The organism is Peptococcus simiae (assembly GCF_046569735.1).
Classification (GTDB): domain Bacteria; phylum Bacillota; class Peptococcia; order Peptococcales; family Peptococcaceae; genus Peptococcus; species Peptococcus simiae_A.
The window spans coordinates 1-57,671 of the sequence record NZ_JBKICG010000004.1 but is presented as its reverse complement, the minus strand read 5'-3'; the positions used below and the strand labels follow the sequence as shown (position 1 = coordinate 57,671).

The 57,671-nt window shown below is 55.1% G+C and carries 51 protein-coding genes (1 of these 51 running past the window's edge); 13 read left to right on the top strand and 38 right to left on the bottom strand.

Annotation, left to right across the window (positions count from 1 at the left end; translation table 11 throughout):
- On the bottom strand, positions 1-256 hold the beginning of the coding sequence (ymfI, locus tag ACLGL1_RS02600; protein ID WP_411007238.1) for an elongation factor P 5-aminopentanone reductase. Its footprint begins 482 nt before the window's first position; 256 of the gene's 738 nt are visible here — the first part of the coding sequence; its start codon is at positions 254-256; its stop codon lies off the left edge, out of view.
- A gap of 62 nt (positions 257-318) precedes the next feature.
- Between ymfI and hslO the strand changes: the two genes are divergently transcribed.
- Complete coding sequence (gene hslO / locus ACLGL1_RS02595; protein ID WP_411007237.1) at positions 319-1,218, top strand: Hsp33 family molecular chaperone HslO; 900 nt, start codon at positions 319-321, stop codon at positions 1,216-1,218.
- Positions 1,219-1,249: 31 nt separating this feature from the next.
- Here the strand turns inward: hslO and recN are convergent, their stop codons facing one another.
- From recN to ACLGL1_RS02460, 27 genes are all read right to left on the bottom strand, one after another.
- Entirely contained in the window at positions 1,250-2,911 is a 1,662-nt protein-coding gene (gene recN / locus ACLGL1_RS02590) for a DNA repair protein RecN (protein WP_411007236.1), read from the bottom strand.
- A 25-nt stretch (positions 2,912-2,936) separates the two neighbouring features.
- Positions 2,937-3,383 (bottom strand): arginine repressor, encoded by a 447-nt coding sequence (argR, locus tag ACLGL1_RS02585; protein ID WP_411007235.1) that lies wholly within the window; start codon positions 3,381-3,383, stop codon positions 2,937-2,939.
- Positions 3,376-4,260, bottom strand: coding sequence for an NAD(+)/NADH kinase (locus ACLGL1_RS02580; protein ID WP_411007234.1), 885 nt, complete (start codon positions 4,258-4,260; stop codon positions 3,376-3,378). Before ACLGL1_RS02580 ends, argR begins: the two co-directional genes overlap by 8 nt.
- Before the next feature lie 9 nt (positions 4,261-4,269).
- On the bottom strand, positions 4,270-4,776 hold the full coding sequence (locus ACLGL1_RS02575; protein WP_411007233.1) for a hypothetical protein: 507 nt from the start codon (positions 4,774-4,776) through the stop codon (positions 4,270-4,272).
- Positions 4,773-5,570 (bottom strand): TlyA family RNA methyltransferase, encoded by a 798-nt coding sequence (locus tag ACLGL1_RS02570; protein ID WP_411007232.1) that lies wholly within the window; start codon positions 5,568-5,570, stop codon positions 4,773-4,775. The genes ACLGL1_RS02575 and ACLGL1_RS02570 overlap by 4 nt, the downstream gene beginning before the upstream one ends.
- Positions 5,563-7,446, bottom strand: coding sequence for a 1-deoxy-D-xylulose-5-phosphate synthase (dxs, locus tag ACLGL1_RS02565; protein WP_411007231.1), 1,884 nt, complete (start codon positions 7,444-7,446; stop codon positions 5,563-5,565). Before dxs ends, ACLGL1_RS02570 begins: the two co-directional genes overlap by 8 nt.
- Before the next feature lie 10 nt (positions 7,447-7,456).
- Positions 7,457-8,335: a polyprenyl synthetase family protein gene (locus tag ACLGL1_RS02560; protein WP_411007230.1), complete on the bottom strand. Its 879-nt coding sequence runs from the start codon at positions 8,333-8,335 to the stop codon at positions 7,457-7,459.
- The gene (xseB, locus tag ACLGL1_RS02555; RefSeq protein WP_411007229.1) at positions 8,328-8,573 is read right to left on the bottom strand and encodes an exodeoxyribonuclease VII small subunit; all 246 of its coding nucleotides are present in this window, start codon (positions 8,571-8,573) and stop codon (positions 8,328-8,330) included. The genes ACLGL1_RS02560 and xseB overlap by 8 nt, the downstream gene beginning before the upstream one ends.
- Complete coding sequence (gene xseA, locus ACLGL1_RS02550; protein WP_411007228.1) at positions 8,566-9,798, bottom strand: exodeoxyribonuclease VII large subunit; 1,233 nt, start codon at positions 9,796-9,798, stop codon at positions 8,566-8,568. Before xseA ends, xseB begins: the two co-directional genes overlap by 8 nt.
- Positions 9,791-10,741, bottom strand: coding sequence for a transcription antitermination factor NusB (gene nusB, locus ACLGL1_RS02545; RefSeq protein WP_411007227.1), 951 nt, complete (start codon positions 10,739-10,741; stop codon positions 9,791-9,793). The genes xseA and nusB overlap by 8 nt, the downstream gene beginning before the upstream one ends.
- A complete protein-coding gene (locus ACLGL1_RS02540; protein WP_411007226.1) occupies positions 10,738-11,187 on the bottom strand; it encodes an Asp23/Gls24 family envelope stress response protein in 450 nt (149 codons plus the stop codon). Before ACLGL1_RS02540 ends, nusB begins: the two co-directional genes overlap by 4 nt.
- A 180-nt stretch (positions 11,188-11,367) precedes the next feature.
- Complete coding sequence (locus ACLGL1_RS02535) at positions 11,368-13,407, bottom strand: bifunctional 4-hydroxy-3-methylbut-2-enyl diphosphate reductase/30S ribosomal protein S1 (protein WP_411007225.1); 2,040 nt, start codon at positions 13,405-13,407, stop codon at positions 11,368-11,370.
- A 72-nt stretch (positions 13,408-13,479) separates the two neighbouring features.
- Complete coding sequence (gene cmk / locus ACLGL1_RS02530) at positions 13,480-14,136, bottom strand: (d)CMP kinase (RefSeq protein ID WP_411007224.1); 657 nt, start codon at positions 14,134-14,136, stop codon at positions 13,480-13,482.
- Positions 14,127-15,401 carry an NAD(P)/FAD-dependent oxidoreductase gene (locus ACLGL1_RS02525; protein ID WP_411007223.1) on the bottom strand — a complete coding sequence of 425 codons (1,275 nt, stop codon included), beginning with the start codon at positions 15,399-15,401 and terminating at the stop codon, positions 14,127-14,129. The genes cmk and ACLGL1_RS02525 overlap by 10 nt, the downstream gene beginning before the upstream one ends.
- A 131-nt stretch (positions 15,402-15,532) precedes the next feature.
- A complete protein-coding gene (gene rny / locus ACLGL1_RS02520) occupies positions 15,533-17,071 on the bottom strand; it encodes a ribonuclease Y (protein ID WP_411007222.1) in 1,539 nt (512 codons plus the stop codon).
- 189 nt (positions 17,072-17,260) lie between these two features.
- A complete protein-coding gene (locus ACLGL1_RS02515; RefSeq protein WP_411007221.1) occupies positions 17,261-17,695 on the bottom strand; it encodes a regulatory protein RecX in 435 nt (144 codons plus the stop codon).
- On the bottom strand, positions 17,692-18,849 hold the full coding sequence (gene recA / locus ACLGL1_RS02510) for a recombinase RecA (protein ID WP_411007220.1): 1,158 nt from the start codon (positions 18,847-18,849) through the stop codon (positions 17,692-17,694). The genes ACLGL1_RS02515 and recA overlap by 4 nt, the downstream gene beginning before the upstream one ends.
- Positions 18,849-19,949, bottom strand: a complete 1,101-nt coding sequence (locus ACLGL1_RS02505) for a D-alanine--D-alanine ligase family protein (protein WP_411007219.1) — start codon at positions 19,947-19,949, stop codon at positions 18,849-18,851. The genes recA and ACLGL1_RS02505 overlap by 1 nt, the downstream gene beginning before the upstream one ends.
- A complete protein-coding gene (locus ACLGL1_RS02500; protein ID WP_411007218.1) occupies positions 19,949-20,434 on the bottom strand; it encodes a DUF456 domain-containing protein in 486 nt (161 codons plus the stop codon). The genes ACLGL1_RS02505 and ACLGL1_RS02500 overlap by 1 nt, the downstream gene beginning before the upstream one ends.
- Position 20,435: 1 nt before the next feature.
- On the bottom strand, positions 20,436-21,707 hold the full coding sequence (locus ACLGL1_RS02495; protein ID WP_411007217.1) for an aminotransferase class I/II-fold pyridoxal phosphate-dependent enzyme: 1,272 nt from the start codon (positions 21,705-21,707) through the stop codon (positions 20,436-20,438).
- 27 nt (positions 21,708-21,734) lie between these two features.
- On the bottom strand, positions 21,735-23,009 hold the full coding sequence (gene hflX, locus ACLGL1_RS02490) for a GTPase HflX (RefSeq protein WP_411007216.1): 1,275 nt from the start codon (positions 23,007-23,009) through the stop codon (positions 21,735-21,737).
- Positions 23,006-23,590, bottom strand: a complete 585-nt coding sequence (gene pyrE / locus ACLGL1_RS02485; RefSeq protein WP_411007215.1) for an orotate phosphoribosyltransferase — start codon at positions 23,588-23,590, stop codon at positions 23,006-23,008. The genes hflX and pyrE overlap by 4 nt, the downstream gene beginning before the upstream one ends.
- On the bottom strand, positions 23,587-24,303 hold the full coding sequence (gene pyrF / locus ACLGL1_RS02480) for an orotidine-5'-phosphate decarboxylase (RefSeq protein WP_411007214.1): 717 nt from the start codon (positions 24,301-24,303) through the stop codon (positions 23,587-23,589). Before pyrF ends, pyrE begins: the two co-directional genes overlap by 4 nt.
- The gene (locus ACLGL1_RS02475; RefSeq protein ID WP_411007213.1) at positions 24,293-25,234 is read right to left on the bottom strand and encodes a dihydroorotate dehydrogenase; all 942 of its coding nucleotides are present in this window, start codon (positions 25,232-25,234) and stop codon (positions 24,293-24,295) included. Before ACLGL1_RS02475 ends, pyrF begins: the two co-directional genes overlap by 11 nt.
- Complete coding sequence (locus ACLGL1_RS02470) at positions 25,227-26,003, bottom strand: dihydroorotate dehydrogenase electron transfer subunit (RefSeq protein WP_411007212.1); 777 nt, start codon at positions 26,001-26,003, stop codon at positions 25,227-25,229. The genes ACLGL1_RS02475 and ACLGL1_RS02470 overlap by 8 nt, the downstream gene beginning before the upstream one ends.
- Positions 26,000-27,301 (bottom strand): dihydroorotase, encoded by a 1,302-nt coding sequence (locus ACLGL1_RS02465; RefSeq protein WP_411007211.1) that lies wholly within the window; start codon positions 27,299-27,301, stop codon positions 26,000-26,002. Before ACLGL1_RS02465 ends, ACLGL1_RS02470 begins: the two co-directional genes overlap by 4 nt.
- Before the next feature lies 1 nt (position 27,302).
- Complete coding sequence (locus ACLGL1_RS02460; RefSeq protein WP_411007210.1) at positions 27,303-28,223, bottom strand: aspartate carbamoyltransferase catalytic subunit; 921 nt, start codon at positions 28,221-28,223, stop codon at positions 27,303-27,305.
- A gap of 177 nt (positions 28,224-28,400) precedes the next feature.
- On the opposite strand from ACLGL1_RS02460, the gene ACLGL1_RS02455 reads away from it, so the two are divergent.
- The 4 genes from ACLGL1_RS02455 to ACLGL1_RS02440 all read left to right on the top strand — a co-directional run bounded on the left by ACLGL1_RS02455 (position 28,401) and on the right by ACLGL1_RS02440 (position 34,539).
- Complete coding sequence (locus ACLGL1_RS02455; protein WP_411007209.1) at positions 28,401-29,648, top strand: adenosylhomocysteinase; 1,248 nt, start codon at positions 28,401-28,403, stop codon at positions 29,646-29,648.
- Positions 29,641-32,388, top strand: coding sequence for a helicase C-terminal domain-containing protein (locus ACLGL1_RS02450; RefSeq protein ID WP_411007208.1), 2,748 nt, complete (start codon positions 29,641-29,643; stop codon positions 32,386-32,388). The genes ACLGL1_RS02455 and ACLGL1_RS02450 overlap by 8 nt, the downstream gene beginning before the upstream one ends.
- A 332-nt stretch (positions 32,389-32,720) precedes the next feature.
- Positions 32,721-33,620, top strand: a complete 900-nt coding sequence (locus ACLGL1_RS02445; RefSeq protein ID WP_411007207.1) for a LysR family transcriptional regulator — start codon at positions 32,721-32,723, stop codon at positions 33,618-33,620.
- A gap of 175 nt (positions 33,621-33,795) precedes the next feature.
- On the top strand, positions 33,796-34,539 hold the full coding sequence (locus ACLGL1_RS02440) for a cyclase family protein (protein WP_411007206.1): 744 nt from the start codon (positions 33,796-33,798) through the stop codon (positions 34,537-34,539).
- A 309-nt stretch (positions 34,540-34,848) separates the two neighbouring features.
- On the opposite strand, the gene eno is transcribed toward ACLGL1_RS02440, so the two are convergent.
- From eno to ACLGL1_RS02400, 8 genes are all read right to left on the bottom strand, one after another.
- On the bottom strand, positions 34,849-36,132 hold the full coding sequence (gene eno, locus ACLGL1_RS02435; protein ID WP_411007205.1) for a phosphopyruvate hydratase: 1,284 nt from the start codon (positions 36,130-36,132) through the stop codon (positions 34,849-34,851).
- Complete coding sequence (gpmI, locus tag ACLGL1_RS02430) at positions 36,125-37,663, bottom strand: 2,3-bisphosphoglycerate-independent phosphoglycerate mutase (protein WP_411007204.1); 1,539 nt, start codon at positions 37,661-37,663, stop codon at positions 36,125-36,127. Before gpmI ends, eno begins: the two co-directional genes overlap by 8 nt.
- Entirely contained in the window at positions 37,647-38,405 is a 759-nt protein-coding gene (tpiA, locus tag ACLGL1_RS02425) for a triose-phosphate isomerase (protein WP_411007203.1), read from the bottom strand. The genes gpmI and tpiA overlap by 17 nt, the downstream gene beginning before the upstream one ends.
- Positions 38,402-39,601, bottom strand: coding sequence for a phosphoglycerate kinase (locus ACLGL1_RS02420; protein WP_411007202.1), 1,200 nt, complete (start codon positions 39,599-39,601; stop codon positions 38,402-38,404). Before ACLGL1_RS02420 ends, tpiA begins: the two co-directional genes overlap by 4 nt.
- Before the next feature lie 69 nt (positions 39,602-39,670).
- Positions 39,671-40,624, bottom strand: a complete 954-nt coding sequence (gene whiA / locus ACLGL1_RS02415) for a DNA-binding protein WhiA (protein ID WP_411007201.1) — start codon at positions 40,622-40,624, stop codon at positions 39,671-39,673.
- Entirely contained in the window at positions 40,621-41,973 is a 1,353-nt protein-coding gene (locus tag ACLGL1_RS02410; RefSeq protein ID WP_411007200.1) for a gluconeogenesis factor YvcK family protein, read from the bottom strand. The genes whiA and ACLGL1_RS02410 overlap by 4 nt, the downstream gene beginning before the upstream one ends.
- An 18-nt stretch (positions 41,974-41,991) precedes the next feature.
- Positions 41,992-42,846, bottom strand: a complete 855-nt coding sequence (gene rapZ, locus ACLGL1_RS02405; protein WP_411007199.1) for an RNase adapter RapZ — start codon at positions 42,844-42,846, stop codon at positions 41,992-41,994.
- A 22-nt stretch (positions 42,847-42,868) separates the two neighbouring features.
- On the bottom strand, positions 42,869-43,216 hold the full coding sequence (locus ACLGL1_RS02400) for a hypothetical protein (protein ID WP_411007198.1): 348 nt from the start codon (positions 43,214-43,216) through the stop codon (positions 42,869-42,871).
- A gap of 178 nt (positions 43,217-43,394) precedes the next feature.
- Here ACLGL1_RS02400 and ACLGL1_RS02395 point away from each other — a divergent pair, with 178 nt between their 5' ends.
- The 3 genes from ACLGL1_RS02395 to carB all read left to right on the top strand — a co-directional run bounded on the left by ACLGL1_RS02395 (position 43,395) and on the right by carB (position 48,462).
- A complete protein-coding gene (locus tag ACLGL1_RS02395; protein WP_411007197.1) occupies positions 43,395-44,114 on the top strand; it encodes a radical SAM protein in 720 nt (239 codons plus the stop codon).
- A 74-nt stretch (positions 44,115-44,188) separates the two neighbouring features.
- Entirely contained in the window at positions 44,189-45,253 is a 1,065-nt protein-coding gene (locus ACLGL1_RS02390; protein ID WP_411007196.1) for a carbamoyl phosphate synthase small subunit, read from the top strand.
- Positions 45,254-45,255: 2 nt separating this feature from the next.
- A complete protein-coding gene (gene carB / locus ACLGL1_RS02385) occupies positions 45,256-48,462 on the top strand; it encodes a carbamoyl-phosphate synthase large subunit (RefSeq protein WP_411007195.1) in 3,207 nt (1,068 codons plus the stop codon).
- A 638-nt stretch (positions 48,463-49,100) separates the two neighbouring features.
- Here the strand turns inward: carB and ACLGL1_RS02380 are convergent.
- Both ACLGL1_RS02380 and ACLGL1_RS02375 read right to left on the bottom strand, forming a co-directional pair.
- Positions 49,101-49,613, bottom strand: a complete 513-nt coding sequence (locus ACLGL1_RS02380) for a hypothetical protein (RefSeq protein ID WP_411007194.1) — start codon at positions 49,611-49,613, stop codon at positions 49,101-49,103.
- A gap of 52 nt (positions 49,614-49,665) precedes the next feature.
- A complete protein-coding gene (locus tag ACLGL1_RS02375; RefSeq protein WP_411007193.1) occupies positions 49,666-50,481 on the bottom strand; it encodes a helix-turn-helix domain-containing protein in 816 nt (271 codons plus the stop codon).
- 261 nt (positions 50,482-50,742) lie between these two features.
- Here ACLGL1_RS02375 and ACLGL1_RS02370 point away from each other — a divergent pair, with 261 nt between their 5' ends.
- The 5 genes from ACLGL1_RS02370 to ACLGL1_RS02350 all read left to right on the top strand — a co-directional run bounded on the left by ACLGL1_RS02370 (position 50,743) and on the right by ACLGL1_RS02350 (position 57,661).
- Positions 50,743-53,631 carry a SpaA isopeptide-forming pilin-related protein gene (locus tag ACLGL1_RS02370; protein ID WP_411007192.1) on the top strand — a complete coding sequence of 963 codons (2,889 nt, stop codon included), beginning with the start codon at positions 50,743-50,745 and terminating at the stop codon, positions 53,629-53,631.
- Between the two features lie 45 nt (positions 53,632-53,676).
- The gene (locus ACLGL1_RS02365) at positions 53,677-55,167 is read left to right on the top strand and encodes a SpaH/EbpB family LPXTG-anchored major pilin (RefSeq protein ID WP_411007191.1); all 1,491 of its coding nucleotides are present in this window, start codon (positions 53,677-53,679) and stop codon (positions 55,165-55,167) included.
- Between the two features lie 82 nt (positions 55,168-55,249).
- Positions 55,250-56,116, top strand: a complete 867-nt coding sequence (locus ACLGL1_RS02360; protein WP_411007190.1) for a class C sortase — start codon at positions 55,250-55,252, stop codon at positions 56,114-56,116.
- The gene (locus tag ACLGL1_RS02355; protein ID WP_411007189.1) at positions 56,100-57,065 is read left to right on the top strand and encodes a Cna B-type domain-containing protein; all 966 of its coding nucleotides are present in this window, start codon (positions 56,100-56,102) and stop codon (positions 57,063-57,065) included. The genes ACLGL1_RS02360 and ACLGL1_RS02355 overlap by 17 nt, the downstream gene beginning before the upstream one ends.
- The gene (locus ACLGL1_RS02350; protein ID WP_411007188.1) at positions 57,062-57,661 is read left to right on the top strand and encodes a sortase; all 600 of its coding nucleotides are present in this window, start codon (positions 57,062-57,064) and stop codon (positions 57,659-57,661) included. Before ACLGL1_RS02355 ends, ACLGL1_RS02350 begins: the two co-directional genes overlap by 4 nt.
- Positions 57,662-57,671: the final 10 nt, after the last annotated feature.

The window sequence follows — 57,671 nt, the reverse complement described above, 5'->3', positions numbered from 1 at the left end:
CCAGGGCCTCAAGAGGCTCGTGGGCCAGGGCTTCATCAATGACCTGGAAGAGCCGGTCTACGGACGCCTCCTGGCGGACATCGACTTGAATAGGGATGACCTGGTCCGGAAATGCTGCGGCCAGGGCCTGGGCCTTGGCCAGGTTTTGCCGGTAGCCGGCAAAGACCTGCCAGCCTGCCTGGGCCAGATCACGGACAATGGCCGTCCCAATACCACCGGTGGCCCCACTGACCACCACTGATTTCTTATTTTGCATACAACCTCCCGATTTGAACCTACCGCCAGGCCAGGCCTGCGGCTTATGAAAGGATTGGAATAATGACTCCACAGCAGGATTACCAGCTCCGGATTACCGCTGCCGACGGCCAGCTCCGGGCTTTTGTTGCTACGAGCCGGAACACCGTCAACCAGGCTGCCCAGATCCACCAAACCAGCCCGGTGATGAGCGCCGCCCTGGGCCGGCTCATGACGGCTACCGTCATGATGGGGACCATGCTCAAGGATGACAAGGACATGATCACGGCCAGCATCCGGGCCGATGGGCCGGCCGGTGGGCTCATTGCCACCGCTGACCGCCATGGCCATGTCAAAGGCTATGTTGGCAACCCCCAGGCCGATATGCCAAAACGGCCGGATGGCAAACTCAATGTCGGCGGCATCATCGGCCAGGGCCGCCTGACCGTCAGCAAGGACATGGGCGCCGGTGAGCCCTACAACAGCACCGTCGCCTTGCGCAGCGGTGAAATTGCCGAAGACTTCACCTACTACTTTGCCCAGTCGGAACAAGTCCCTTCCGCTGTCGCCCTGGGGGTCCTGGTCGATGTAGACTACAGCATCCGCCAGGCCGGCGGCCTCATCATCCAACTCCTGCCCAAGGCCTCTGAAGCCACCATCAGTTACCTAGAAGACCAGCTCCAGGGCCTCGGCGCCTTAACCGACCTTCTGGAAGCGGGCCAGACGCCGGAAGATATTGCCGACCGGCTCTTCAGCCAAGTTGGTTACCAAATTTTAGACAAGACCCCCTTAAGCTGGGTCTGCCAGTGTAGCCGGGCCAAAACGGAAAAAGCCCTCATATCCCTGGGGCCCAAGGACTTAAAGGAAATTCTCCTTGAAGATGGCCAGGCCGATGTCAAATGCCACTTCTGCACAGAGAGCTATCATTTTTCAGCAGAAGACTTGCAGGCCCTCATCCAGCGCTTGGAAGTCCCTAGCGAATAACAGTAAAAAGCCAACGCCACCAACCGAAGGGTTAGTGGCGTTTTTTGGCGGCTGCCCGCATTTCGCGGGCATGGGCCAGTTGCCAATCGGCCTGGCCACCGAGCATCCGGGCGATTTCTTCTACCGTCTCCCCTTCGTTTAAGGTCTGGACGGTGGTATGGGTACTGGTCCCGTCCGTATGCTTTTCAATGAGGTGGTGGCCGTCTGCATAGGCGGCAATGGCCGGGGCATGGGTGACGCAAATGACTTGGGCCTGGCGGGAGACCGTCGCTAATTTTTTAGCCACTTCGGCCAGGGTCAGGCCGCCGATGCCAGTATCGATTTCGTCAAAAATCAGGGTCTCTGTATCCTCCTGACTGGTCAAGAGGGTCTTAAAGGCCAGCATGAGCCGGCTCATTTCCCCGCCGGATGCCGTTTCATGCAAGGGAAGGGCCGGCGAGCCCGGGTTGGCCTGGAGCATAAATACAACTTGGTCCGTACCGCTGCTGCCGGCCCGGCCCTGGCTGAAAGCCACTTCAAAGCGGGCATGGGGCATAGCCAAGTCCGCCAGCTCCTTTTCCAGGTGGTCTTTCAAAACCCCGGCCACCTGGCGGCGGCTCTCAGTCAGGGCCTGGGCCAACTGGCTGTAATGACTCCGGGCAGCGGCATAAGCCGCCTGGAGGGCTTCAAAATCCGCCTCATCGTCGGCCTCCCGGTCCAGCAGGGCCTCCCAGGCCTTCATCTGAACGATGAGGTCATCCGGTTCTAGCCCATACCGCTGGCGCAAGCGGTGGTAGGTGGCCAGGCGGTCAGATAGGGCTTCCAGCTCTGCAGGCGAACCGCCCCGGCTAATTTCATCAGCCACCGTCTGGGCCCCTTCTCGGACAGAAATCAAGGCACTCTTCAGGTCTTTAACCGTCTCTACCAGCCCGGTATCCAGCCGGACAGCCTCTGTCAATCGGTCCAGGGCCAGGGTCAAGAGAGACTGGACACTGGTGTCATCGCCATAGAGCATGGCATAGGCCTCTTCCAGGACGGTTTGGATTTCCATCCGCTTGGCCAACTGCCCATGCCTGGCGCTAACCTCTGCTTCTTCCCCGACCTTCAGCTTTAGGGGCCGGAGGTCTTCCAGGTTTTCCCTGGCCTGCTGGCGGGCCTTTTCGTCGGCCTCCCGGTCCTTCATCGCTTTTTTTAAGTTCCGGGCTGCCTGGCGGGTCCCTTGATGGGCCCTGGCCACGTCTGCCAGGAGGGCCTGGTGGGCCTGGTCCCCCAGGGAGTCCAGCAGGGTCAACTGGTGGTCCGGGGCCAGCCAATAGAGGTAGTCATGCTGACCGTAGATGCTCACCAGGCCCTGGGCCAGGGCCCGGTATTGGGTCAGGGTGACCTGCCGGCCATTGATCCGGCAGCTATTATGCCCATTTTGCCGGACTTCCCTAGAGAGGATCAAGGGACTTGTTGTAAAGCCCTGGTCTTCCGCCAAGGCCGCTGTCGGGCTCCCCGGCGCAACAGAAAAGACCCCTTCAACCAGGGCACTGTCGCAGCCATAGCGGATATCCCGTAAATTAGCCCTTTCCCCCAAAAGAAGGCCCATGGCATCTACAACAATAGACTTCCCTGCCCCGGTTTCACCGGTGAGCACATTCAGCCCATGATCAAAGGTCAACTGTAGCTCTTTTAATAAGGCAAAGTTCCGTACGGTCAACTCTTCCAGCATCCCAGACCTCCTTTCAGAAATACAACTAATTGTTAATGTAATGTTCTATATAGCCAATAACGACGGGCACCGCCTCTTTTGGCTTACAAATGAGCATAATGGTATCATCCCCGGCGATGGTCCCTATGACCTCGGGCCAGCCCAGCCGGTCAATAAAATAGGCGATGGTATTGGCATTACCCGGTGGGGTATTGATAATAACCAGGTTCTCGCTGCTATCATAGGACAAGACAAATTCCCGGAAGAGCATCCGCAACTTAGATTCCCCGGGGACACTGTCCTGGGACCGGCCATACTTGTACTGGTCTCCGCCAATAGGGACCTTGACCAGCTGGAGCTCCTTGATATCCCGGGAGACGGTGGCCTGGGTAATCTGGTAACCTTCCTCCCGGAGGCGTTCAGCCAATTCCTTCTGGGTTGAAATTTGCTGCTCTAAGACCAATTCTAAGATCCGCCTTTGCCTTTTATTCATAATAATCCCTCGACCTCCGTTCACTGGTATTCAACATTTTAGTATGTACGGCTTGGAAGAAGGGGTGATCACGTAAATGAACCAATTGTACCGTACTCGGTGCCCGTTCGACGTGGAGGTGGTCGCCCAACTGCATCAGCATAGGGTTGACGCCGTCAGCCACCAAGTAGGCGCCTGATCGACCTCGGCCCAAGAAGACATCAACGGATTCATCAGCCGGGATAATAATGGATCTCACCCCCATTAAGTGGGCACAAATGGGGTTCACAATTAAGCAGTCTGTCCCCGGATAAATAAGCGGCCCCCCAGCAGAAAAGGAATAGCCCGTTGACCCTGTTGGTGTGGCAACAATTAGCCCATCTCCCCGGTAATGGTCTACCAGGGCTTCACCCATATAGACATCCAGGGCAATGGTATTATCCAAGGGGTTTCGGTTGATAACAACATCATTGAGGCCGATGATTTCCGCAATGATTTCCCCATCCCGGATGAGGGTGGCCGCAATCTTCATCCGGTACTCAATAGAAAATTCACCGGCCAGAATCCGGTCTAGCATGGGGAAGAAGTCTTCCACTTCCAGTTCGGATAAGAAACCCAGATGGCCCTTGTTGATTCCGAGCATGGGGATAGGAGCGCCAGCTAGGTCTGTCGCCGCTCGTAAAAAGGTCCCATCACCACCGATAACCAGCATGAGTTCGATCGTTTTCAGTAGACTACGGCGGGGTAAAAGTTCCACATCTATATTGGTAAAAGCACTGTCCGTCGTTGCATAAACCCGGACATTCCGCTGAACCAACTCAGCTATGATCTCATCGCAAAGGTCTTCTACACCCTCCCGCTCAAAGTTTGCATACAAACCTACACTCGTAATACTCAAACCTATCACCTACCTTATGATTAACTGTATCGCCAAGGCCACGATGACCCCTAAAAGGCTGCCGGCAAGCCCGGGGATGAAGCCTCTCGCTTGGCCTTCAAAGTCAACACGCCGAATTCTCTTTTTTTCCATATCAATAAAAAGAATGCCGTGGGGGCGAAAAACAGCCCTATACTCTAGTAATTGACGACGGACTGCTGCCAGCTGGGGGTTGGCCTGGCGACCGCTTTTGACTTCAACAACATAGTGGTGCCAGCCCCTAGCCACCCAGTAATCAGCATAAATGACCTGTTCCTTCCGTTGACCGTCAATATAATAAACCATCCGCCCCTTCTTTTGTCGAGATAGAATCCGGTAGCCGGCCTCTTTGAGGAGTTTTTCAGCCTGGATTTCCTTCCTTTTCCCCCGGGCCTGCCGGCGTTTGCCTTGAAAGCGCCTCCAGCCCCGGTAGCCGAGGATAAAGACCCCCAGGCTACAGCAAATGGTCAGAATGAGCCAGTCCATCTCGGTCATCATTGGATGGCCATACCTGCTTCAACCGCCGCCGGAATATCCAGGTCTTGGGCCAGGTTCCGGTTTTTGCTGAGCCAGAGGAGGTACTCTACGTTACCGGCCGGCCCTCGGACGGGCGAAGGGGTCAGGGCCCGGGGGCAGAGGCCAAGGCCTTCGGCAGCGGCAATGACCTCTGCAATGACCGTCCGGTGGACAGCCGGGTCTTTGACGACCCCATGTTTGCCGACATGGTCGCGGCCAGCCTCGAACTGGGGCTTAATGAGAGCCACCATTTCCCCCTCATCTTTCAGGATGGCGGCTGCCGCCGGAAAGATTTTAGAGAGGGAAATAAAGGACACGTCTGTGGTGACCCAGTCCATCAGCTCCGGAAAGTCCTCTGCCGTCAGGTAGCGGGCATTGGTCTGCTCCCGGCAGTCCACTTGGGGGTGGGTCCGCAAGGACCAGGCCAATTGGTTGGTCCCGACATCAATGGCATAGACCTTCCGGGCGCCACTTTGCAAGGCACAGTCCACAAAGCCGCCGGTCGAGGCCCCCAGGTCACAGACCACCCGGTCTTGGAAGTCCAGGCCGAAGACGTCAATGGCTTCTTTTAATTTCAAGCCGCCCCGGCTGACATAGGGGAGGTCCTTACCCAGGAGGCGAATCTTAGCCGTCGGGGATACCTGGGTCCCTGCCTTGTCAATTTTTTGCTCATCTACCAGGACTTCCCCGGCCATGATTCGCTTTTGGGCAGCCTGACGGCTATCAAAGAGTCCCTGCTTAACCAGGACCAGGTCCAGTCGCTCTTTTTTAGCCATGGGCCTTCTGTCCTTTTAGGGCTGCAGCCACCTGGCTAAAAATCCCTTCCGGGTCTAACTGCAGGTTTTCTTTCAGCTGGCTGACAGTACCGGCTTCCACAAAATGGTCCGGCAGGCCTATCCGCAAGAGGGGGTTGGCCAATCCGGCACCGGTCGCCCATTCTGCTACAGCCGACCCAAAGCCGCCGGTTAAGGCATTTTCTTCCAGGGTCACCACCAGGTTGGTCTCAGCAAAAACTTGGGCCAGCAGGGCCTCATCCAAGGGCTTAACAAAGCGGGCATTCACCAGCCCGACCTCATAGCCCTGGGCCCGGAGCGCTTCTGCTGCCTGGGCCGCCGGATAAACCATGCTGCCGATGGCCACCAGGCAGGCATCCTTGCCCCGGGCCAGAACTTCCCCGGTGCCCGGCGCGATATAGTCAAAGGTATCCAGGGTTTCTACGCCAACCCCCTGACCCCGGGGGTAACGGATGGCCGTCGGTTTTTGGTAGGCCAGGGCTGAATAGAGCATATTCTGGAGTTCCCGTTCATCCTTGGGGGCCATAACGGTCATATTGGGCACCAGGCGCAGGTAGGACAGGTCAAAGGCCCCGTGGTGGGTGGGCCCGTCTTCACCAACCAGGCCGGCCCGGTCCAGGGCAAAGACCACCGGTGCCTCCTGGAGGGCACAGTCATGGATGAGCTGGTCAAACCCCCGCTGCATAAAGCTGGAGTAAAGGGCCAGGACCGGCTGCATCCCATCCAGGGCCAGGGCTGTGGCCATGGTGGTGGCGTGGCCTTCTGCAATGCCCACATCAAAGGCCCGGTCCGGAAAGGCCGCCTTAAACTTGGCCACCCCGGTCCCTGACCCCATGGCAGCCGTAATGGCGCAGATTTTATCGTTTTCTTCCCCTAGTTTGATAAGGGTTTGAGCAAAGACATCCGTATAGCTGGCCGCTTTTTTACCTTTCTTGGCCTGGCCTGTTTCAATGTCAAAGGGGCCGGTTCCGTGGAATTTATCCGGGTTCAGTTCCGCAGGCAGGTAGCCCTTCCCCTTCTTGGTGATTACGTGGATCAGGACCGGCCGGCGCAGGCCCTTGGCATTTTCAAAGACCTGACGCATGGCCTGGATATCGTGGCCATTGATGGGGCCAAAATACTTAAAACCCAATTCCTCAAAAAAGCTCCCAGCCACCAGCATGGACTTCATCCCGTCCTTGAGCCGGTCGGCCAGGTCGGCCATCCGGGGACCGACGGTGGGAATCTTTTTCAGGAGGGCATCCAGGTCTTCCTTGGCCCGTTGGTAGCCCGGGTCAGACCGGAGTCGGGTCAGGTAGTCGGACAAACCGCCGACATTGGCATCAATCGACATATCATTGTCATTTAAAATGACTTTCATGTTCAAGTTCATATGGCCAGCATAGTTCATAGCCTCAAAAACTTCGCCCCCGGTAAGGGCCCCGTCCCCGATGACCGCCACCACTTCGTTATTTTCCTGCCGCAGGTCCCGGGCCAGTGCAAAACCGGTGGCGGCGGAAATCGAGGTGGAGGCATGACCGGTGCCGAAAACATCATAGGGGCTTTCGGTCCGTTTGGGGAAGCCGCTCATTCCCTGGTAGGTCCGCAGGGTATCAAAAAAGGCATCGTTACGGCCTGTGAGTAACTTATGGATGTAGGCCTGGTGGCCAACGTCCCAAATAATTTTATCATCCGGCGCATGGAAGGTGCTGTGCAAGGCCAGTGTCAGCTCTACTGCACCCAGGTTCGGTGCCAGATGCCCCCCATTCTCCGAAGTGACCCGGATAATCCGGTCACGAATTTCACCGGCAAGCTGGTTCAGCTGGTCAGCTGACAGCTTGCGTAAATCCTTCGGTTCCTGAATAGAATCTAAGAGCATTACACCCCTCCTAACTCTGTCGTGCTAAAATTCTGGAAGCAATGTACATGAGTAGGCTCCCATCGCCTTGTAAACCGCCCAGGGCAGCCAGGGCATCTTTGACGGCCTCTTCAGCCAGGGCCTTGCTTTGGTCTAAGCCCAAGAGGGCGGGATAGGTGGCCTTTTCGCTTTTGGCATCAGACCCGGTATGTTTCCCCATCAGGACCTCATCGCCAACGACATCTAAAATATCATCGGTAATCTGGAAGGACAAGCCCAGGGCCTGGCCATAGGCAGTGAGGGCTGCCATACTCTTCTCATCAGCCCCGCCTAAAAGGCCGCCCATCCGGCAGGCCGCCAAGATAAGGGCCCCGGTTTTATGCCGGTGGATCCACTGCATGTGGTCCAGGTCAATCCGCTTGCCTTCGCTAAGAAGGTCCTGACCCTGGCCGGCAACCATCCCGCGAATGCCGGCCCCTTCAGCCAGCTCCCGCATCACCGCTGCAGCCAGGGGGGTATCCCCACAGGCTTTGGCAACAAGGGAAAAGGCTTCGGTCAGTAAGCCGTCCCCGGCCAAGATGGCCATGCCGACGCCATAAACCACGTGGTTGGTCGGTTTGCCCCGACGGAGGTCATCATCGTCCATCCCCGGTAGGTCATCATGGATGAGGGAGTAGGTATGGATGCATTCAATGGCCGCTGCAACATCCAGGGCTTTTTCGTCAAGCCGCCCACCGACGGCCTCGCAAGCCGCCAGGACCAGAACCGGCCGCAGGCGTTTGCCGCCGGCCAGGAGGCTGTAGCGCATGGCTTCGTAAAGCCGGTCATTTAAGGCATCTGTCGGCTGGAATAAACCTTCTAAATGGTCGGTAATGAGGGCCGTTTTTTCGGCCAAGGCTTTTTTACTCATGGCTGTCCCCCTCAGGTTCATCGACGGTCTGCAAACTGCCATCCGGCTGCAGAACCTTTATTTTTTCTTCAACAGCATCTAGTTTTTTTTGGCAAAGCATGGCCAGGTCCATCCCCCGTTGATAATGTGCCAGGGCATCTTCCAGGGGGATATCTCCTTTTTCTAGGGCACTCAAAACAGCATCTAATTCCCCTAGCGCCGCTTCAAAGGTCATGTCTTCAGCTATCGACTTATTCATGGTATTCCTTTCCCTGTTCTTCTTCGACGGGCCCCAGGCTCCGAGCCTGGACGGTCCCATCTGCAAATCGTAGATAAAAGCGTTTATCTACCGGAAGGTCTGCCGGGTGACTGATCACCTGGCCGCTGTCATCTGTCGCTATAGAAAAGCCCCGGGCCACCACTGCCAGTGGGTTTAAGGCCACCAGGGGGCCAATGCGTTTTTGTAGGGCCAGGTCTGCCCGGTCCAGGACCCCCTTCACCCCCCGGTCCAGGGCCATAAAGCGTTCATCGAGGGCCTGGGCATAAGGGGCCAGGATTTTTTCCGGCTGGCTAAAGGCGGGCCGCCGATAGGTCTGGTCCAGCCGCCAGCGGGCTAAGCGGACATCCCGGAGGAGGGCCTGGCCCAGGGCCCGACGACGGGCCTGGAGGCTTTTTTGCAGGTCTGCCTGGTCGGGGACCGCCTGCTCTGCTGCAATGGACGGGGTCCCGGCCCGGAGGTCGGCGGCAAAGTCTGCCAGGGTCACGTCTGTTTCATGGCCGATGGCGCTGATAATGGGCACCGGGCTGGCGGCGATTTGCCGCACCACCGGTTCCTCATTGAAATTCCAAAGGTCTTCTTGAGACCCCCCGCCCCGGGCTACGATGATGAGGTCCAGGTCATCCCGCTGGTAGAGGGCGTCCAGGGCGGCGCAAATCGAAGCGGCCCCGGTCGGCCCCTGGACCGTAGCCGGCGCCAGGAGGATTTTCATATAGGGGGCCCGTCGCCGCATGACCGTTGACATATCCCGGATAACGGCCCCTGTTTCAGAGGTCACCAGGCCAACCTGGGTCGGGTAGGTCGGGATAGGCCGACGGTCCGCCGCTGTTTTAAAGAGGCCCTCCTTGGCCAGCTTTTGCTTGAGTTCTTCAAACTGGATGGCCAGGGCCCCGGCCCCTTCTGCCAGCATCCGGTCGACATAGAGCTGGTAGGCCCCGTTGCGTTCAAAAACCGTCACCTGCCCCCGGACCAGGACGGTCATCCCATTGGCCGGGCTAAAGGTCAGGCGGCTGACCTGGCTCCGCCACATGACACAGGTAATGGAGGCCTTATCATCCTTCAAGGAAAAGTAGCAGTGGCCACTGGGGGCATGCCGTTTAAAATTAGCGATTTCCCCGCTTAATACCAGCTGGTGGAGATTGGCATTTTCCTCAAAGCAGCCCTTGATATAGCGGTTGAGTTCTGATACCGTCCAGGTCTTACTCATCAGCCGGTCGCCCTTTAGCAATGGAGTCCAAGGCCCCGTTGATGAACTTGTAGGCATCATCGTCGCCGTATGTTTTAGCCAGTTCCACCGCTTCATTGATGACCAGGGCCGGGTCAGCCGGGGCCGGGGCGTACTTAATCTCATAGGTCCCCAGACGGAGGATGGCCCGGTCACAGGAAGCCAGCCGGTCTAGCCGCCATTTATTGGCTACGGCTCGGATATCTTCATCAATGGCCTCCAGCTGGTTGGCAATACCAGCTAAGTGGCCGGCTACGGCCTGGCCGTCTAGGGCTAAAAGGTCCGCCGCTTGGATATTTTTCCCCAGGGCCCCTTTTAAGTCTGCATCATCCAGCCAGGCGGCCATGACTTCCGACTGGTAAGCCCCCAGGTCCTCTTGGCCCAGGAGGGCATTGACCATGGGGCCTTCTGCCAGAAGTTGGCCAAGGTTTTTGGCCTTAAAGTAGTCCCGGGCCAGGACCATCGGTGCCTTTTCATAAAAAAAAGCTTGTTCCGCAATATCTGCCAGGAGTTCCTGGATGAGTCGGTCCTGCCAGTCCGGCCCGGCAGCCTTATGCAGGGCCTTTTCACTGGCCTCGACATAGGCAGCAAAAAAGGTGCTATAGGCCTCCATATCCAAGGCCGGCCTGGCTTTTTGCTCTGCAGCAAGGCCATAGCCTTCATAAAAATCAGCCAAGAGGTCATACATGGCCGCCTGGGTCGTTAGCCGGTCACTTTTAGGCGTATCCAGGCGGTCATATAACCAACTTCTCACAGCTGCCAATGGGTCTATCTCAGTTAAGCCAAAAGCTCTAGCCAGGTCTGCCAAGTGAAACCGGGTTGGGTATAAGTGGTCTAAAATCCCTGTATCCTCTGCACCGCTTTCCTGCTCTGCATAGAGGCAGAGAAATGTCATTAAGCGAGCTGCCCGCTTATCTTGCTTCATTCTTTACCAGCCTTTCCCTCATCGGTATCACTATGGTTATCATTAAACCGGACCCCCTGCACATGGACATCTACCCCATGTAGCAGGACGCCCGTCATATTTTTCACTTGCTCTGCCGCTTCCTGTTGGATGGTATAGGCCAGGTCGGGAATGGGAATCCCATAGTCAACCGTAATAGCCACCCCTACCCGGGTGGCGCCATCGGTGGTCTCCACCTTAACGCCCTTAGTCGCCGACTTTTTCCCGAGCATCTCAGTGATGCCATCGGTCATCCCGCCGACCATAGCCGCCACCCCGGGCGTACCGCTCACAACTAAAGCAACAATGGAGGCGATGACATCATCATCCATACGAATATCGCCATACTTGGTGGTACGGACCTGTTCACCGGAAATTTCTTGTTTTTTATCCTTTTTTCCTTGGGTGTTTCCGTGTTCGCCGCTCATTGGCGAGCCTCCTTTCTCTATTCTTACAGTATACCATGAAAGGGCAAATCATGGCAGTAGCTAAAGACCGATGTAACAAAAACAAACCGACCCGATGCGCTGAAATGCCTGCTTGTCGACAGCCGGCAAGGATATTTTTAAGCGCAAAAAAGCCCTGCCGGAGCAGGGCTAAAGCTTTACTTATTCAGCGTCTTCTTCCTGGTCTAAGAGTTGACCAAAGACATCGCCTAAGTTGGTAGAAATGTCTTCATTGACTACCGGTACATCACTCTTGGGGCGGGATTCGCGGCGAGGCTTTTGTTGTTTCGGGGTTTCACCGGCCGGACGTTCCTTGAGTTCTTTGATGGACAGGCTAATCCGTTTGCGGTCTTTATCCACATCGAGGATCTTAACATCCACTTCTTGACCCACTTTAAGAACATCTTCTACTTGTTCAACGTGTTCCCAGGCGATCTGAGAAATGTGAACCAAGCCATCTACGCCGTCTTCCAGAGAAACGAAGGCGCCGAAGGGGGCAATGCGGACCACTTTACCATGAGCGGTAGACCCGACTTCATAGCGTTCGTCAACATCATCCCAGGGGTTGGCAAGTAATTTTTTCAGGCTTAAGCTGATTTTGCCTTTTTCTTCATCTAAGGCAAGGATGTAAACTTCGATTTCATCGCCAACATTGACCACATCGGTCGGTTGTTTGACGCGGCCCCAGCCCATTTCAGAAATGTGCAGCAGGCCGTCTACGCCGCCCAGGTCAACGAAGGCACCAAAGCTGGCAATCCGTTGAACGGTCCCTTGCCGGGTTTGGCCGACTTCGAGGGTCTTCCAGAGTTCTTCCCGTTTTTCTTTTTCTTCTTCCTCAATTAAAGCCCGGCGAGAAAGAATGATTTTACGGTTTTCCGGATTCGGATCAAATTCGATGATTTTAAAGCGGTAGGTATTCCCTACAAATTGCTTGATGTCTTCAACGTATTTGGTATCAAGATGAGAAGCCGGAACAAAACCGCGTGCGCCGATATCAACGATGACACCGCCTTTAACATCATTAACGACCTTTGCTTCAATAATTTCGTCGTTATCGAATTTTTCTTGTAAGGCATCCATCGCTTTTTCTTGATCCGCACGTTTCTTGGACAGAACCATGTGACCCTCGTTGTTTTCCATTTTAATGACCATGACTTGAATTTCATCGCCCACTTGGACCAATTCATTCACGTCCGGGTCTTTTTGGAAAGACAGTTCCTTCTTAGGAATGACGCCTTCGGATTTGCCTCCGACATCTACCATCACTTCGTCCGGGGTGATTTTAACCACAGTCCCGGTGACCACATCATACAGGTTGAGTGGATCCAGTGTACCGTAGCCTTGTTCTAACCCTTGTTCCATCGTTAATTCTTCCATCTTGTCAATGACCTCCCTAATTATCCAGTCAGGGGTCGAGGCCCCTGCTGTTAAGCCTATTAAATTGACACCGTCAAACCAGCTTGCCTGTATGTCAGCGGCGGTTTCCACATGATAGGTGGTGGCGCCTGCTTCCTGGCAAATATTCACTAGTTTGTTCGTATTGGCGCTGTTATAACCGCCGATGACGATCATAGCACCAGCTTCACGAGCGAGCTTGCCGGCATCATGTTGCCTGTCTCGGGTAGCGGCGCATATGGTATTGCGCACCACTAAATCTGCCAAGTCCAGGTCTTCCAGTATTTCCACAGCGGACTCAAACCGTTCCGTTTTTTCTGTGGTTTGACTGACCAGGCATACCTTTTGACCAGTGAGATTGAGGTGCTGAAGTTCTTCAGGCTCAAAAAACACCTCAGCCCGATCCCCGGACCAGCCGACAATACCTTGTACTTCCGGATGGTTGGCATCGCCTAGTATGAGCACTTGGTAACCGTCCCCAGCGTATTTTTCCGCCAATTTTTGAACGGCTCTGACTTTCGGACAAGTGCAATCAAAACTTGTCAGTCCGCGACGATTCGCTTCTTCGCAAACCGCCGGCGTCACGCCATGGGTGCGAAAAATAACACTTTTTTCTGTTATATCGTCATAGTTATCGTAAGACCGAATCCCCATGCTTTCTAAGCGCTGCACCTCTTGGGGGTTATGGATCAGCGGCCCCAGGGTTGCCAGGGGTCCCTTACCTTCCTCAATGAGGGCTTCACCTTTTTCAATCGCATGTCGAACACCGAAGCAAAAGCCAGCATTCGCTGCAATACGGATTTCCATCTTCCGACTCCTTATTAGCCAACTTCAAGTACACTATTCTATTATACCCAAGAAATCTTAAGTTGCCAACGGTTATTTTCGAATCAAGCCTAAAATATATTCAGAAACGTCCTCAATCCCCATATGACTGCTATCTAGGTAGACGGCATCTGCTGCTTGAACCAGGGGGGCGACCGACCGCTGGCGGTCTTTTTCGTCCCGGTCGGCAATTTCCTGGGCAATGGTTTCAAAGGCAACCTGGTCACCTTGACTGGCCAGTTGGTCCATCCGCCGGCGGGCCCTTTCTTCTACGCTGGCGGTCAGAAATATTTTCAGGTCCGCTTCGGGCAAGACAACGGTACCGATATCCCGGCCATCCATGACTACGTCAGCCTGGGCCGCCAAGTGTTGGATCCGGTCGGTCACCAGCTGGCGGACTGATGGCAGGGCGCTGTAGGCAGAGACCCTTTGGGAGACCGCATTGTCCCGGATCGCTTCTGTCACATCCCGGCCATTGGCCCAAACCTGCTGGTAGCCGGCCTGGTTGGTGGTCAAATCCAGGCTGAGCTGGTCTAAGAAGACTGCCAGGCCAGGGCCTTCTTCCGGAGGCTGGTCTTCCTGCAGGGCCAGCAGGGCCACTGCCCGGTAGAGGGCCCCGCTATCAATGTAGATAAAGCCCAGGTCATGGGCGATTTTTTTAGCAATGGTACTCTTGCCGGCACCGGCCGGGCCGTCAATGGCTATTTGCATGGGCTCCCCTCCCCGTCAAAATAAGCTGCATAGGCCTTGGCTGCATGGCCGGCCACATAGCCTGTTGAAAAGGCAATTTGCAAGTTAAAGCCCCCGGTATTGGCGTCAATATCCAGCAATTCTCCGCAGGCATAAAGGCCTGCATGGCTGCGGAGGGCCATGGTTTTTGGTGCCACCTGGCCTACAGCAATCCCCCCGGCGGTGACAATGGCTTCCCGCAGGGGCCTGGGCCCGGTCACCGTCAGGGGCATATTTTGCAGCAGGTGGCCCATCTTCAACCGGTCGGCCCGGGTCAAGTCCAGCATCCGCTGGGCCGGGTCCAGTTGGGCTTCTGCAATAAAGGGGCTGATGAGTTTCTGCGGCAGGAGGGGCTTTAAACCATTGACCAGTTGCTTACGGCCATCTTTTTTAATCATCCGCAAGAGCCGGTCATCCAACTGTTTCTCATCCAGGGCGGGCTTCAGGTCAACGGTGGCCTGAATGGGGCCCGGGTGGTCCTGCCAGTAATCTACCAGGCGACCGCTGGCGCTCAAGATAATCGGCCCGGAGACCCCGAAATGGGTACACATCATTTCTCCAAAATCGCTATAAATCACCTTGCCCTCGGCCGTAAAAATAATGCGGATATTCCGCAGGCTAAGCCCTTGAGCTGCCTGGACCCAGCCCGGCCGGCAAGCAAGGGGTACCAGGGCCGGCCGCGCCGGCACCACTGCGATACCCAGGTCTGCCGCCAGCCGGTAACCGTCACCGGTCGAGCCGGTGGCCGGGTAAGAGGCCCCGCCGGTGGCCAAAACCAGGGTCTTACCGGTATAATCGCCGGCACTGGTCCGGACGGTCCAAGACTGGTCCTTGTTTTGCACCACTTCTTCCACGGCTGCCTTGGTCTGAACGGTGACTCCTGCCTCTTTTAAGGCGGCCAGGAGTACGTCCAGGATGCTCTGGGCCCGGTCGCTTTCTGGAAAGACCCGGCCCCCTCTTTCCACCTTCAAGGGGCAGCCCCGGTCTTCAAAAAAGGCCCGCACCTCCCTGGGCCCTAAGCGGGCTAGGGCCGAATAGATAAACCGGGGATTGCGGTGAATGTGTTCAATTAATTGGTCCTGGCCAAAGTCTGTGGTGACGTTACACCGCCCCTTGCCAGTAATGAGAAGCTTTTTACCTAAATCCGGCATTTTTTCTAAAAGGGTGACCCGGGCACCCCCTTCAGCCGCGGCAATAGCGGCCATCATACCGGCCGGACCACCGCCGGCTACCAGTACATCTTCCATCCTACACCTCGCCTCGCCTACGGCTTTCGCCAGTGCCGTAGCCAATCATTATATTTAAATGATTGTAGCACGCTTTACTATAACTCGCAAGATAAGAGCCAAGCCCCTGTCTGCAGACAGGGGCTTGGCTCTTATTTCGCGTAATCAACATTTCTGGTTTCACGAATGACAACGACTTTAATTTGACCGGGGTACTGCATTTCCTGCTCAATCCGTTTAGAGATATCAAAGGCCATTTTGGCGCTTTTAGCATCGTCTACTTTTTCCGGTTTGACAATCACACGGACTTCACGACCAGCTTGAACGGCGTAGGTTTTTTCTACCCCTTCAAAGTCAGATGCAATGTCTTCTAATTGAGTGAGCCGACGCAGGTAGTTTTCCAAGGTCTCGCGGCGAGCACCCGGGCGGGCAGCAGAAATCGCATCCGCTGCAGCCACCAGGACACTTTCCACGCAGTTGGGTTCAACATCCCCATGGTGGCTGACGATGGCATTTAAAACACCCTTCGGTTCCTGGTATTTCCGTGCCACTTCAGCCCCCAGGGTCACGTGAGACCCCTCTGTTTCATGGTCAAGGGCTTTACCGATATCATGTAAAAGACCTGCCCGTTTGGCCAAGCTCACATCACATTCCAGCTCGGCTGCGAGTAAGCCGGCTAAGTGGGCCACTTCAATGGAATGTTTCAGGACATTTTGGCCATAGGAGGTTCGGTACTTGAGGCGACCGAGGAGCTTCACCAGTTCCGGGTGAATGCCGTGGACGCCGGTGTCAAAGACCGCCTGCTCCCCAGCTTCCCGGATACTGGCATCGACTTCTTTCTGGGCTTTGGCAACCATCTCCTCAATGCGGGCCGGATGAATCCGTCCATCTACAATGAGTTTTTCCAAAGCCAGCCGGGCCACTTCACGACGAACCGGTTCAAAGGCAGACACGACCACCGCTTCCGGAGTGTCATCAATAATTAAATCGACACCAGTTAAGCTTTCGATGGTCCGGATATTGCGCCCTTCGCGCCCGATAATCCGCCCCTTCATTTCATCGTTGGGCAACTGGACCACAGATACGGTTGTTTCCGCGACATGGTCAGCGGCACAGCGCTGGATGGCGCCGCCAATGATTTCACGGGCAATTTTATCGGCCTCATCTTTGGCTTCGTTTTCTTTGTCTTTAATCATGACGGCCAAATCATGATCGATTTCTGTTTCAACTTGTCGGAACAGCTGGTTTTTCGCTTCTTCATTGGTCAAGCCGGCAATCCGCTCTAATTCCGCTTTTTGTTCTTCAATTAAGCGGTCAATATCGTTTTTTGCCTCAAAGACGGCTTGTTCCCGTTCAAGCAGCTTTTCTTCCTTTTGTTCTAAACTATCTGACTTGCGGTCTAGAATGTCTTCTTTCTGGACCAACCGCTTTTCAGTGTTTTGAACTTCGGCCCGTCTTTCCCGGGCTTCTTGTTCCGCTTCGTTGCGAATTTTGTAAGCGTCGTCTTTCGCTTCCACCAGCGCTTCTTTTTTAAGGGTCTCTGCCGACCGATTGGCATCTTCTACAATCCGCTTGGCTTCTGTTTCTGCAGAGCCGATCACTTTTTCAGCGCTCTGCTTACGCAGGACATAACCGGCGGCACAGCCAACAATCAGGGCTACAAGACCAACAGCGATGATGGTTAATTCCATAAAGGCCTCCTTCCTCCGATTAGGTGGGCTCCGGACAAAAAAACAAACCGAGCTGCCTCGGTTTGTCGGTATCAATAATTGATCTTCCCGCCCTACGGGCAATCCAAAGGGATGCGAAAACACTTATTTACACCGCAGATGCGGAGCCTCTTTACAATTTTACGAACTAGAACAAATATTGTCAAGCCATTATAAGAATTCCTCCAACCCCCGGATCAGGTCGCCGGGAAATCCCTTGCCAGCTACATAGCGGAGGGCCTGGACATGGGTCCGCCCCCTTTTGCGGGCCTTCAGATAAAAATGTTTCACAAACCTTTTTTCCAAGTCAACCGGTAGGTTTGCCGCCAGGGCAGCCTGGAGGGTGGCCTCATCAACCCCCTTGTCACGGAGCTCCTGGCGCAGGCGCAAGGACCCGCAGGGGTGGAAGCGCAATTTATCCCGGATATAGGCGGCGGCGTATTCGGCATCGTCTAGGTAGCCGTAACTGTATAGCCAGGCCACCAGGGCCTCTATGTCCTCAAGGGCCAGGTCCAGCTTTTCCAAGTGAAGGCGCATTTCCTGCTCTGTACGACGACGCGGCGCTAAAAATTTTAGCGCCGCGTCTTTATGCCTCTGGCTGATCATAGGTCCTCCAGGTTGTCATCATCTAAAAAGTCTTCGTCCAGGAGGGCATTCATTTCATCCACAAAACCGTCATCCACAAGGGGCTCTTTATCTTCTGGAGTGGCCTTCGCCCCCTCTGCAGCTGAAGGCTCTTCCACCCCAGCCATAATCAATTGGCGGATTTCTTCCATGAGCTCAGGGTTTTCTTCCAGGAAGGCCTTGGCGTTATCCCGGCCTTGACCGAGCCGTTCATCCTTATAGGAATACCAGGACCCACTCTTGTTAATAATGCCCATTTCAGCGCCGACATCCACAATGCCGCCGGAAATGGAAATCCCCTCCCCATACATGATGTCGAATTCGACCTTCTTGAAGGGCGGGGCCACCTTATTTTTGACCACTTTAACGGAGGTCCGGTTCCCGGTTTGCTCGTCCCCTTTTTTAATGGCCATGCCCCGACGGACTTCCAGGCGGACAGAACTGTAGAACTTCAGGGCCCGGCCACCGGTGGTCACTTCCGGATTCCCGTAGACGACACCGATTTTTTCCCGAACCTGGTTAATGAAAATAAGGGTCGTCCCGGTCCGGGCAGTGTTGGCCGTCAGCTTCCGCAGGGCCTGGCTCATGAGCCGGGCCAAAAGGCCGACATGGGTGTCCCCCATTTCCCCTTCAATTTCTGCCCGAGGGGTCAGGGCGGCAACGGAGTCCACGACGACAATGTCAACGGCCCCACTACGGACCAGGGCATCGCAAATTTCCAGGGCCTGTTCCCCGTTATCCGGTTGGGAAATCAGGAGGTTGGCTGTATCCACCCCGATATGCTCGGCATAGATGGGGTCCAGGGCGTGCTCTGCGTCAATGAAGGCGGCCGTCCCACCGGTTTTTTGGCATTCGGCAATAATATGTAAGGCAACAGTGGTTTTACCGGATGACTCTGGCCCGTATATTTCCGTAATCCGGCCGATGGGAATCCCCCCGATACCCAGGGCCTTGTCCAGGGCCATGGACCCGGTAGAAATGGCTCCAATGTCCAGCTTGTCCTGGTCGCCCAGCCGCATGACGGCCCCGGCACCAAAACGTTCGTCTATATCTTTAATCGCACGTTTTAGGGCGGCTTCCCGCCCTTCCCCTTCTACTCTGGTTGCACTCTTTTTTTTCGACTCTTTTTTAGCCATTATATCCCTCCTAAGGTAATCGCATTGGCATCAACCTCCGCCCGTTGGGCGATGGCGAGTTCGACCAATTCCCGGCAGAGGGTTGCTAAGTCTTTCCCACTGGCAGCCCACATCTGGGCGTACATACTGATCTCTGTAAAACCGGGCAGGGTGTTGACCTCATTGAAAAGGAGCCGGCCGCTTTCTTTTTCAATAAAGAAGTCTACCCGGCAGAGGCCGCACATGTCCAGGGCCCGGTAGATTTTCAAACCGGTGGTCTGCACGGCTTCAGTGGTTTTTTCATCTAGGTTGGCCGGGCAAACGGTCCGGCTGACCTGGCTTTCATACTTACTGTGGTAGTCGTAAAAGGCCTGGTCGGCCAGGATTTCGCCGGGGAGCGAGGCCACCGGCTGGTCATTGCCCATAACCGCCAACTCTATTTCTCTTTTTTCAACAGCCCGTTCCACCATGATTTTACGGTCATAGCGGGCGGCCTGGTCAATGGCATAGATAAGCTCATCCCGGTTCGTAGCCTTGTTGATCCCAATGGAAGACCCCCCATTAGCCGGCTTGACAAAGACCTCTGCCCCGGCGAATTGCCGAGCCAGGTCTTCTAAGACCCCGGTCTGGTCCTTCTGCCAGCGCTTCCGCAGGAGGGGGGCATAGTCCGTCTGGGCAATGCCGTGACATTTGGCAATATCCCGCATGTAGACCTTATCCATCCCAACGGCCGAGGCGCCAACGCCGGCCCCGACATAGGGCAGGCAGCACATATCCAAAAAGCCCTGGAGCCGGCCATCCTCTCCGTAGGTCCCGTGGATAATGGGGAAGACCACATCCAGCTCGCAAATGGGCTGGAGGTCAAATAAGCGGTATACAGTGCCACCGGGCCGGGGCATCATGGCCACTTCGCCGGGGGCATTTTCAACCGGGTCAAAGGTCAGGATATCTTCTTCAGCGATCGGTCCATACCAGCGGCCATGCCGGGCAATGCCAATGGCGACCGGGGCAAAACCGGCCTCCCGCAAGCCCCTCATCACAGTACAGGCAGACTTCCGGGAAACCTCGTATTCTTCCGAGGGGCCGCCAAAGAGGACACCCACTGTCAGCGGGGCCGTCATTAGGCGACTCCTTGTAAGCGGAAGATGGCATAGACCGTAATGACCATGGCCACCACCAACTGGACAGAGGACCCAATGGCCGTCCCAATTAAGGACCCGGCCGCTGCCCGCAGGGAATGGGGCAGGGACCGTTGCCGCTTATACTCCGCTAAAATCGCCCCAACAATCCCCCCTAAGAGGGTCCCGGGGATATTCAAAAGGAGGCCGCCCACCACCGAGCCCACCAGGGCCCCAATGGGGGCCATATTGGAGGCGCCAAATTTTTTGGCCCCAATCATGGCCCCACCGTAGTCCAATACCGAGGTTAAGACCGCTAAAATGCCAACCACCACCACAAACACCGGTGAATAGGCCGTCCAGCTGTCAAAAAGTCCATAAACCAGGATACCGGCAAAAATCAACCACATACCGGGCACCATCGGCACAAAGGTACCAAGGGTCCCTACAAGCAATACAATAATCAGCAGCCATGCATAGACATCCATCTTAAGCCTCCAATCTTTGGCAAGCAAGCGTCACTGCATATACAACATGTGCATAGGATAATCCCCCTTGCATATACCCAATATAAGGGGCCCGCAAGGGGGCGTCAATGGATAATTCGATCGAAGAGCCCTGGGTAAAGGTCCCCCCGGCCATAATGACGGCGTCCTCATAGCCGGGCAAGAAGGCGGCTTCCGGGTGGACATAACTTTCCAGGGGCGAGGCCGCCTGGATCCCTTCTGCAAAGGCCAGGAGGGGCGCCTCTGCCCCAAAGCGGATGGCCTGGATAATATCCGTCCGCCGGTCAGCCGGCCCTGGTGATACCGCAAAGCCCCGCTTTTCCAGCATAGCTGACGCAAAGATGGCCCCTTTTAAGGCTTGCTGGACAATCAGGGGGGCCATGAAGAGGCCCTGGAAGGCCGGCCGGTTAAAGTCCAGGGCACTGCCCACTTCAAAGGCAATGCCCGGCGCGGTCAGCCGGGTCGCCGCCCGCCGGACCAGGTCTTCCCGACCGGCAATATAGCCCCCGCGCGGAGCTAGGGCGCCGCCCGGATTTTTTATCAGGGACCCGGCGATAATATCTGCACCGGCAGCCAGGGGCTCTTCTTCTTCTACGAACTCCCCATAGCAATTATCTACAAATATAATGATATCAGCGAACCGGTCTCGAATCAATGACGCAATCCGCCGAATTTTTTCGATGCTAAGGCTGGGCCGCCAGAGGTAGCCCCGAGACCGTTGAATGGAGATGACCTTGGTTTGGGGGCCAATGGCCGCCAGGACCGCCTGGTCATCAAAGTCGCCATCGGCTGTTAAAGGAACCACCTGATGCCGGACCCCGAGGGCCTTGAGGGACTGGGGGTCATCACCGGTTTCACCAATAATGGTCTGGAGGGTGTCATAGGGCATGCCACTAATGGAGAGTAATTCATCGCCCGGCCCTAAAAGGGCAGATAACACGGTGGAAATGGCATGGGTCCCGCTGACAATATTGGACCGGACCAGGGCACTTTCGGCCTGAAAGACCCGGGCCCAGACCTCTTCCAGCTTGTCCCGGCCAATATCTCCGTAGCCATAGCCGGTCGAGCCATGCAGGTGGAAGTCGCCGACGTTTTCCGCTTGAAAGGCCGCTAAAATCCGTAATTGGGCGGCATTGGTCATTTCATCGACCCGGGCGTAGGCTGCTGCATACCGCTCTTCGATTTCACTGATTTCTGCCAGGGCGGCCTCCTTGATGCCGCATTGCTGGGCTAATTGTCTCTGAAAAGCATTCATTGTTGGGGCAGGTTCCTTTCTATTGCTTTAATCTTGATCATCTTCCGGCCCTTTAATATAGGGGCCAAAGGGGCCGGCCAGCCGGTCCCGGTCCCCGCGCAGGTAAAAGGAAATGCCTGCTTCCGTGGCCGATAGCTGGGAAACTTCACCGCTTTCATGGGCCAAGGCCAGGAGCCGGGCCCCTTCGGCGCTATTGGGCAGACGGACCGGCTGGGCAAAAAGGCTTTTCTCCGCCAGGGGCCTGAGGGCCTGCCAAAAGGCGTCAAAGCCTTGGCCGGTCTTAGCCGAAAGGGCCACCACCGGCTCATCCTTAAAGAAGCCTCCCAGGTAGGGGCTTTCATCCAGCTGGTCAGCCTGGTTGGCCACATAGAGCATGGGAATCCCCTCCCCACCCAGGTCCCGGAGGAAGTGGTTGACCACCCGGATCCGGTCTTCATAGCCCTCATCGGCGACATTAAAGAGGTGGATGAGGACATCGGCCTCTTTGACAATTTCCAGGGTTGCCTTAAAGGCAATGGTCAGTTCCGGGGGCAGGTCTTCCATAAAGCCCACCGTATCGGCCATAAAGTAGAGCTCTCCCAGGGGAGAGCTGACCCGGCGGGTCGTTGGGTCGAGGGTGGCAAAGAGCCGGTCTTCAGCGTAAATATCGCTGCCGGTCAGGGCATTTAAGAAGGTGCTTTTGCCGGCATTGGTATAGCCCACGATAACCACAAAGGGGTGGGGCTGGGCTTCCCGGGCGGCCCGCTGGACCTGACGTTCAGCGCTGACCTTCTTAAGGTCTCGCTGGACCTGGGCCAGGCGGCGCCGGATATGCCGACGGTCTGTTTCCAACTGGGTTTCCCCCGGTCCCCGGGTCCCAATCCCGCCCCCCAGCCGGGACAAGGCGGTCCCTTGGCCGGTCAGGCGGGGGAGCAGGCGGGCCAGTTGGGCCCCTTCTACCTGCACCCGCCCCTCTCGGGTCCGGGCCCGCTGGGCAAAGATATCCAGGATGAGGGTCGCCCGGTCGATGACCTTCCGGTCAAGGGCCTTTTCCATGGCCCGAGTCTGGGAGGGAGTCAGGTCCCGGTCAAAAACAGCCACATCAATATCTGCTGCTGCCATATAGGCCGCTGCCTCTTGGGCCTTGCCCTTGCCCAGCTGCCGCTGGTCGCCCCGCAGCTTTTGGGACAGGGTATCGACCACTTCCAGGCCGGCGCTATCGGCCAGGGCCAACATTTCCGCCTGGCGCCGGGCGATGAGGTCCGGCTGGCTGCCTTCCGCCGGCAGGAAGATCAGCAGGGCCCGTTCTTTCTCGTTACTCAAATCCCCGGGCGACTCCCCGGCTTATTAATAGGCAGGCCTTTCTGGCACAAGGGGCAGGCGTCGGGCTGGTAGGTGCCGGCCTCTAGGGTGATAAGAGACCGGTGGGGCACCGTCAACTTGAGGGTATTCCCATGGGTCCGGTCAATGATGGACGCTGCCCCAATGACATCAGCGCCCAGGCCTTGTAAGAGTTCAACCACTTCCTGGGCTGACCCGCCTGTGGTTAACACGTCTTCCGTCACTAAGACCCGGAGGCCCTTGGTCACGTGGGGCTCAAAGCCCCGCCGCAGGGTCATGACCCCCTCCTGCCGTTCTGCAAAAATCGTGGGGACATTTAAGGCCCGGCCCACTTCATAGGCCACTAAAATACCGCCAATGGCCGGTCCCACAACCATTTCCGGCTTTTCATCCCGCCAGAGGTCGGCCACCTGCCGGCAGATTTGCCCTGCCAGAGCCGGGTGCATCAGGAGCTGGGCACATTGAACGTATACATCGCTATGTAAACCACTGGAGAGCTTAAAGTGGCCCCTTTGGTAGGCGCCGGTGTCTTCCAGTATTTTTAAGGCTTCCTCTTCTTTCATTTCTGCTCACCTTCCCTTAGGTCTTGAAGAATCTGTCGGGCCGCTTGCACCGGGTCTGCTGCCTGGCGAATCGGTCGACCGACGACAATAAAACTGGCGCCCTGTTGGGCCGCTTCAGCCGGCGTTAGAACCCGGCTCTGGTCCCCTCTATCTGCCCCTTTCGGCCGGATGCCCGGGCAAACAGTGACAAAGGGTTGGGGGATATCTTTAAAGAGGAGGAGGTCTTGGCCGGAGCAGACCACCCCATCCAGGCCGGCGGCCTTGGCCAGCTTGGCCAGGCGGGGAACAGCTTTTTCCGGCCCATCAGGGATGCCAATGGCAGCCAGGCCGGCCTGGTCCATGCTGGTTAAAACGGTCACCGCCACTACAGTCGGCACGTCAACCCCGGCGGCTTCGGCCCCTTCCTTGGCGGCTTCAGCCGCCCGCTGCATCATATCCACCCCGCCCAGGGCGTGGACAGTCAGGAGGTCCACACCGGTGCCGGCTGCCCAGCGGACAGCCTGGTGGACGGTATTGGGGATATCATGAAATTTTAAGTCCAGGAAGACCTTCCGCCGCCGCATCTTCAGTTCAGATAAAATCCGGCCACCGGAATTCAGGTAGAGCTCCAGGCCCACCTTATACCAGAGAACATCATCTTTCAGATCATCCACCAGGGCCAGGGCTTCCTCTGCTGTATCAAAATCCAGGGCTACAATCAGTTCAGTTGCCACCGGTATCCTCCTTCCAGGCGGCGCCGACCAGGTCGGTAATGGCCGCCACTTGGTATTTTTCGCAATAGGCCCGGAGCCCTTCAACCACCTGCATGGGGGCTAGGGGGTCGGCAAAGGCTGCTGCGCCTACCGACACCATCCGGGCCCCGGCCAAGATATATTCCAAGGCGTCTCTGGCCGTATCAATCCCGCCCATGGCCAGGATGGGGATATCCACCGCCTGGGCCACCTGCCAGACCATCCGCACCCCAACCGGGCGGACAGCCGGGCCGGACAAGCCTCCGGTGATATTGCCTAAAACAGGCCGCCGCTTATCGACGTCGATGACCATCCCCATCAGGGTGTTGATCATGGCCAGACCATCTGCCCCGGCCTCCTGGAGGCCCAGGGCAATTTCAACGACATCCGTCACATTCGGCGAAAGCTTCATAAGCACCGGCTGGCCGGCAGCCCCCTTCACTGCCTGGCAAACGGCTACTGCCTGGCTGCAGGAGGTCCCGAAGGCCATCCCACCGGCCCGGACATTAGGGCAGGAAATGTTCACTTCCAGCAAGGCCACATCCGGGCAGGCGGCCAGTTTTTCTGCCATCCGGGCATACTCGTCTACCGTATTGCCACTGATGTTGGCGATGATTTTTGTATCGGAGGCCGCCAGGCGGTCGCGCATCCGGGGCAGGATATCTTGGATAAAGGCGTCTACACCGGGATTTTCCAGGCCAATGCAGTTGAGCATGCCGGCCGGCGTTTCAACCACCCGGACGCCGGAATTTCCCTGCCGGGCTTGGAGGGTCAGGCCCTTGGTGGTCACTGACCCCAGGTCTTCAACGGGCACAAAGCTGCCGTATTCAATGGCAAAGCCATAGGTGCCTGAAGCGGTCGAAACGGGATTTTTAAAGGGAATCCCGCAAAAGTCTACCTGCATATTAACCATGGAGGTCCACCTCCTCAGCCCAAAAGACCGGTCCATCTGTGCAAACCTTGGCGTAAGTGGCCCTTGGGTCCGGGCGGGCACAGGTGCAGCCCAGGCAGACCCCGACGCCGCAGGCCATCTTCCCTTCCAGGGAGAGCTGGCAGGCCAGGCCCTTGTCTAAGGCCAGGCGCTGGACGGCTGATAGCATGGGCAGGGGCCCGCAGGCATAGAGGCGGGTGTCCGGATCCAGGTCCTCTAGGAGGGCGGTCACAAAGCCCCGGGTCCCGGCAGAGCCATCTTCCGTGGCGACCTGTACTTCCAGACCGGCCGCCTTAGCCCAGTCTAGGCCCGCTAGGGCAGCCTTATCCCGGCCCCCGACATAAAGGGCCAGGTCACTGGCCTTATCCTTTATGCCTTCCGCTAAAAAGCGGAAGGGGGCATGACCAATCCCCCCGGCGACCATGGCAACCGGCCCCCCCTTGGGGTCCAGGTCAAAGCCATGGCCCAAGGGGCCGATTAGTTCTATTTCATCGCCGGGCTGGAGGCCGGCCAGGGCCCGGCTCACATCTCCCACTTGCAGGATAGCCAGGGCGATTTCACCTTCTCGGACCGCATGGATGCTGATGGCCCGCTTTAAAAAGTTGGCCCGGGGGCGGCCCAGGCCGACCATGACAAATTGTCCCGGTTGGGCAGCGGCCTGAATAGCCGGCGCCTGGACCCAGACCACCAGCTCCCGGCCCAGGCTTTTTATTGCTGTAATGGGGTAGGGGCCAAAGTGCTTGTCAGTCATGCCTCTTCCCCCGGGGCGACGATGGCTCCATTCCGATAAACCAGGCGGCCGGCCCGGAGCACATGGACTGGCCAACCGGATAGGGTTTCCCCTTCATAGGGGCAGTTTTTCCCCTTGCTGTAGAAGGACTCCGGGTTGACTTCTTTTTCGGTATTGGGGTCGAAAATAAGGATGTCCGCTACCCGGCCCGGAATGAGGCTCCCCCTTTCCAGGCCCAGGAGGTCAGCGGGCCGGGCACTCATCAGGCGGACCAATTCACTTAAGGAGAGCTGGCCGCTGCCGACCAGGTGGGTCCAGGCCAGGGGGAAGGCCACCTCAATAGAGGAAATCCCAAACCGGGCCCGGACAAATTCACAGTCCTTCAGCTCGGCTGCATGAGGGGCATGGTCGGTGGCGATACAGTCGACGGTCCCATCCTGCAGGCCGGCAATCAGGGCCGCATTGTCTTCAGCCGTCCGCAAGGGCGGGGCTACCTTGGCAAAGGTATTGTAGCCCCGGACCTTTTCTTCGGTTAAAAGGAGGTGGTGGGGGGTGACTTCACAGCTAATGGGCAGGCCCTTGGCCTTGGCCTGGCGCACCATGTCCAGGCCCCGGGCTGTAGACAGGTGCTGGATATGCATCCGGGCCCCGGTCAGCTCGGCCAGCATAATGTCCCGCATGATGATGACATCTTCGGCCTCTTTGGGGGCGCCGAAAAGGCCCAGCTCTGTGGCCACCTTCCCTTCATTCATCACACCCCGGTCTCTCAGGCAGGGGTCTTCACAGTGTTCCATGAAGAGGGCGTCATAGGCCTTGCCATAGTCCATGGCGTTGCGGAGAAGACCGGCGTCCATAACCGTCTTCCCGTCATCGGTAAAGGCGGCGACCCCAGCCTCTTTCAGCATGCCGATTTCGGTGATTTCCTTGCCCATTTCCCCCTTGGTAATGGCCGCTGAAGGGATGACATCGGCATAGCCCAGGCGGCGAGACTTTTCCTGGATATAGGTGGCCATGGGCACGTTGTCAATCACCGGCTTGGTGTTGGGCATGCAGACCACCGTGGTAAAGCCGCCGGCAATGGCTGCCTTACTCCCGCTTTCCAGGTCTTCCGAGTCTTCATCGCCCGGGTCACGCAGGTGGACGTGCAGGTCAATTAAACCGGGAATGACATAGAGCCCCTCCAGGTCAACGACCTCTTCACCGGCCTCTGCCGGCAGGTCCGGCCCCAGTTCGGCAATGGTTGCTCCTTTAATGCGAATATCGGTGACGCCGTCAATGGCTTGTCCCGGGTCAACCAGGTGTCCATTTCTTAGTAGCATGCTATGCCTCCTCAGTCATGATCTTCAGTAATGCCATCCGGATGGCCAGGCCATTGGTGACCTGCTCATTAATCAGAGACCGGTCGCCGTCGGCCACTGATGGCTCTATTTCTACCCCCCGGTTGATGGGGCCCGGGTGCAGGACGATGGCATCCGGCTTGGCCAGGGCCAGGCGGCGGGGGTTCAACTCATAAAAGTGGGCGTATTCCTCTACAGAGGGGAAGAGGCCTGCATCCTGCCGCTCCAGCTGGATGCGCAGCATCATGATGACATCTGCATCCCGGCAGGCCTTTTCCATGTCTGGGCAGACGATGACGCCCTCATCGCTAATAGCCGGTGGGATAAGGGTACGCGGCCCAGCTACCCGGATGGTGGCCCCATACTTCCGGTAAAGGGCTATGTTGGACCGGGCCACCCGGGAGTGGAGGATATCACCAATAATGGCAATGGTTAGCTTGGAAAAGTCGCCTTTATGGTCGCTAATGGTCAGCCCGTCCAATAGGGCCTGGGTCGGATGGGCGTGGGTCCCATCACCGCCGTTGATGACGATGGCGTCTACATTCTCGCATAAAATCTTATGGGCACCGCTGGCCGGGTGGCGCATAATAATCCCATCCGGCTTGAGGCGGTTTAGGGTCGCCGCCGTATCCTTTAAGGACTCCCCCTTTTGCACACTGGAGGCACTGGCGACAATATTAACCACCTCTGCGCCCAGGTACTTTGCCGCTAATTCAAAGGACGTCCGGGTGCGGGTGCTGTTTTCATAAAATAGATTAATGACCGCCCGTCCATCCAGGTCATCCCGTTTCTTACGTGAACTCTGCAACCGGTCGCGCATGTCCCGTGCGACGGTAAATATATGGTCAATATCCTCAGGGGTCAGTTGAGCGATACTGAGCAAGTGCTGACCAATCATTAGCAACCTCCTCATTTTTTGATAAAAGTCCGAGCCGCCTGGCCCGGACCTACTTTTATTATACTGTTCATGCCCTGCCCCTGCAAGCATTTTACAAGCCCCGCCCCAGGGGCTCCCCTTGCACCCCTGACCGGTTCACCTTATAATATGGTTTGACTATACTGCCCTCGAAAGGAGTCTACCATGAAGAGTATTATTCGAGATATCTCCCTCGCCCCTGCAGGCTACGATAAAATCAACTGGGTCAAGGCCCATATGCCCATATTAAACACCCTTGAGGCCCGGTTCAAAGCACACCAGCCCTTTGCTGGGAAAAAAGTGGCCATCTGCCTCCATTTAGAGGCCAAGACAGCCTACATGGCCCTGGTCATCCAGGCCGGTGGTGCCGAAGTGGCCGTCGCCGGGTCTAACCCCCTATCGACCCAGGATGACGTTGTCGCCGCCCTGGTGGAAGAAGGGGTAACGGCCTTTGCCACCCACGATTGCAGTCCGGAAGAATACCATGACTACATCCGCCGGCTGGCTGAGTTTGAGCCTGACCTCTACATTGATGATGGCGGCGACTTCACCCAGCTCCTCCATGATGCCTATGAGGGCAAGCTCGACCATATGATTGGTGGCTGTGAAGAAACCACTACCGGCATTGTCCGGCTCCAGGCCATGGCCCGGGAAAGTGCCCTGAAGGTCCCCATGGTCGCCGTTAATAATGCCCAAATGAAACACTTCTTCGATAACCGCTATGGCACCGGCGAATCCGTTTGGAACGCCATCATGCGGGCCACCAACCTGGTGGTCGCCGGCACCACCTGCGTGGTCATCGGCTACGGCTGGTGCGGCAAGGGGGTCGCCATGCGGGCCAAGGGCCTCGGCGCCCGGGTCATCGTTACGGAAGTAGACCCCATCAAGGCCATCGAGGCCATGATGGATGGTTTTCGGGTCATGCCCCTGGTCGAAGCCGCCCCCCTGGGCGATGTCTTCGTCACCGTCACCGGTAACCGCCATGTCATCGACCGGGATGCCTTTGAACAAATGAAGAACCAGGCCATCTGCTGCAATGCCGGCCACTTTGATGTGGAAATCAACAAGGATGCCTTGGCCGATATGGCCAAAGACTATCGCCGGGTCAAGCCCAATATCGATGCCTACAGCTTGGCTGGCGGGCGAAAAATCTACCTCTTGGCAGAAGGCCGCCTGGTCAACCTCGCCGCCGGTGATGGCCATCCGGCTGAAATCATGGACCTCACCTTTGGCCTCCAGGTCCTCTCCTTAAATAGCCTGGTTGAAAACCGCCCGGCTCCGGGCCTCTATCCAGTCAGCCCGGCCATTGACCGGGAAGTGGCAGAAATCAAGCTCCAGGCCCTGGGCGTTGATATCGATCAGCTGACCGAGGGCCAAGCCGCCTACCTCAACAGTTGGTCCATCAATGATTAGTGGATTTGATCGCTTCGTTGCCCTGGACTTAGAGACCACTGGCCTGGAAAAGGATGCGGAAATCATCGAAATCGGCCTGGTCTTTGTCAATGGCGATAAAATCGTCGACCAATGGCAGACCTTTGTCAAGCCGACCAAGCCCCTATCCCGGGAGATCACCCGGCTGACCGGCATTACCCCCCGGATGTTGGAAAATGCCCCCAGCTGGGCGGACATCTGCCAGGACTTGGCTGACAAGCTGGAAGGCCGCCTCCTCCTGGCCCACAACGTCCCCTTTGACCGGGGCCGACTGGCCTATGCCTTTGGCGAGGACCTCCCCAATGACTGGCTGGACTCCCATGATATCGCCAAGCTCTTCCTGCCGACCTTGACCAGCTATAAGCTGGTAGCCCTGGCCGGAGAACTGGGCATTGACGACCCTGGCCACCACCGGGCCTTAAATGACGCCTATGTGGCCGCCGCCGTTACCCAGCGGCTATTCGCAGAAATCTGCCGAACCGACCCCTTCATCCTCCAGGATATGGCCAATGTCCTTGAAGCAGACAGCCCCCTCCGCCGCCTCCTGGAAGCGGCTGTCCCGATGGCTACTGCACCTGATGAAGACCTAGCCGAACCGGCCCTATGGGAAGAATCACCAGCCCCGGCCCTGGACTTTGACCATGCCCGGGACTTTTTCGCTGCTGACGGTCTCCTGGCCCAGGCCCATGAGGCCTATGAAGAGCGGCCTGAACAGGGGCAAATGCTGACCGTCATTGCCCAGGCCCTGGAAGAGCACAAGCACGCCATCATTGAAGCCGGCACCGGCACCGGCAAGAGCTTCGCCTACCTGGTCCCGGCCCTCCTCTGGAGCTACGAAAACGACAGCCGGCTCATTGTCTCAACGGCAACCATCACCTTGCAGGAACAGCTTTTCCGGTATGACCTTCCCTTCCTCCGCCGAGCCCTGGACTTTCCCTTCCGGGCCACCATCAGCAAGGGCCGGACCAACTACCTCTGCAAGCGCCGGTTTTACCAGCAGGTCAAAAATGCCGACCAGCTCAATCCGACCGAGCGCCTGTTTCTCAGCTCCCTGATCCGCCACCTGGACCGGGACCCCTCCGGAGACCGGGAACGGTTAAACCTCAATAAAATGGAGCACCAATACTGGCAGGGCATTGCGGCCACCGCAGATACCTGCCTAAACCGGCGCTGCCCCCACTTTAACGACTGCTATTACTTCAACAATAAGCGGGCCGCTGAAAAAAGCCAGGTCATCATCGTCAACCACTCCCTCCTCCTTCAGGATATGAAGCTGGAGGGCGGCATCCTGCCCCAGTATGACCAGGTCATCATTGATGAGGCCCACCACCTGGAAGACGAAGCCACCCGCCAGTGGACCGACACCGTCGACCTGGAACTCCTGCGGAAGTCCATGGCCGCCCTCAAGCGGCCCCAGGGTATTCTCAACCGCCTGAACACCAAGGCCAAGACTGCCCCGGAACTTGTTTTTGACACCGTCGAAATCGAAGAAATGGTCACCGGCCTAAGGGCCGATGCCGAAAGCCTGGAAGACCGGCTCAAGGCCCTCATCGACTTCGCCGTCAAACTGCCCGAATTAGACCGGGTATCCGATAAACGGTTAACGGACAAGGTCCGCAAGCAGGCCTGGTGGCAGGACCTATCTGCCGACCTGGCCGGCCTGGTCAACGCCCTAACCGCCTTTAACCGCAGCGGCAGACGGCTCCTGGACCGGGTCCGAGAGGCTGAAGAGCTTGAATCCCTCGCCAAAGAGCTGGGCTTCGCCCTGGATACCTTTACAGAAGCCCTGGAATGCCTGGCCCAAATCCTGGACGGGCAAAACACCGACCTGGTCCACTGGGTCAAAAGTGTCACTGCCGGCTGGGGGAATAACCTCCTCCTCTACAGCGCCCGCATAGACATTGCCCCCCTCTTAAAGGAAAAGCTTTTCAACGCCAAGGAAAGCGTCATCCTGACCTCGGCCACCCTGGCGGTCAACCGCCAGTTGACCTTCACCGCCGATAAGTTCCTCCTGGACCCGGAGACCTACCTGGCCTTTATCTGCAGCTCCCCCTTTGACTACCGGACCCAGTCCCTCATCGCCATCCCTACCGACCACCCGGACTATTCAAAGGTAAGCGATATGGACTATTCCTATAACGTCGCCCGGGACCTAACCGCCCTCATCCCGGCTGTTGACGGGGATATGCTGGTCCTCTTTACCAGCTATGCCATGCTCAACCGGGTCTACTTCGCCCTTAAAAAGGACCGCCGCCTGAGTGACTACACCATCCTGGGCCATGGCCAGGATGGCAGCCGGTCTAGTATTATTGCCACCATGCAGAGCAAACGCAAGACCGTCGTCCTCGGGGCCTCCAGCTTCTGGGAAGGGGTTGACGTCCCCGGTGCCCACCTGCGCACCGTAGTCATCGCCAAGCTTCCCTTTGCCCCGCCAACCATGCCCGTCGAAAGCGCCCGAGCCGAACGGATCGAGGCCCAGGGGAAGAGTGCCTTTAATAAACTCAGCCTCCCCCACGCCATCCTCCGCTTCCGCCAGGGCGCCGGTCGGCTGATCCGGTCCGCTAAAGACCACGGCGCCGTGATTATCCTGGATAACCGGCTCCTAAGTAAAAACTACGGCCGCCAATTTATCGGGTCTTTGCCCGACCAGCCCCTTATCACCGATAACATGGAAAACATCTCTAACCATCTTAAAGGCTGGTTCAAGGAAAACACTGACTAGCTCCAGGAACAATGAATAAAAAAACCTGCCTATGAACTGACCCCCTAAAGTTGGACCAAAAAGTCTAACTTTAGGGGGTCTCTGTATGGCAAAATATAGGTTGGATGTTAAACTTAAGATAGCAGAAACGTATCTGCCTGAAACCATCACTTACACGAACCCATTATGCGTTTTTTTATTTATCGCAATTCATTTTACAAGCCACTGTAAAAAGGCTAGAATAAAGCGAAAGATATTCAAATATTCATGAAATTCATTCAAGTAACTGAAGGGCAAAAGTCTATACAGCAGAAAACGCAGACGAAGATAACCCAGGGAGGAGGGGAAACTTTATGGTGGATATCAGCTATCGTATTTTTGAACTGGTGGTCAACACCAAGAGTCTGACGAAAACAGCGGAGATCGTACATCTGACGCCATCGGCGGTGAGCCACTCCCTGCGAAAGCTGGAAGAACGGTTGGGAATGCAGCTGGTAATCCGTGGGAGGGACGGCGTTAGGCTAACGGAGCAGGGAAAAGACCTGCTTCCATTTGTGCAGTTTGCCATCAAGGCAGAAGAGCGCTTACAGCAGGAGATCAATCGTATCTGTGATCTTCGCTCGAGCGTGTTGAATGTGGGCGTTTTCAGCAGTGTGGGCTGCAACTGGCTGCCAGATATTATTCGTCTCATGTACCAGCAACATCCGCAAATCGACTTACACATCCACGAAGGCAGCTACGCTGATCTAGAAGCGGGGCTGGCAGAAGGGCGATTAGACGTTGCCTTTGTTTCCTTGCCAGTGGAAGGCAACCTGATTGCCTACCCACTGACTCGAGACCGCTTGCTATGCCTGACAGCTCGGGATTTCCAGCCTAGCCACAATGACTTTGTAACGATTGAGGATATTGAGAAGGAGACCTTTATCTCGCCTCCTGCCGGATCGGATTTTGATGCATTGGCCTTTTTGCGAGCCAACAATATTGAGGTGTACAGTCCACATGTGCTGGGTGAGGATTCTGTCATCGTAGCGCTGGTGGAAAGCGGCATGGGCATCAGTATCCTGCCGGAGTTGGTGGTGCAGCGGGTCAAGAATAATGTGAAGGCCCATCCCATTGAGGGTGCACCCTTCCGTACGATCGGCATCGCAACTCAGAAAATTGAGTTGGTGACAGCGGCAGCAAGGGCTTTTGTTAAGGTGACGCAGCAATATATTGCGGAAAAATATCCGGATGAAAATCCGTATTTCCAGTAAAACTACAGCCAAGCAGCAGGGAAGCACTATGTGATTCTTTGCTGCTTTTGTCCGTATTGACGAAAATAATTCAATATCTTGTGAAATGAATGCACAACATGAGGTAAAAAATATGTTATGGTAAAAATAATTAAGGCGCTTTGTCGCAAAAATTACGACTTAGGAGGTATCGAAGGTGAAAAATGAGATGAACCATTCTGACCGCTCCCTTTGGACACTCTGCGAAGAATTGAAAAAACACCGCTTTGTCGAACTGTCTTACCCCTTATCTCCCGAGTCACCCCACTGGTCAGGTTTTTCTCCCATGATTGATGAAACGCTGTTTACCTACGCTGATGGTTTCTTCGTCAACAAGTTCCAGCTTGTCAGCCAATATGGTACCCACGTGGATGCGCCTATCCATTTTGTAGAGAACCAACGCGCCCTAGACAAGATTGGTGCAGAAGAAATGATCCTTCCCCTATGCGTGATCGATGTCAGCGACAAGGTAGCCAGGGATGTGGACTATGCCGCCACTGTCCAGGATATTCTGAGCTGGGAGGCGACCAACGGCCCCATTCCGAAGGCTAGTTTTGTGGCGCTGCGTACTGACTGGTGCAAGCGGGAAGACAAGGATAACCGTGACGCCGAAGGCAACAAGCACTATCCCGGTTGGAGCTTGGATGCTATCAAGTATCTGGTGGAAAAACGGAATGTGACGGCTATCGGACACGAGAGCTCTGATACCGACCCTCCGGTTGTTTCTAGTCAAGTTGGCTATGTAGGCGAGACTTATATTTTGGACCAGGGGCGCTATCAAATTGAATTGATGAGAAATCTCTATGAGCTGCCGGCCGTAGGAGCACTGATTGTATGCGGCTTCCCTATGGTGGTGGGAGGCGCCGGCTTTACTGCCCGTTGCTTTGCCATTTGTCCCTAACGGAAAAAGAGAATATCGTTATGAGTAAGAAAGCGAACCGCCCTAACCGCCCCAAGCAAGTTGGGTCGGTTTTTTCATTGAGCAAAATATCAAAAGAGTTCTTGTTCGAAAATATTCGAAAGGCCTAAACCAAACGTCTCTCCTTTAATGCCACAAATGACTCAATAGGTGCATACAGGCTACTAAGTTTTGCTTAGGTTGTCTCCCCCTCACCTTCCCTTCTCTGACAAATTTCGCCAGCCCCTCCGGCCCTACTCTTTTCAGCCAGCAAAAAACCGTCCGGCGGGCTGCCGGACGGTCATTAAAAAATTATTTTAAGTTGAAAAAGCCTTCCCGGCCCAGGTAGACGGCGCTGTCGCCCAGTTCTTCTTCAATCCGTAGGAGCTGGTTGTACTTGGCGACGCGGTCGGTGCGGGCAGGGGCGCCGGTTTTGATTTGCCCGGCGTTGACAGCCACAGCGATATCGGCAATGGTGGCGTCTTCCGTTTCACCGGACCGGTGGGAGATGACGCTGGTGTAGCCGGCCCGGGCGGCCATTTCAATGGCGGCCAGGGTTTCGCTCAGGGTCCCGATTTGATTGACCTTGATGAGGATGCTGTTGCCGACGCCTTTTTCAATACCCCGGGCCAGCCGCTTGGTATTGGTGACAAAAAGGTCATCCCCGACAATCTGCAAGCGGTCGCCGAGCCGGTCGGTCAGCTGCTGCCAGCCTTCCCAGTCTTCTTCATCTAAACCGTCTTCAATGGAAATGATGGGGTAACGGTCGATGAGGCCTTCATAGAAGTCGATCATTTCTCCAGCGGTTTTGCTGGTCCCTTCGCCGGCCAGGTCATACTTGCCGTCCTTGTAGAGTTCGGAGGAGGCGACGTCCAGGGCCAGGAAGATGTCCTTGCCCGGTTCATAACCGGCTTCCTTGATGGCTTCAACGATGACCTGGAGGGCTTCTTCATTAGAGGCCAGGTTCGGGGCAAAGCCCCCTTCGTCGCCAACAGCGGTGGCCAAGCCCCGGTTGCTGAGGACATTTTTCAGGGCATGATAAATTTCCGACCCCATCCGGAGGGCTTCTTTAAAGCTGGGCGCCCCCAGGGGCATGATCATAAATTCCTGGATGTCCACGTTATTGTCGGCATGCTTGCCCCCGTTTAAGATGTTCATCATCGGGGCCGGCATGACGTGGGCGTTGGCCCCGCCGATATACCGGTAGAGGGACAGGCCATTGGCGGCGGCAGCTGCCTTGGCGCAGGCCAGGGAAACGCCCAGAAGGGCATTGGCCCCGCAGGCCCCCTTGTTATCGGTGCCGTCCAGGGCAAGGAGCTTGGCGTCCAGCTCATTCTGCCGGCAGACGTCCATGCCCAGGAGGGCCGGGGCCAGGGTATCGTTGACATTGGCCACAGCCTCTTGGACCCCCTTGCCCAGGTAGCGGCCCTTGTCGCCATCCCGTAATTCCACGGCTTCAAAGGCGCCGGTCGAGGCCCCGGAGGGTACGGCCGCCCGGCCCATAAAGCCGGTATCGGTCCATACGTCTACTTCAACCGTCGGATTGGCACGGGAATCGAGGATTTCCCGGGCAATAATGCTTTTAATTTTATGCATGCTGGTCTCCTTCCAGTAAAGAGCAACCGGTCATTTCCGACGGTTGCGGGCAGTCCATTAAGTCTAAAAGGGTCGGGGCAATATCACAAAGGGCCCCCGGACGGAGGGTCCTCCCCCGGCCCTGAACGAGCAATAAGGGCACCGGGTTGCTGGTGTGGCTGGTTACCGGCTTGCCGCTTTCATCCTGCATCTTTTCACAGTTACCATGGTCTGCACAGATGAGCATGGCGCCTTCTGTTCCGGCCAGGGCCTGTAGGATCCGACCCAGGGCCTGGTCAACGGCCTCCATGGCCTGGATGGCGGCCGGCAGCTGGCCGGTATGGCCGACCATATCCGGATTAGCAAAGTTAACCAAGATAAAGTCCTTGTCACCGGATTCCAGAGCCTGGACAACCCCGTCTGCGACTGCCGCCGCACTCATTTCCGGGGCCAGGTCATAGGTGGCCACCTTGGGTGAGGGCACCAACCGCCGGTCTTCACCTGGGTTGGGTGTTTCCACCCCACCATTGAAAAAAAAGGTGACATGGGCATATTTTTCCGTTTCCGCCGTCCGGAGCTGGTTTTTGCCCTGCTTGGCCAGCCAGGCCCCCAGGGTATTGTCAATGGCGGCCGGCGGATAAATGATATTTTCTGCCGGCACCAGGCCGGCCTCGTATTCAGTCAGGGTCCGCAGCATCACTTGAGGCTGGGTACCCCGGTCAAAGCCGGAAAAGTCCTCCTTGACCAGGGCCTGGCAAAATTCCCGGGCCCGGTCGGCCCGGAAGTTAAAGAAGATGACCCCGTCTCCATCGGCCATGGGCCGGCCGGGGCCGATGACTGTGGGCAGGATAAATTCATCCGTCACCCCTTCGTCATAGGAGGCCTGGACACAGGCCACCGCCTCATCGGCGGCCGGGCCCTGAGCCTGGACCACTGCCGCCCAGGCTTTCTGGACCCGGTCCCAGCGGTTGTCCCGGTCCATGGCGTAATAGCGACCGCTGACCGAGGCGATCCGGCCAAGGCCCTGGCGGGCGATTTCCGCTTCCAGGTCCTGGACATAGGCCAGGCCTGAATCCGGCGACACATCCCGGCCATCGGTAATGACATGGACCGCCAGCTGGCTGAGCCCCTGGTCCTTGGCCCAGACCAGGAGGGCATAAAGGTGGCTGTTATGAGAATGAACGCCACCGTCAGATAAGAGGCCCATCAGGTGGAGGGTCCCCCCGGTGCTTTTGAGCTGGTCAGCCAGGGAGACCAGGGCCGGCTGGTCGAAAAAGCTGCCGTCCCGGATGGCCCGACTGATCCGGACCAGGTCCTGGTAGACCACGCGACCGGCGCCCAGGTTCAGGTGGCCGACTTCCGAATTCCCCATTTGCCCGGCCGGCAGGCCAACGGCTTCGCCGGAGGCCTCCAACTGGGTATGGGGCACCGTCGCAAAAAGATGATCCAAGTGGGGGGTCCGGGCTTGGCTGGCCGCATTGGTCGGCCCTGCCGGGGCCAGGCCCCAGCCGTCTAAGATACAGAGGACCACCGGTTTAGCCACAGCTGGCACACCCCTTCTCCACAAGGGCGGCAAAGCTGGCCGGCTCCAAAGAGGCCCCGCCAATCAAGCCACCGTCAATATTTTCCTGGGCAAAAAGGGCTGCACAGTTATCCGGCTTCACACTGCCCCCGTAAAGGATCCGGGCCTGGGCGGCCACGTCCTTACCCAGGCGGTCGGCTAAATGGGCCCGGAGGCTGGCACACATGGCCTCGGCATCTTCCGCCGTTGCAGTGAGACCGGTGCCAATGGCCCAAATCGGTTCATAGGCAATGATGACTTCCTTGGGGAGGACCCTGCCGGTCATGTCCCCAAAGACTGCATCCAGCTGGGCCCGGGTGTGGGCTTCAGCCCCGCCGGCCTCCCGGATGGCCATGCTTTCGCCGACACAGAGGACAGGCATCATACCATAGTCAGCCGCTGCCCAGTATTTTTCTGCCACAAAGGCATCTGATTCCTTAAATAAGTCCCGGCGTTCCGAATGGCCGGTTAAGACATAGCGGACACCAAAGGGGGCCAGCATGGCCAAGCTGACCTCACCGGTAAAGGCACCGGCAGTTGCCGGGTGGAAGTTTTGGGCCCCCAGGCCAACCCCGGCCAAGGGCGCCTTGGATAGGGCATCCAGGGCTGTCAGCGGGGCAAAAACGGCTGTATCCACTTCAGCAGGCAGGGCCGGCAGGCTATCAAAAAAGGCCACCGCCTCTCCTGCGGTCTTGTTCATCTTCCAGTTGGCCATAATGAGTAACCTTCTCATGCCGGTTCATCCTCCCGTTCTTCCAATACCGCTAAACCGGGGAGCAATCGGCCTTCCAGGAAGACTAGGGAGGCCCCGCCACCGGTAGAAATATGGTCAATTTGTTCACTGAGGCCGGCCTGAGCCACAGCGGCCACCGAGTCGCCCCCGCCAATAATGGTGTAACCCGCGCTATCGGCCACCCCCTGGGCCAGGGCATTGGTCCCCTGGGCAAAGGCCTCTTTTTCAAAGACCCCCATGGGGCCGTTCCAGAAAATGGTCTGGGCCCCGTCCAGGGCCTTGACATAAAGGTCCCGGGTGGCCGGTCCAATATCCAGGGCCATATCCCCGGCGGCCAGGTCGTCCACCTTTTTGATGGTTCCTTGGGCATCATCCAGGCTCTTGGCCACAACCACATCGGTCGGCAGTAAGAAGGCCTTGCCGGTTTCGGCCTGCTGGTCCAAGAGGCTCTTGGCCAGGTCGATCTTATCTGTTTCAACCAGGGAGGCCTGCATATCATAGCCCTGGGCTGCTAAGAAGGTATTGGCCATGCCCCCACCGATAATAATCTTATCGGCGATTTTCATGAGCTCTTCAATCACTAAAATTTTATCGGATATTTTTGCCCCGCCAATAATGGCCACATAGGGACGGACCGGGCGCTTGCCGGCCCGGGCCAGGGCGGAAATTTCTTTTTTCATCAGGTAGCCGGCAACAGCCGGTAAAAAGTGGCCAACACCCTCCGTCGAGGCATGGGCCCGGTGGGCGGTCCCGAAGGCATCGTTCACGAAGATATCCCCCAGGGCAGCCAATTTTTTGACAAATTCAAGGCTATTCTTTTCTTCTTCCGGATGGAAGCGGACATTTTCCAAGAGGAGGGCCTGGCCCGGTTGTAGGTCAGCGACGGCCTTTTCAGCCAGCTCGCCAATACAGTCGTCTGCCTTGGCCACCGGTTGGCCCAGGAGGGCCGATAACCGGTCGGCCACCGGGTCCAGCCGCAGGCTGTCGACCACCTGGCCCTTGGGCCGGCCCAAGTGGCTCATAATAATCAGCCGGGCCTCATGGTCCAGCAAATAGCGGATGGTCGGCAGGGCGGCCTGGATCCGCTCATCATTGCTGATGGCCCCGGTTTCCTTATCCAGGGGGACATTGAAGTCCACCCGCAAGAGGACCCGCTTACCAGCTACATCGTAATCTTCTAGTGTTTTTTTACCCATGTTTGCCTCCTTGTGCGTCATATTTATTTTTATTATACGCATGGATAGGTCATTAATCAATCATCATGATCACCAAAGGTCACCTTCTGCCTTGAGTTTTTCGGCAAACTGCTCCAGCCGCCGCATCCGGTGGTTGATCCCACTCTTGCCGATGGGCGGGTCGCACATTTCGCCCAGCTCTTTCAGGCTGGCCTCCGGGGCCAAGAGGCGGAGCTTGGCCACCTGCTGAAGGGCCCGGGGCAGCTTATCAAAGGCCCCCTGGGCCTGGATGTATTCAATCATCTCCACCTGGCGGAGGGCCGCATCAATGGCCTTGTTCATATTGGCCGTTTCACAGTTGACCAGGCGGTTGACCCGGTTGCGGACCCCCTTGGCCACCCGAACATTTTCCAGGTCCATGACCGCCTCATGGGCGCCAATGAGGGCCAAAAAGTCGCTGATCTGCTCACTCTCCTTCAGGTAGAGGACGCAGTTTTCCTTCCGGTAGCTCATCCGGAAGTCAATGCCATAGCCGGCCACCAGGTCGGTAATTTGTTCGGCGTATTCCTCGCTTTGGGTGACAATTTCCAGGTGGTAGCTCCGCTGGGGGTCGGTCAGGGACCCGCTACCCAGGAAGATGCCCCGGATATAGGCCCGGCGGACCTGGTCTCCACCGGTGAATTCCGGGGCGATATCCGACCGGAAGAGGAGCCCGTCCTCATTCATCATCCCCAGGGTGGTCAGGGCCGTCTTGAGCCGGCCCTGACCGGGCACCCGGACCACATAGCGGATGTTTTTCTTTAACTTGGTATGCCGCTGGATTTCTATCCGGGCATTTAAATGAAATAATTGTCTCAACCAGCTGTAGGCCTGGCGGGCCACAGCGGCGTGTTCTGAAACCAGGGCCAGGGATATTTGCTTACCCGCACCGATGAGGATGGACCCGTCCATGCGGGCAATCCCGGCCAATTGAGCCACCTGCTCCCTTTCATCCAGGTCAGACAGGTGGACCAGTTCGTTTTTTACCTTTGCCGAGTAACTCACGTGTCCAAATCCTTTCTATGCTTATAGGTCTGCCAATCCCAGTAGGACTTGACCAGGCCCCGGTGGAGTCTAAAGTAGTTATCATTATAGAGGGTCTCCATAATGGTCTTGGCCAGGGGCAGGGAGGCATGCCGGTAGGGGTTGTCTGAAGCCACCAGGGGGGCAGTCACCAGGTCAGCGCCGAGCTTCTTAATCCCGGCTGCATCCACCTGGACATGGGCCCCACCGCCGGTGATAAAGTCGGCCAGGGCCACATCCGGCGAGGTGGTGCCATCATCGGCGATGACATAGTCCACCAGCCCCTCTTGGCTGTGGTCCAAAATGGCCCGGAGGTGGTCGGCGGCAGTGTAGTCTGTCGTCTCCCCGGGCTGGGTCATGACATTGCAGACATAAAAGACCCGGCCGCGCGACTTGGCCAGGGCCTCTGTGACCCCCTTCACGCACAAATTAGGCAGGACCGAGGTGTAGAGGCTGCCCGGCCCGAGGACAATGGCGTCGGCCTCAGCAATGGCCGCCAGGACCTCCGGCAGGACTTCCGCATCACCGGGCCGGATGCTTAATTTTGCAATGGCGGCCTCGGCATCGGTAATATGGCATTCGCCGACAATCCGCTTGCCGTCACTCATCTTGGCCACCAGGGTCAGGGGCTCCATGGTAATGGGCAGGACCCGGCCGGAAATATGCAGGACCTGGTCAATATTGGCCACCGCATCCTGGAAGTTTCCCTGGACAGCGGTCAGCCCCAAGAGGAGCAAATTCCCCAGGCTGTGCCCCTTGAGGCCCTCCCCCTTGGCAAAGCGGTAGCTGAAGAGCTTCTCCATAATATCCTGCTCATCTGCCAGGGCCACAATACAGTTGCGGATGTCCCCGACGGGGATGACATCAAAGGCCTCCCGGAGCTTGCCCGAGGACCCCCCATCATCGCCAACGGTCACCGCCGCCGTAATATTGGAGGTATACTTCTTCAGCCCCCGTAATAGGACCCCCAGGCCGGTCCCGCCGCCAATGACCACAATCTTGGGGCCATTGGCCAGGATGGTTTCTTCATAATAAGCATCTATGCTGGACCCCTTGGTGCTGTGAAAGCGGCTGGAAACCTGCATACTGCTGTAAAGAATGAGCCCTATACCGATGAACACGCAAATGAGACCTTGCCAAAAGGAAAGGTCTGGAAGATTTAATTGTAGGAAATGAACGACATCATAGGTGAATTGCTTGGCGGTCTGGTTGTTGACCATGGACCACAAGCCCAACACCACAAGCCCTAAGGCTACCCCGCCTAAAATGGCCCAGCGTTTCAGCCCTAAACCGGGAGAAAGCCATTTGGAAAGTCGCTTGCGTGGCTTCAAGCCATCACCTCATCTCAACTAATGGTCGCGGTGGTTCACCGTCACCTCATAGCCCTGTTCTGCCACCCGCCGGCCCAGGGCAATGGCCATGGCGATCGACCGGTGCTGGCCACCTGTGCAGCCAATCCCGATGGAGAGCTGGTTCTTGCCCTCCTTGATATACTCCGGCAAAAGCTCCAAGATTAAGTCGGAAAAATGCCGCAAAAAGCGCTGGGTTTCCGGCCGGTCGTAAATATAGGATTGAACCGCCGGGTCTCGGCCGGTTAGCTGGCGGAGCTCGGGCACATAGTAGGGATTGGCCATAAAGCGGACATCCATGACGATGTCTGCATCAATGGGAATCCCATGCTTAAAGCCAAAGGAGGTGACCATCACCTGGATGCCGGTATCTTCAGAGGTCAGGGTATCAATAAGGGTCTGCCTCAGGTCCGCATTGGTCAGGTTACTGGTGTCAATAATGGTCTGGGCCCGGTCACGCAAGTAGGCCAGGGCCTCCCGCTCCAGCTGAATCCCGGTTAAAAGGGACCCGGCCGGGCTTTGGGGGTGGCTCCGCCTGGACTCCTTAAAGCGCCGCACCAAGACTTCATCAGATGCATCCAGGAAGATGATTTCATAATGGATGCCGATGGCATGCAAATAAGCGAGCGCATCATCAATACTGTCTAAAAAGGAGCCGTCTCTTAAATCGACGACCAGACAAACTTTATTGATGTTACCCTCGCTCGTAACAATCAGGTCTGCAAACCGGGAGATGAGGGGGGACGGCAAATTATCGACACAGAAATAGCCCATGTCTTCTAAAACTTTACTGGCCTGGGTCTTCCCTGCACCGGACATGCCGGTGACAATGACAAAATGTTTGTCCGTCTGCATGACCTCACCCCTTCATTGTTTTTTAAGCATCAACCGGTCTGGAAGCCCGGAATACCAGGTAGCGGCCACCAAGGAGGGCCTCGCGGTTTAAGATCAGGGTTTCTTGATCGTCATTAATAAAGAAGTAACCCTCACCGACCTGGTCGGCTTTTTTCCAGCCCTTGTAGTCAATCCAGTCTAAGAAGAGGTCTTCGCTCTTGCTTTGGTTTTTCATAATATAAGCATAAGCCCCTGCCCCTTCATACTTGGTGAAGAGTTCAGCTTGGGGTCTTTCCAATTTTACGATTGCTTCAACTAAGTCACGCTTAGCCATACCGAGGCCCCCAATGGCACCTGCGGCCAAGGCTAACCCTAGGATTCTTTTTTTCATCGTCTTCTACCTCCTAAAAGTTTGACTGCCAAAAAAATGAGCTTTACTGCCATTTTTTCAAAAATAATCATACCATGTTTTAAGCCATTCGTCATGTATATTTACTAAATTTGCTGAAATCGGCCGGATTATTTGCAAACTGTTTTTTTGCCTGCTATGATGACGCTAACAGAGAGGAGTGGTTCTCATTCAAGACTTAAACCGATACGGCATCGTCCCGGACAAGTGCCCCCGGGAAATTGTCCTCTTACGAGGCAGCGGCTGCAAGTGGAGCGCCTGCCGCTACTGCGACTACCACCTGGACCGGTCCAGTGACCCCGCCGCCAACTATGCCTTAAATGCCCAGGCCCTGGCCCAGGTTGACGGCCGCTACCAACACCTAGAAACCGTCAACTCCGGCTCCTTTTGCGACCTGGACGCCCAAACCGTCGACGAAATCTTCAAGGTCTGCCAAGACAAGGCCATCCATACCCTGACCATCGAATGCCACTGGCGAGACCGGGACAGTCTCCCGGCCTTACGGGACCGGTGCCGGGCCGCCGGCATCAGCCTCAAGGTCAGCAGCGGGATTGAAACCTTTGACGGCCTGGTCCGGGAGGCCTACCTCAATAAGGGGATTCCGGCTGACGTCACGCCGGCAGACCTGGCCCAGCACTTTGACCAAACCTGCCTCCTATTTGGCCTGCCCGGCCAGCACCTGGCCCAGATGACCCGGGACCTGGCCATTGGCCTGACCTACTTTGACCGGGTCACCTTAAATATCTTCACCGCCAACAGCCGGCAAATCCAGCCGGACCAGGCCGTCATCGCCCTCTTTAAAGACCAGATCTACCCCCTTATCAAAGACAACCCCCGGGTGGATATCTTGATGGAAAACACCGATTTTGGCATCGGCTAGACTTGATTTCCCTTTGGGATATGATATAATATCTTGATTTTAATCACCAGTTATACCTGTAAAGGAGTGCGACCATGCGCAAAAAAGCCATACTATTGCTCTCTGACGGCAGCCGCTTTGAAGGGCAGTCTGCCGGCGCTGAGGGGACGGTCATTGCCGATCTCGTCTTTACCACCGGCCTTGTCGGTTATCTTGAAGGGATTACCGACCCAGCCCACCAAGACCAGATTTTAATCCAAACCTTTCCCTTAATTGGTAACTACGGTCTGAATGAAGCTGATATGTCCTCAAAATCAGCCACCATCAAGGGTTACGTCATTGGCCAATTAAGTGATACCCCCTCTAACTTCCGTTCGGAAGGTGACTTGCCTTCTTTCCTGAAAAAAGAAAATGTCGTTGCTATTAGCGGTATTGATACCCGGGCCTTAACCAAAATCTTACGCAGCCGGGGCAAAGTCAAGGCCGTCCTTACCACCGATCCAGCACAAGCATCCTTGGATGTCCTCACCGGTCGGGCAACGTCAGACCTGCCGAAAGCGCAGTCAGACTCCATATTCCCGACCTGTCGTGGCCTTGCCGACCGACAGGTTATTTTATGGAATTTAGGCGCCAGCCAGGGCCTTTATGAAGCCCTCCAAGCTGGTGACCACACCGTCTGTGCCCTACCCAAAGATACCGATGCCAAGACCCTCCTTGACCTGCAGACCGCCGGCATCGTCATTTCCGACGGCCCCGGGGACCTGGCCGACTACACCGACCTGGTCCCGGTCATCAAGGCGCTCCTGGCCGCCAAGGTCCCCCTCCTGGGCATCGGCCTGGGCCACCTCCTGCTAGCCCAAGCCCAGGACCTGGCCGTTACCCCCCTCATTCCGGCCCACCACGGGGCCCAGGCCGTCCGCGACCTGCAAACCGGCCGGCTCTTTTTAACCAACCAGAACAACCATGAAACCGTTGCCCTAGAAAGCCTGGATACCTCCATTGCAGACCTCCGCTACCAGTGTGTCAATGACCAGACCTGCGCCGGCCTGGATTACAAGACCGCCCCGGCCATCGGCCTGCAATTCCGCCCTGAAGGCAGGGCCGGTGTCTTAGACGGTTTAGATGTGCTCGCACGCTTTTTTGAACTAGGGGAGGAATAATCGTGCCACTGAATCCAGACTTAAAAAAAGTACTCGTTATCGGCTCCGGCCCCATTGTCATCGGCCAAGCCGCTGAATTTGACTACGCCGGCACCCAGGCCTGCCGGGCCCTAAAGGAAGACGGCCTGGAAATCGTCCTCATCAACTCCAACCCGGCCACCATCATGACCGACGAGGCCATGGCCGACCACATCTACATCGAGCCCCTGACCCTGGAAACCGTCAAGCGGGTCATTGAAAAAGAGCAACCGGACGCCGTCCTCTCTACCCTGGGCGGGCAAACCGGCCTGACCCTGTCCATGCAGCTGGCCAAGGAAGGCTTCCTGGATAAGATGGGCGTCCGCCTCCTAGGGGCCAATCCGGAAACCATCGACAAGGCCGAAGACCGGCAGATTTTCAAGGATACCATGACCGCCATCGGCCAGCCCACCATCGCCTCCAAGGTCGTCACCCACCTAGAAGACGCCCTGGCCTACGCCGACCAAATCGGCTACCCGGTCATCGTTCGCCCGGCCTTTACCCTCGGTGGCAGCGGCGGCGGCATTGCCGATGACCACCAGGCCCTGGCTGAAATTGCCCAGCACGGGATTGACCTGTCCCCCATTAACCAAATCTTGGTCGAAAAGTGCATTTCCGGCTGGAAGGAAATCGAATTCGAAGTCATCCGCGACAAGGACGGCAACGCCATCACCGTCTGCTCCATGGAAAACGTGGACCCAGTTGGCGTCCATACCGGCGACTCTGTCGTCATCGCCCCGGCCATTACCCTGGCTGACCGGGAATTCCAGATGCTGCGGACCGCCGCCCTGGATATCGTCAACGCCCTGGAAGTGGAAGGGGGCTGTAACGTTCAGTTCGCCCTCCACCCGGAAAGCTATGACTACGCTGTTATTGAAGTTAACCCCCGGGTCAGCCGGTCTTCTGCCCTGGCCAGTAAGGCCACCGGCTACCCCATTGCTAAAATCGCCACGAAAATTGCCATCGGCTACCGGTTAGACGAAATCCAAAACGCCGTCACCGGCTGCACCACCGCCGCCAGCGAACCGACCGTTGACTATGTCGCGGTGAAATTCCCCAAGTGGCCCTTCGACAAGTTCGTCTATGCCAAGCGGGACCTGGGCACCCAGATGAAGGCCACCGGCGAAGTCATGTCCATCGGCAAGAGCTTTGAAGAAGCCCTCATGAAGGCCGTTCGCGGTGCAGAAATCCGCCACGACACCCTAGCCGATGCCGACATGCAGGCCCTCTCCGATGAAGACCTCCGCCAAGAAATCGGCAAGGCCACTGACCTCCGCCTATTCGCCTGCTACGAAGGCCTCCGCCGGGGGATGACCGTCGATGAAATCCACGCCATCACCATGATTGACGAATGGTTCCTCAACGGCTTCCGCCGCCTGGCCGAATACGAACAGGCCATCACCGGCAAGGCCCTCTCCGAAGAAGACTACATCACCGGTAAAAAGATGGGCTTTACCGATAAAACCCTCCGGGCCCTTTCCGGCCAGGACCTCCCCATGACCCTCAAGCCCGTCTACCACATGGTAGACACCTGCGCCGGCGAATACCAGGCCGAGACCCCCTACTTCTACTCCGCCTTCTACACCCCTGAAGAAGGGGCCATGAACGAGGCCGAAGACCACGTCAAGGCCTCCAAGAAGGACCGGGTCGTCGTCTTTGGCTCCGGCCCCATCCGGATTGGCCAAGGGATTGAATTTGACTATTCCAGCGTCCACTCCGTCTGGGCCCTCAAGAACCTGGGCTACGAAGTCATCATCATCAACAACAACCCGGAAACCGTTTCCACCGACTTCGACACCGCTGACCGCCTCTACTTTGAACCGGTCACCTGGGAAGACGTCAAGCCCATCCTGGACCTAGAGCAACCCATCGGCGTGGTCGTCGCCTACGGCGGCCAAACCGCCATCAAGCTCACCGCTGACCTGGCCAAGGCCGGCATCCCCATCATCGGTACCACCGCCGACGGCATCGACATGGCCGAAGACCGGGAACGCTTTGACAACCTCTTAACCGAGCTCGACATCAAACGCCCCGCCGGCCACACCGTCTTCACCGAAGAAGAGGCCCTCAAGGCCGCCAGCGACATCGGCTACCCCGTTCTCATGCGGCCCTCCTACGTCCTGGGCGGGCAAAACATGATCATCGCCTGGAGCGATGCCGACATCCGGGAATACATGAAAGTCATCATCAACGCCGGCGAAGCGGAAAACCCCATCCTCATCGACAAGTACCTGTCCGGTATTGAAGTCGAAGTCGACGCCATCACCGACGGCCAAGACGTCCTCATCCCGGGTATCCTGGAACACGTCGAAAGAACCGGCGTCCACTCCGGTGACTCCATCGCCGTTTACCCGGCCCCCAATATCCGCCCCAAGGTCGCCATGCAAATCCTGGACCAGACCAGGGCCCTCTGCCGGGGCCTAGGCGTCATCGGCCTGGCCAATATCCAGTACATTGTCTACGGCAATGACGTCTACGTCATCGAAGTCAACCCCCGGGCCTCCCGGACCGTCCCCTATATTTCCAAAGTCACCGGCGTCCCCATGATCGACCTGGCCACCCGGGTCTCCCTGGGCGAAAAGCTCCAAGACCTGGGCTACGGCACCGGCATCTACCCCGCCAGCACCCACATCGCCGTTAAAATCCCCGTCTTCAGCTTTGAAAAACTCATCGACGTAGACACCCACCTGGGGCCGGAAATGAAATCCACAGGGGAAGTCCTGGGCATCGGCAAGACCATGCTGGAAGCCCTCTACAAGGGCCTTATCGGCGCCGGCTACACCCTCACCAAAGAAGGCGGCGTCTTCATCAGCGTCCGCGATTCCGATAAAAACGAAATCGCCCCCATCGCCAAAAAATTCTTTAACCAAGGCTTCCGGATCTACGCCACCAGCGGGACTGCCAAAGTCCTCCGGTCCGTCGGCATCGACCTCACTGAAGTCGATAAAATGCACGAAGGCACCGACGAAAACGCCTGGGGCCTCCTGGAAAGCCACGAGGTCGACTACATCATCTCCACCTCCACCCGCGGCCGCGACCCCGAACGGGACTCCGTCATCATGCGCCGTAAAGCCGTCAGCCTCGGCATCCCCACCCTCACCTCCCTGGACACCGCCAACGCCCTCATCGACAGCATCGCCGGTGACTTCACCGAAGAAAACACCAGCCTGGTGGACATTAAAGCCCTGTAGGCTGGCGTTTAGGGCGTAAGTGATATAGTTAAAGGCCCCTGTACCATTCGCTCTTGAATGGTGCAGGGGCCTTTCATATGCTCTTCTTTAGCTAGATGAAAACCCTCGAGTAGCTACCATAACAGGTTCATAAAACCAATCTGACGGCTGTACATCGGCAAAATAGCTGCCTTTATCCCCCCTATAAATACCATAACCCCTACATTGGGACGAGCCTCTGCCCTCTCATATGCTGCCAGGGGGTTGCCAATAATGACATCTCCAGAAATAGCTAGCCCCTCAATATCCGGCCCAGCCACACAAGCCCCGCAGACCCTCTCAATCCATCCAGCCTACCCTTCTCTGCTTAACTCTTTTTACTTCTTACTTCTGCCATCCCATTTTTATGTTGAATTTTCTAACTACCTCCCGGCATATTCAAATAAGGATTGCAATAAAAAAAGATGACCTTCTGCAGAAATCCTGAAAACGCACAAAAAGACATTCTTCCACCACTTGAAAGAATGTCTTTTTGTATAGAATTTTAGATAGCAGCCGGCCACGGATGAAGCCTAAAGTAACCTTTCTCCTGCAAGTATTTTCACAAAGACAAGTCCCAGCTAAATAAGATAGCCTGCCATAGACTTGATTTATACCGCTTATTCCAACCCGCTGTCATGTCGGTAGTCAGTAAATTCCCCGGGGTGCTCCTCTAAAATCCGTCGTATTTGGTCCAAGCAAATCGTTTTTATGAGTTTTTCCATTTTTTGGGGCATCGGAAGTTGCTCAAAGCTAAAGATAATCTTATTCTCTAATTTTTCCCGTACAACAAAATCTGTAATGATAACCTCATGAGGGACCTCTCTTAAGATATCCGTAGTAATCTCACAGCCCTCATAGACCTCAGCCTCTAACATATTGGTATCAATACTATTGATTAAATTTTTGATGATCTGGGCATAGTAATGATCATAATGGCTCACAACCAAGGCCTTATAGGACGGGAGTCCATTAATCAATTGTGGCAGGAGGTTTGGCCAAAGGGTGTAAACCGTATAAGTAAGGTGTTTAGCCCGGTGCCGGTATTGTGGATGAAAGCGTTCTAAAAATTCTTCAAGAAAAGCATAAACATCCCTGTGAAAATCAATATTGAAAAAACGGACATAGTTCAAAAAGTAATCTGAATGATTAATAAAAAAATCTGAAGCATCTACATTACTGATTTTAAACCGAAAATAAATAAGTCAAAATTTGGTACATCAGCTGCACCCGGTCCTCATCATTCTTTCTGACATAGTGGTCTAAAACCAGGCCGGCAGCCGGCACTTTCACTAATTCTTCCACCTTTGGATAGAAAATCGGGCTGTATTCTTCTACCGGAATAACAAAGCCCTGTTGCAGCCGTATGAGGGATACCCCCAAGGCTATTTTTATATATTTAAAATGAGCAGGATACATTTTTCTGCCATGGATATACTTGCCAATAAGGTATGCCAAGGTCTGGACATCTTCCTCTGAAATATACTTTTCAAAGGGCCATGCCAAAGGATCTGGCATCACTTCAATAAAAAAATTAATATAAAACTTTTGAATCTCCCGCTCAGGCCCAATAAATTGCATCTGACTATAAGAGAACTCCAAATCATATACTTGTGGTAGCTCCTGATTAAATAGGCGGATATTTCTAAAAATAGACGATTCACTACAGTCAAGATCCAGGGATAGGTCTATTTTTTCGATATTAGGTGAAAAAAAAGAATGATAAAGGATTTGCACAATTAACGAATGGAATAAAAAAATTCGGTGCATGGTCAGCAAGCCAAAGTTAGGATCAAAAACCACCTGAACCATGGACCCGGTCTGCTGAAATTGAACATACTCGTAAAATATTTTTTCCAGATTTTCTATGTAAATTTTTACTGTTTTAGGCGAAGCATCTATCCCCCGGGCTAGATCTGTATATTTCTGCCATTCCCCATCTCGTTGATATAAAAGAGACATTAGCCGCACCATTTTTTTATCTTGATTTAGAAATAACATACGCCCTCCCTTTCTCAAATGAGAATACATGGTCTAGCATTCACGAACGGATAGATTTTTCACCAATATATGTACATATATTTATAGCTTATCCATATTATATTTTCTGCAACCTAAAAGGCAAATTTTTTTACAGAATAAAAACATGCCATTTAAAACACGAAAATTAAGCGCTTTTTAAAAGTGCATTTGCTAGCCCATGAGTCTATGATAACAATGGACGGCGTCCATGTATCCCCATTTATAGAAAGGAGGACTTCTGTGTTGAAACGGTTAACACCCTCCCGGCTTAGGCGAAAGATCCGTCAGCAAGGCAAAAGGCTTATTGGATTCGGCCTCATTGTAGCCCTGCTGGCCACATCGGGCTGGACCTCGGCAGCAGATGCTGCCGGGAATACCGACTATAGCCTGGAAAGTCTCTTAAACCTACCGGCCGGCCAGGAAGACCTTTTAGTTGACAAGGGTCCAGCAGGAAGAGACCAGCCGGATACGGAAAAGGAACCGCCCCCTTCAGGAAAAGAGACCAAGCAAGACCCTGCCACCAACCAAGAAGGCTTGCGTCTGCTAATAGGAGGAGGCCAGGAAGCCACCACCCCCTTGCCAGTAAAAAAAGCCTCCCCAGACCAACTGGAAGACATAGTGCAAAAGGTTTTGGAAAAAGAGTCAGACTTATCCCCTTCTCCAGAAAAATTCGCCTACCTGGTGGAAAGGGCTGAAGAACCCCCATCAAAAACCGCTCCCACTGAAGACTGCCCTTACCGGGCTGAATTAATCTTGGCAGACCTGCCTTTTCCAGTAACCAACACCGGCGCCTGGCACTGTTACTTGGTCGACCACGACGGCCGTATCCAAGACTTAACCGCCAGCCTATCCGAAGCCTTCCAAGAAGCCGGCACAGCAGATACTGTAACAATGGCCTTTACAGCCCCAGTTCTCAGTACCTTGTTATTTGTCAAAGAAACAGAAAAAGCAAAAGAGACAGAGAACAGTCAAGAAAGTGACCTGGGTAAAGGCGATAAAAAGCGCGAAAAAAATAAGCCCGACGACAAAAAACCGGACCCATCACTTGAGTCTGACAAAAGTAAGGAGGGTTACCTAGAAGGGAGGGCTAGCTTAGAAGAAAAAAACAAGGACGAGAAAAAACTCAAAGACTTAGAAAAAACAGAAGACCATCTTGACGAAGACTTATGGGAGTGGGAGGCCTTCCGTTCCGAACTATTCAGTGAAGATAGTGAGGATGATTTTTCTCTAAGGCACAACAAACAAATTGATTATCTAGGAGATAAAATTCCAAACAGCGATACAGATATCCAAAAGAAAGCTTCTGAAGAAAAGCTCAAAGACTTGTATCGTCTTTATTTAGATATAACTGGGAAAAAAACCACAGAAGATACCAGTAAAGGAATAGACCTGGTCGTTGTCATTGATAAATCCGGAAGTATGAGTAAAAGAGATATGAAGAACCCTGACTCTTGGGGATTATTTCCTTCAAAATTTTCAAGAAATGAAGCGATTACCCATTTCTTGAATGGATCTCTTCACAGCCAAACAGAAAATGGCTTTATCAATAAATTTTTATCTCAAAACGACGGGAAAAACAGGTTAGCAATTGTTGAATTTGGTGGGGAAATGAGGCCTGGATTTAATTGGGAGTTTCACGATGATACCAACCTCTTGCTGGACTGGACAAACCAACCAACCTTCATTGAAGCTAAAGGGTCACATCCCCCAGATGGCACCCATTACGATGCCGGTTTACTACATGCTGAAGAATTATTAAACCAGCAAGCCAATAGTGGAAACCAAAAAGCCTTACTCTTTATTAGCGATGGCGTTCCTACCTTTTTCACAACAATGGAAGGTGGACGTCTTAAGCGCGAGGGCAATGGTAGGTATAACGATTCATGGAATGTGGCCAATGCTAGAACCCATGCAAAAAAATTTATTGAACAATTCTACCAAAAAAACCCTGGATTATTAACCTATGCCGTCGGTGTTTCTAAAGATATCAATGAGGAGAGTTTAGGAGGGAGTCAAAGCCCGGAAGTGCTTCAATTTATGGCATCTGAGGCCAGGAAAAGCAGTAAAGGATATTTTGTTAGTATTGTTGATGATATGTCACAACTAAATGAAAAACTGGGTGAGCTAATTGAGCGTTCAGTATACAGCGTAACTATAGAAGACACGCTTAGTCCATATGTCGAGTTGGAAGCTGAACAGCCAGACTTCAAGGTCACTCAGACAAATAATTACACCGGCAAAGAAGAAACTCTATGGGAAAACGGTCAAGAAACGGAGTATAACAAGCTTCACCAATGCATCTCCGCCATCCAAAAAAATAAGGATTCCCAGGGAAATGAAAAAATTAAGTTGATTTTCAATCCCACTTTTAAGCTGGACGGAACATACAAATATACCCTTTCGTACAATGTCAAAGTAAAAGCTGAGGCCTATGACTATTACAAAGAATACGGCAAAATGCCTCACACCGGTGACTGGAATACCGACTATAAGTACAATACCACCAGTTCCTTAAAGGAAGGCTTTTACTCTAATAATTCTGCCCAAGTCAGCTATGCCTTTGGTACTGAAAAGGATGCTAAAAGATACACCGAATACTATCCTCACCCTGTTGTGCAAGTCAGTTTAGAAACCTTAAAAATAAAGAAAGTGGACCATGCTAATACGGCCCAAGGTCTAAAGGGTGCCCAGTTTTCTTTATACAAGGACAACCCTAATGAAATACCTAATGCTAGTCCTATCTCTGCCCATGATAGCCAGGGCCAATTATCATCAACCTTTACTTCAGATAACACAGGCAACATTTCTATTGCTGGATTAGAACAAGGTGACTACTATTTAAAAGAAATAACCCCTCCTTCTGGCGGTTATTTAAAATTGAGTGAGCCAATACACCTTAAACTTTCAAAGTATGGCCAAGTTACCTTACTTGATAATAAAAATACTTTAGTATCTTGGCAAAACGCCGGCTATATCCAGGTGGAAAATATCAAAGAAGGCCATGTCCTTCCCCAAACCGGCGGCCCCGGCAGGGCCCTCTTCTACCTTATCGGCCTTGCTATCCTTATGATAGCCCTTGCCTATCGTCGGCGTAAGCCTAGGAAGGGAGGGCAGCCGGAAAATAAGTAATATCAGTTGTATCGCAAACGATTAACCAGTAAAGGAGAAGAAGAAATGAAGCAAATCATTAAAAAAATCGGTGCAGCCCTCTTGGTTGCCATTTTTCTCGCAGTTAATGTTCTACCCAGCGTAGGGGCCTTTGCCGCAGATCAAAAAGGCTCTATTACCGTAAAAAATACGGTAGCCGGAAAAACCTATAACCTCTATAAGGTCTTTGATTTAACCTACAAGGGCGAAAACAAAGATAAGAACGTTTCATATACCATTGCCCAGGGCTGGGAGGACTTCTTTAAAACCGGCGATGGGGCAAAATATATTACCGATCAACAAACCGGTGCAAATGGTGAAACCCTCAACCCGATTATTGTCAATGGAAAAGTCCAGTACATCAATATTACAGAAACCAATGTCCCTGAATTTGCTCAAGCAGCTTTAGCTTTTGCCGGGAAAATGGACCCCGTCAATTCAGAAAACGCAACCGGAGAGGAACTCACATTCAATAACCTTAGCTTAGGATACTACCTTGTTTATCCCAAGGGGGCAACAAGCATCAAAAAGGACTTTGCCTCTTTGGCATCCATTACCTCTACCACACCAGATGGCGAAGTAAAGGTCAAATCTGAGTACCCCACCATTGAGAAAAAGGCCGATAAAAAAAGCTTTGACTACGGCCAAGAGGTTACCTATACCTTAACCGGAAAGGTCCCGGATACCACCGGTTACTCGAAATATATTTATCAATTAAGCGACCAATTAAGCAAGGGTTTAACCTTACAAGATAAAAGCGTTGACGTGAAGTTTGGAAATCAAATAATTGCCAGCAACGTAGAAAGTAAAGAAGTAACCAATAAGGATATCAAAATCACCCCCAATGTTACCCAGGGCACCCTGCAAATTGACTTTGAAATGCTTAACCTCCAAGCCTACAAAGGGCAAGAAATTAAAGTGACCTACAAGGCCCTTGTCAATAAGGATGCCGTCATCGGTAGCGAAGGTAACCCGAATAAGGTCACCCTTAAATACAGTAATAACCCGAAAAACGGCGATGACACCGATACCACCACTGATGAAGAAAAAGTCTATACCGCTGAAATCAATATTTTAAAAGTAGACGGTAAAAATAAGGCCACCAAACTGGAAGGTGCTGAATTTGTCTTACGAGACAAAAACAGTGATGATGCAAAATATTACAAGTATGACGACCAAGCCGGCAAGGTGACTTGGGTAGCTGACAAAAAAGATGCTACCGTTAAGAAAACAGACAGTAATGGTCATGCTGACTTTAAGGGCTTAAAGAACGGGACTTATTACTTGGAAGAAATCAAGGCCCCAGATGGTTACAACCTTTTAACTGGACGCAAAGAGGTTATCGTTAATTACGAAAACCAAAACCCCCAACAAATCTTTACCGTAGAAGTTGAAAACAAGTCAGGCTCTGAATTACCCGGCACCGGTGGTATGGGGACCCTCGCCTTTATCATCATCGGTGGTGGCCTTGGTCTATTAGCGGCCGGCCTCTACCGCCGCAACCGGCAAGCTGAATAGCGAGAATTCCCAGCCAATGAAGGCTATCAGAACCAAAGAAAGGAATATACGCCGCTGAACCTCTTTCGGCGGCGTTCCGCTTATGCAAAGAGAAAAAACAGCCCTCCTATCCCTTTTGCTCATGCTCCTGGGCCTGGTCATCCTCTGCTACCCGGTTTTAGGATCCTTTGTCAATGGCTTTACCCAAAGCCGGGCCATTGTCCATTATTCGGAAAAGGTAGAGGCCCTAAGTCCGGAAGAAAGGGAGTCCCTCTTAAGAGGAGCCCAAGCCTATAACCTGGCCCTGCAGAATAACCCGGAAGCCTTTTATAAGCCGGACCTCATCCCCGGCTATGAGCAAACCTTAAACCCAGGCGGCGATGGCATTATGGCCTATGTCTCTATCCCCAAGGTCCGGCTCAGACTCCCCATCTACCATGGGGTTACTGAGCCTGTCCTCCAGCTAGGGGCCGGCCACCTGCCCGGGACAGCCTTGCCCATTGGAGGCCAGGGCAACCATACCGTTATTTCCGCCCACAGCGGCCTGCCCACCCACCGTTTTTTTACCGACCTGCCCAAGTTAAACAAGGGGGACACCTTCTCCATCCATGTGCTGGATAAGACCCTTTCCTACCGGGTCATATCCATCCAAAAGGTCACCCCGGACCAAAGTGAGGGCTTGAGAAATATCCCTGACCAAGACCTATGCACCCTCTTTACCTGCACCCCCTATGGGATCAATACCCACAGGCTCCTGGTCACCGGGGCCCGGCTGCCAGATAGGCCCGAAGAGGACCAAGCCCCTGAAAAAGGTTTCCACTGGCCCCCCTGGCTGACCGGGTACCTTAAAATAGGCCTAGCCCTCCTTGCCATTACCATAAACATCATCTTAATCATTAAACAAGCCCGGCGATACCACCGGGCCAAGCAGGACCAAGAGAAAGGAGTCAGTAGTGAACAAACCGAATAAGCTTTTACGGGTCCTCTGCCTAGCCCTGGTCTTGAGCCTTCTGCTAACCACCGGTCTGCCGGCCCGGGCAGCAGAGGCCCAGGCCGGTCCGGAAGTCTCTACCCCCTTCCCCACCATGACCTTTCACTTGTACCGGATTGCCGAAAAAAATAGTACCGGCAGCTGGAAAGGGCTCCCCCCCTTTCATGCCTATGCCCTGGCCCTTAAGCTAGATACTGATGAAGGTAAAAGAACCCTATCTGAAACCCTAGCCGCCTATATTCTCCGGGACAAACTCCCCCCCTACCAAACCGTTCAGGCAGATAGCACCGGTAAGGCCTCCTTTGGAAAAATCCCCGCCGGCCTCTACCTGATAACCGGTGATGGCAGTGCAGATTCCGCCGGTCGCCGGCCTGTTCCTACCCTTATTGAATGGCCGGCTAAAAAGCCTCCCAGCCCTCCGGTCCGGCCCAAGTATGAAGTACCGGGCTCATCCGGCAAAACGGACAACCTGGCCGTCCACGTCCTCAAAGTCTGGCAGGATAAGAATAATCCCGACCGGCCCAAGTCGGTTCAAGTCCAGCTCATCCAGGATGACAAGGTCATCGAAACAGCCACCCTATCTGCCGAAAATAACTGGCGAAAGGACTGGTACTTCCTCCCCAGAGGCCACAGCTACCATGTCGTTGAAAAGGACGTCCCCCCAGGCTACACCCTAAGCGTCAGCCGAGAGGGGACCATCTTCACCCTCACCAATAACAAGGGCGAAGAGCCCAAAAGGCCACCGGGGAAAACCCCACCCCCTGATCAGCCTCCTCAAAAGCCAACCCCTAAATTGCCTCCAGCCGGCCCTAAAATCCCCCAGACCGGTCAGCTTTGGTGGCCAGTGGCCTTCCTAGCCATCTTGGGAATCGGTTTTTCCCTAAAGGCTTATCGTACTGGCAAAAGACCTAAGCAAGGAAAGCAATGAAGACCGCCCGCACCTACCTGGTCCTGGGCCTCATCTGCCTCGCTGGCGCCCTGGCCCTTACCGGTTATAACCTTTATGACGCCCACCGAGCAGGTGTCCAGGCCAAAAACCAGCTCGCCGCCTTCCAAGAAGTCATCCAAAAGGCCCCTCTGGACCCAACCCAGGCTCATGAAGGCATGCCCACCGTCCTGGTGGATGGCCGACCCTATATAGGCGAAATCATCATAGAAGCCTACAACCTCCACCTGCCTGTCATGGCCAACCTAACCTCTGACAACCTCCGGATAGCCCCCTGCCTCTACCGAGGCAGCCTCCCTGATAACCACCCGGTCATTGCCGGCCATAACTACACCAGCCACTTCGGCCCCCTCCTCACCCTGGGCCTAGGCAACCGAGTGACCCTCATTGACGCCCGGCAAAGGGCCTACACCTACCAGGTGACCAAAAGAGAAACCCTGGCCGATACCGCCATAGCTGACCTCCTAGACAGCCAACCCACCGACCTTACCCTAGTCACCTGTACCTTGAGCGGGTATACCCGGTGCGTACTGAGGTGCGAACGAGTCAAACCGGTAGAAAACCTAAGTCTTGCCTGAGCAATGATGA

What these genes read in the sequence shown, in the direction of transcription:
- hslO (WP_411007237.1), top strand. Translation starts at nt 319, where the DNA reads ATGACTCCACAGCAGGATTACCAGCTCCGGATTACCGCTGCCGACGGC.
- recN (WP_411007236.1), bottom strand. Translation starts at nt 2,911, where the DNA reads ATGCTGGAAGAGTTGACCGTACGGAACTTTGCCTTATTAAAAGAGCTA.
- argR (WP_411007235.1), bottom strand. Translation starts at nt 3,383, where the DNA reads ATGAATAAAAGGCAAAGGCGGATCTTAGAATTGGTCTTAGAGCAGCAA.
- ACLGL1_RS02575 (WP_411007233.1), bottom strand. Translation starts at nt 4,776, where the DNA reads ATGATGACCGAGATGGACTGGCTCATTCTGACCATTTGCTGTAGCCTG.
- ACLGL1_RS02570 (WP_411007232.1), bottom strand. Translation starts at nt 5,570, where the DNA reads ATGGCTAAAAAAGAGCGACTGGACCTGGTCCTGGTTAAGCAGGGACTC.
- dxs (WP_411007231.1), bottom strand. Translation starts at nt 7,446, where the DNA reads ATGCTCTTAGATTCTATTCAGGAACCGAAGGATTTACGCAAGCTGTCA.
- ACLGL1_RS02560 (WP_411007230.1), bottom strand. Translation starts at nt 8,335, where the DNA reads ATGAGTAAAAAAGCCTTGGCCGAAAAAACGGCCCTCATTACCGACCAT.
- xseB (WP_411007229.1), bottom strand. Translation starts at nt 8,573, where the DNA reads ATGAATAAGTCGATAGCTGAAGACATGACCTTTGAAGCGGCGCTAGGG.
- xseA (WP_411007228.1), bottom strand. Translation starts at nt 9,798, where the DNA reads ATGAGTAAGACCTGGACGGTATCAGAACTCAACCGCTATATCAAGGGC.
- nusB (WP_411007227.1), bottom strand. Translation starts at nt 10,741, where the DNA reads ATGAAGCAAGATAAGCGGGCAGCTCGCTTAATGACATTTCTCTGCCTC.
- ACLGL1_RS02540 (WP_411007226.1), bottom strand. Translation starts at nt 11,187, where the DNA reads ATGAGCGGCGAACACGGAAACACCCAAGGAAAAAAGGATAAAAAACAA.
- ACLGL1_RS02535 (WP_411007225.1), bottom strand. Translation starts at nt 13,407, where the DNA reads ATGGAAATCCGTATTGCAGCGAATGCTGGCTTTTGCTTCGGTGTTCGA.
- cmk (WP_411007224.1), bottom strand. Translation starts at nt 14,136, where the DNA reads ATGCAAATAGCCATTGACGGCCCGGCCGGTGCCGGCAAGAGTACCATT.
- ACLGL1_RS02525 (WP_411007223.1), bottom strand. Translation starts at nt 15,401, where the DNA reads ATGGAAGATGTACTGGTAGCCGGCGGTGGTCCGGCCGGTATGATGGCC.
- rny (WP_411007222.1), bottom strand. Translation starts at nt 17,071, where the DNA reads ATGGAATTAACCATCATCGCTGTTGGTCTTGTAGCCCTGATTGTTGGC.
- ACLGL1_RS02515 (WP_411007221.1), bottom strand. Translation starts at nt 17,695, where the DNA reads ATGATCAGCCAGAGGCATAAAGACGCGGCGCTAAAATTTTTAGCGCCG.
- recA (WP_411007220.1), bottom strand. Translation starts at nt 18,849, where the DNA reads ATGGCTAAAAAAGAGTCGAAAAAAAAGAGTGCAACCAGAGTAGAAGGG.
- ACLGL1_RS02505 (WP_411007219.1), bottom strand. Translation starts at nt 19,949, where the DNA reads ATGACGGCCCCGCTGACAGTGGGTGTCCTCTTTGGCGGCCCCTCGGAA.
- ACLGL1_RS02500 (WP_411007218.1), bottom strand. Translation starts at nt 20,434, where the DNA reads ATGGATGTCTATGCATGGCTGCTGATTATTGTATTGCTTGTAGGGACC.
- ACLGL1_RS02495 (WP_411007217.1), bottom strand. Translation starts at nt 21,707, where the DNA reads ATGAATGCTTTTCAGAGACAATTAGCCCAGCAATGCGGCATCAAGGAG.
- pyrE (WP_411007215.1), bottom strand. Translation starts at nt 23,590, where the DNA reads ATGAAAGAAGAGGAAGCCTTAAAAATACTGGAAGACACCGGCGCCTAC.
- ACLGL1_RS02475 (WP_411007213.1), bottom strand. Translation starts at nt 25,234, where the DNA reads ATGGTTAATATGCAGGTAGACTTTTGCGGGATTCCCTTTAAAAATCCC.
- ACLGL1_RS02470 (WP_411007212.1), bottom strand. Translation starts at nt 26,003, where the DNA reads ATGACTGACAAGCACTTTGGCCCCTACCCCATTACAGCAATAAAAAGC.
- ACLGL1_RS02465 (WP_411007211.1), bottom strand. Translation starts at nt 27,301, where the DNA reads ATGCTACTAAGAAATGGACACCTGGTTGACCCGGGACAAGCCATTGAC.
- ACLGL1_RS02455 (WP_411007209.1), top strand. Translation starts at nt 28,401, where the DNA reads ATGAAGAGTATTATTCGAGATATCTCCCTCGCCCCTGCAGGCTACGAT.
- ACLGL1_RS02450 (WP_411007208.1), top strand. Translation starts at nt 29,641, where the DNA reads ATGATTAGTGGATTTGATCGCTTCGTTGCCCTGGACTTAGAGACCACT.
- ACLGL1_RS02445 (WP_411007207.1), top strand. Translation starts at nt 32,721, where the DNA reads ATGGTGGATATCAGCTATCGTATTTTTGAACTGGTGGTCAACACCAAG.
- eno (WP_411007205.1), bottom strand. Translation starts at nt 36,132, where the DNA reads ATGCATAAAATTAAAAGCATTATTGCCCGGGAAATCCTCGATTCCCGT.
- tpiA (WP_411007203.1), bottom strand. Translation starts at nt 38,405, where the DNA reads ATGAGAAGGTTACTCATTATGGCCAACTGGAAGATGAACAAGACCGCA.
- ACLGL1_RS02420 (WP_411007202.1), bottom strand. Translation starts at nt 39,601, where the DNA reads ATGGGTAAAAAAACACTAGAAGATTACGATGTAGCTGGTAAGCGGGTC.
- rapZ (WP_411007199.1), bottom strand. Translation starts at nt 42,846, where the DNA reads ATGCAGACGGACAAACATTTTGTCATTGTCACCGGCATGTCCGGTGCA.
- ACLGL1_RS02400 (WP_411007198.1), bottom strand. Translation starts at nt 43,216, where the DNA reads ATGAAAAAAAGAATCCTAGGGTTAGCCTTGGCCGCAGGTGCCATTGGG.
- ACLGL1_RS02390 (WP_411007196.1), top strand. Translation starts at nt 44,189, where the DNA reads ATGCGCAAAAAAGCCATACTATTGCTCTCTGACGGCAGCCGCTTTGAA.
- ACLGL1_RS02375 (WP_411007193.1), bottom strand. Translation starts at nt 50,481, where the DNA reads ATGTTATTTCTAAATCAAGATAAAAAAATGGTGCGGCTAATGTCTCTT.
- ACLGL1_RS02365 (WP_411007191.1), top strand. Translation starts at nt 53,677, where the DNA reads ATGAAGCAAATCATTAAAAAAATCGGTGCAGCCCTCTTGGTTGCCATT.
- ACLGL1_RS02360 (WP_411007190.1), top strand. Translation starts at nt 55,250, where the DNA reads ATGCAAAGAGAAAAAACAGCCCTCCTATCCCTTTTGCTCATGCTCCTG.
- ACLGL1_RS02350 (WP_411007188.1), top strand. Translation starts at nt 57,062, where the DNA reads ATGAAGACCGCCCGCACCTACCTGGTCCTGGGCCTCATCTGCCTCGCT.